The 57,671-nt window shown below is 44.3% G+C and carries 52 protein-coding genes (1 of these 52 running past the window's edge); 44 read left to right on the top strand and 8 right to left on the bottom strand.

Translation table 11 applies throughout. The features are described 5' to 3' along the window. The 6 genes from D7Y06_RS03870 to gpmI form a co-directional block, all read left to right on the top strand. Window positions 1–29, top strand: the 3' portion of a protein-coding gene (locus D7Y06_RS03870) for a hypothetical protein (RefSeq protein ID WP_120406519.1). Its footprint begins 1,513 nt before the window's first position; the window shows 29 of its 1,542 coding nt (coding positions 1,514–1,542); the start codon falls outside the window, past its left edge; it ends in the stop codon at window positions 27–29. A 7-nt stretch (window positions 30–36) separates the two neighbouring features. Then, complete coding sequence (hisH, locus tag D7Y06_RS03865) at window positions 37–654, top strand: imidazole glycerol phosphate synthase subunit HisH (protein ID WP_120406518.1); 618 nt, start codon at window positions 37–39, stop codon at window positions 652–654. 2 nt (window positions 655–656) lie between these two features. After that, on the top strand, window positions 657–1,442 hold the full coding sequence (gene hisF, locus D7Y06_RS03860) for an imidazole glycerol phosphate synthase subunit HisF (protein WP_120406517.1): 786 nt from the start codon (window positions 657–659) through the stop codon (window positions 1,440–1,442). Next, entirely contained in the window at window positions 1,429–2,109 is a 681-nt protein-coding gene (locus tag D7Y06_RS03855) for a uracil-DNA glycosylase (RefSeq protein ID WP_120406516.1), read from the top strand. The genes hisF and D7Y06_RS03855 overlap by 14 nt, the downstream gene beginning before the upstream one ends. A 14-nt stretch (window positions 2,110–2,123) precedes the next feature. Then, entirely contained in the window at window positions 2,124–3,599 is a 1,476-nt protein-coding gene (locus D7Y06_RS03850) for a CapA family protein (protein ID WP_120406515.1), read from the top strand. A gap of 78 nt (window positions 3,600–3,677) precedes the next feature. Continuing rightward, window positions 3,678–5,219, top strand: a complete 1,542-nt coding sequence (gpmI, locus tag D7Y06_RS03845) for a 2,3-bisphosphoglycerate-independent phosphoglycerate mutase (RefSeq protein WP_120406514.1) — start codon at window positions 3,678–3,680, stop codon at window positions 5,217–5,219. A 92-nt stretch (window positions 5,220–5,311) separates the two neighbouring features. On the opposite strand, the gene D7Y06_RS03840 is transcribed toward gpmI, so the two are convergent. Next, the gene (locus D7Y06_RS03840; RefSeq protein ID WP_120406513.1) at window positions 5,312–5,668 is read right to left on the bottom strand and encodes a PilZ domain-containing protein; all 357 of its coding nucleotides are present in this window, start codon (window positions 5,666–5,668) and stop codon (window positions 5,312–5,314) included. A 51-nt stretch (window positions 5,669–5,719) separates the two neighbouring features. Then, window positions 5,720–6,223 (bottom strand): DUF5721 family protein, encoded by a 504-nt coding sequence (locus tag D7Y06_RS03835; protein WP_120406594.1) that lies wholly within the window; start codon window positions 6,221–6,223, stop codon window positions 5,720–5,722. Between the two features lie 171 nt (window positions 6,224–6,394). Between D7Y06_RS03835 and D7Y06_RS03830 the strand changes: the two genes are divergently transcribed. From D7Y06_RS03830 to D7Y06_RS03795, 8 genes are all read left to right on the top strand, one after another. Beyond that, window positions 6,395–7,678, top strand: a complete 1,284-nt coding sequence (locus D7Y06_RS03830; RefSeq protein WP_120406593.1) for a M18 family aminopeptidase — start codon at window positions 6,395–6,397, stop codon at window positions 7,676–7,678. A gap of 54 nt (window positions 7,679–7,732) precedes the next feature. After that, window positions 7,733–8,956, top strand: coding sequence for a transglutaminase domain-containing protein (locus D7Y06_RS03825; protein ID WP_158591222.1), 1,224 nt, complete (start codon window positions 7,733–7,735; stop codon window positions 8,954–8,956). Window positions 8,957–9,106: 150 nt separating this feature from the next. Then, entirely contained in the window at window positions 9,107–9,946 is an 840-nt protein-coding gene (locus tag D7Y06_RS03820) for a DegV family protein (protein ID WP_120406511.1), read from the top strand. Between the two features lie 93 nt (window positions 9,947–10,039). Further along, window positions 10,040–11,221: a bifunctional folylpolyglutamate synthase/dihydrofolate synthase gene (locus tag D7Y06_RS03815; RefSeq protein WP_158591220.1), complete on the top strand. Its 1,182-nt coding sequence runs from the start codon at window positions 10,040–10,042 to the stop codon at window positions 11,219–11,221. Window positions 11,222–11,312: 91 nt separating this feature from the next. Then, entirely contained in the window at window positions 11,313–13,475 is a 2,163-nt protein-coding gene (gene nrdD, locus D7Y06_RS03810) for an anaerobic ribonucleoside-triphosphate reductase (RefSeq protein WP_120406509.1), read from the top strand. Window positions 13,476–13,497: 22 nt separating this feature from the next. Beyond that, entirely contained in the window at window positions 13,498–14,016 is a 519-nt protein-coding gene (gene nrdG / locus D7Y06_RS03805) for an anaerobic ribonucleoside-triphosphate reductase activating protein (protein WP_120406508.1), read from the top strand. Window positions 14,017–14,120: 104 nt separating this feature from the next. Next, window positions 14,121–15,464 (top strand): S1C family serine protease, encoded by a 1,344-nt coding sequence (locus D7Y06_RS03800; protein WP_158591218.1) that lies wholly within the window; start codon window positions 14,121–14,123, stop codon window positions 15,462–15,464. A gap of 211 nt (window positions 15,465–15,675) precedes the next feature. Then, entirely contained in the window at window positions 15,676–16,446 is a 771-nt protein-coding gene (locus D7Y06_RS03795; RefSeq protein WP_120406506.1) for a LytR/AlgR family response regulator transcription factor, read from the top strand. Here the strand turns inward: D7Y06_RS03795 and D7Y06_RS03790 are convergent. After that, window positions 16,412–17,350, bottom strand: a complete 939-nt coding sequence (locus tag D7Y06_RS03790; protein WP_243119065.1) for a sensor histidine kinase — start codon at window positions 17,348–17,350, stop codon at window positions 16,412–16,414. The two genes, D7Y06_RS03795 and D7Y06_RS03790, sit on opposite strands and share 35 nt — an antisense overlap. A gap of 588 nt (window positions 17,351–17,938) precedes the next feature. Here D7Y06_RS03790 and D7Y06_RS25825 point away from each other — a divergent pair. From D7Y06_RS25825 to D7Y06_RS03745, 10 genes are all read left to right on the top strand, one after another. Beyond that, the gene (locus D7Y06_RS25825) at window positions 17,939–18,082 is read left to right on the top strand and encodes a hypothetical protein (protein WP_158591215.1); all 144 of its coding nucleotides are present in this window, start codon (window positions 17,939–17,941) and stop codon (window positions 18,080–18,082) included. Window positions 18,083–18,101: 19 nt separating this feature from the next. Further along, complete coding sequence (locus D7Y06_RS03785) at window positions 18,102–20,345, top strand: peptidase domain-containing ABC transporter (RefSeq protein ID WP_120406504.1); 2,244 nt, start codon at window positions 18,102–18,104, stop codon at window positions 20,343–20,345. Between the two features lie 101 nt (window positions 20,346–20,446). Beyond that, on the top strand, window positions 20,447–20,836 hold the full coding sequence (locus tag D7Y06_RS03780) for a hypothetical protein (protein ID WP_120406503.1): 390 nt from the start codon (window positions 20,447–20,449) through the stop codon (window positions 20,834–20,836). 134 nt (window positions 20,837–20,970) lie between these two features. After that, complete coding sequence (locus tag D7Y06_RS03775; RefSeq protein WP_120406502.1) at window positions 20,971–21,549, top strand: hypothetical protein; 579 nt, start codon at window positions 20,971–20,973, stop codon at window positions 21,547–21,549. Between the two features lie 2 nt (window positions 21,550–21,551). Continuing rightward, the gene (locus D7Y06_RS03770) at window positions 21,552–22,694 is read left to right on the top strand and encodes a hypothetical protein (protein WP_120406501.1); all 1,143 of its coding nucleotides are present in this window, start codon (window positions 21,552–21,554) and stop codon (window positions 22,692–22,694) included. Continuing rightward, window positions 22,675–23,151: a hypothetical protein gene (locus D7Y06_RS03765; RefSeq protein WP_120406500.1), complete on the top strand. Its 477-nt coding sequence runs from the start codon at window positions 22,675–22,677 to the stop codon at window positions 23,149–23,151. The genes D7Y06_RS03770 and D7Y06_RS03765 overlap by 20 nt, the downstream gene beginning before the upstream one ends. An 87-nt stretch (window positions 23,152–23,238) precedes the next feature. Then, window positions 23,239–23,640, top strand: a complete 402-nt coding sequence (locus tag D7Y06_RS03760; protein ID WP_120406499.1) for a hypothetical protein — start codon at window positions 23,239–23,241, stop codon at window positions 23,638–23,640. A gap of 90 nt (window positions 23,641–23,730) precedes the next feature. Continuing rightward, complete coding sequence (locus tag D7Y06_RS03755; RefSeq protein ID WP_120406498.1) at window positions 23,731–24,213, top strand: hypothetical protein; 483 nt, start codon at window positions 23,731–23,733, stop codon at window positions 24,211–24,213. Between the two features lie 14 nt (window positions 24,214–24,227). Beyond that, window positions 24,228–25,355 (top strand): HlyD family efflux transporter periplasmic adaptor subunit, encoded by a 1,128-nt coding sequence (locus D7Y06_RS03750; protein ID WP_120406497.1) that lies wholly within the window; start codon window positions 24,228–24,230, stop codon window positions 25,353–25,355. Between the two features lie 30 nt (window positions 25,356–25,385). Beyond that, window positions 25,386–27,317 carry an Ig-like domain-containing protein gene (locus D7Y06_RS03745; RefSeq protein WP_120406496.1) on the top strand — a complete coding sequence of 644 codons (1,932 nt, stop codon included), beginning with the start codon at window positions 25,386–25,388 and terminating at the stop codon, window positions 27,315–27,317. Window positions 27,318–27,372: 55 nt separating this feature from the next. Here the strand turns inward: D7Y06_RS03745 and D7Y06_RS03740 are convergent, their stop codons facing one another. After that, on the bottom strand, window positions 27,373–27,738 hold the full coding sequence (locus D7Y06_RS03740) for a metal-dependent transcriptional regulator (RefSeq protein ID WP_120406592.1): 366 nt from the start codon (window positions 27,736–27,738) through the stop codon (window positions 27,373–27,375). Between the two features lie 218 nt (window positions 27,739–27,956). Between D7Y06_RS03740 and D7Y06_RS03735 the strand changes: the two genes are divergently transcribed. Next, window positions 27,957–28,901: a magnesium transporter CorA family protein gene (locus D7Y06_RS03735; protein WP_120406495.1), complete on the top strand. Its 945-nt coding sequence runs from the start codon at window positions 27,957–27,959 to the stop codon at window positions 28,899–28,901. A gap of 29 nt (window positions 28,902–28,930) precedes the next feature. Continuing rightward, complete coding sequence (locus D7Y06_RS03730; protein ID WP_120406494.1) at window positions 28,931–30,571, top strand: GGDEF domain-containing protein; 1,641 nt, start codon at window positions 28,931–28,933, stop codon at window positions 30,569–30,571. A 1-nt stretch (window position 30,572) separates the two neighbouring features. On the opposite strand, the gene D7Y06_RS03725 is transcribed toward D7Y06_RS03730, so the two are convergent. Further along, window positions 30,573–31,619, bottom strand: coding sequence for a GGDEF domain-containing protein (locus tag D7Y06_RS03725; RefSeq protein WP_120406493.1), 1,047 nt, complete (start codon window positions 31,617–31,619; stop codon window positions 30,573–30,575). Window positions 31,620–31,799: 180 nt separating this feature from the next. Then, window positions 31,800–32,276, bottom strand: coding sequence for a hypothetical protein (locus tag D7Y06_RS03720; protein WP_120406492.1), 477 nt, complete (start codon window positions 32,274–32,276; stop codon window positions 31,800–31,802). Between the two features lie 201 nt (window positions 32,277–32,477). Here D7Y06_RS03720 and D7Y06_RS03715 point away from each other — a divergent pair, with 201 nt between their 5' ends. The 5 genes from D7Y06_RS03715 (at window position 32,478) to D7Y06_RS03695 (ending at window position 39,617) form a co-directional block, all read left to right on the top strand. After that, window positions 32,478–33,149, top strand: coding sequence for a response regulator transcription factor (locus tag D7Y06_RS03715; RefSeq protein ID WP_120406591.1), 672 nt, complete (start codon window positions 32,478–32,480; stop codon window positions 33,147–33,149). 271 nt (window positions 33,150–33,420) lie between these two features. After that, window positions 33,421–34,890 carry a xylulokinase gene (gene xylB, locus D7Y06_RS03710; protein WP_120406491.1) on the top strand — a complete coding sequence of 490 codons (1,470 nt, stop codon included), beginning with the start codon at window positions 33,421–33,423 and terminating at the stop codon, window positions 34,888–34,890. 53 nt (window positions 34,891–34,943) lie between these two features. Further along, window positions 34,944–36,431: an L-fucose/L-arabinose isomerase family protein gene (locus tag D7Y06_RS03705; protein ID WP_120406490.1), complete on the top strand. Its 1,488-nt coding sequence runs from the start codon at window positions 34,944–34,946 to the stop codon at window positions 36,429–36,431. Window positions 36,432–36,441: 10 nt separating this feature from the next. Beyond that, window positions 36,442–37,086: a DUF4867 family protein gene (locus D7Y06_RS03700; protein ID WP_120406489.1), complete on the top strand. Its 645-nt coding sequence runs from the start codon at window positions 36,442–36,444 to the stop codon at window positions 37,084–37,086. Between the two features lie 59 nt (window positions 37,087–37,145). Beyond that, window positions 37,146–39,617, top strand: a complete 2,472-nt coding sequence (locus D7Y06_RS03695; protein WP_120406488.1) for a methyl-accepting chemotaxis protein — start codon at window positions 37,146–37,148, stop codon at window positions 39,615–39,617. A 24-nt stretch (window positions 39,618–39,641) separates the two neighbouring features. Here D7Y06_RS03695 and D7Y06_RS03690 read toward each other — a convergent pair whose 3' ends face one another. Beyond that, on the bottom strand, window positions 39,642–40,565 hold the full coding sequence (locus D7Y06_RS03690) for an AraC family transcriptional regulator (RefSeq protein ID WP_120406487.1): 924 nt from the start codon (window positions 40,563–40,565) through the stop codon (window positions 39,642–39,644). Window positions 40,566–40,692: 127 nt separating this feature from the next. Here D7Y06_RS03690 and D7Y06_RS03685 point away from each other — a divergent pair, with 127 nt between their 5' ends. The 13 genes from D7Y06_RS03685 to D7Y06_RS03625 all read left to right on the top strand — a co-directional run bounded on the left by D7Y06_RS03685 (window position 40,693) and on the right by D7Y06_RS03625 (window position 56,550). Continuing rightward, window positions 40,693–42,828 carry a glycoside hydrolase family 3 C-terminal domain-containing protein gene (locus D7Y06_RS03685; protein WP_120406486.1) on the top strand — a complete coding sequence of 712 codons (2,136 nt, stop codon included), beginning with the start codon at window positions 40,693–40,695 and terminating at the stop codon, window positions 42,826–42,828. A 44-nt stretch (window positions 42,829–42,872) separates the two neighbouring features. Continuing rightward, window positions 42,873–43,982, top strand: coding sequence for a response regulator transcription factor (locus D7Y06_RS03680; protein WP_120406485.1), 1,110 nt, complete (start codon window positions 42,873–42,875; stop codon window positions 43,980–43,982). A gap of 25 nt (window positions 43,983–44,007) precedes the next feature. Then, window positions 44,008–45,186, top strand: a complete 1,179-nt coding sequence (locus D7Y06_RS03675; RefSeq protein WP_243119060.1) for a glycosyl hydrolase family 8 — start codon at window positions 44,008–44,010, stop codon at window positions 45,184–45,186. Beyond that, on the top strand, window positions 45,183–46,955 hold the full coding sequence (locus tag D7Y06_RS03670) for a sensor histidine kinase (RefSeq protein ID WP_120406484.1): 1,773 nt from the start codon (window positions 45,183–45,185) through the stop codon (window positions 46,953–46,955). Before D7Y06_RS03675 ends, D7Y06_RS03670 begins: the two co-directional genes overlap by 4 nt. 18 nt (window positions 46,956–46,973) lie before the next feature. Then, on the top strand, window positions 46,974–48,674 hold the full coding sequence (locus D7Y06_RS03665) for an SGNH/GDSL hydrolase family protein (protein ID WP_120406483.1): 1,701 nt from the start codon (window positions 46,974–46,976) through the stop codon (window positions 48,672–48,674). 202 nt (window positions 48,675–48,876) lie between these two features. Then, window positions 48,877–50,592 (top strand): sugar ABC transporter substrate-binding protein, encoded by a 1,716-nt coding sequence (locus tag D7Y06_RS03660; RefSeq protein WP_120406482.1) that lies wholly within the window; start codon window positions 48,877–48,879, stop codon window positions 50,590–50,592. Between the two features lie 131 nt (window positions 50,593–50,723). Continuing rightward, window positions 50,724–51,662, top strand: a complete 939-nt coding sequence (locus D7Y06_RS03655) for an ABC transporter permease (RefSeq protein ID WP_120406589.1) — start codon at window positions 50,724–50,726, stop codon at window positions 51,660–51,662. 24 nt (window positions 51,663–51,686) lie between these two features. Beyond that, the gene (locus tag D7Y06_RS03650) at window positions 51,687–52,571 is read left to right on the top strand and encodes a carbohydrate ABC transporter permease (RefSeq protein ID WP_120406481.1); all 885 of its coding nucleotides are present in this window, start codon (window positions 51,687–51,689) and stop codon (window positions 52,569–52,571) included. Between the two features lie 231 nt (window positions 52,572–52,802). Next, a complete protein-coding gene (locus tag D7Y06_RS03645) occupies window positions 52,803–53,705 on the top strand; it encodes an ABC transporter ATP-binding protein (protein ID WP_120406588.1) in 903 nt (300 codons plus the stop codon). A 9-nt stretch (window positions 53,706–53,714) separates the two neighbouring features. Continuing rightward, the gene (locus D7Y06_RS03640) at window positions 53,715–54,581 is read left to right on the top strand and encodes an ABC transporter permease subunit (RefSeq protein WP_120406480.1); all 867 of its coding nucleotides are present in this window, start codon (window positions 53,715–53,717) and stop codon (window positions 54,579–54,581) included. Between the two features lies 1 nt (window position 54,582). Then, on the top strand, window positions 54,583–55,494 hold the full coding sequence (locus tag D7Y06_RS03635; RefSeq protein WP_158591213.1) for a sensor histidine kinase: 912 nt from the start codon (window positions 54,583–54,585) through the stop codon (window positions 55,492–55,494). Further along, window positions 55,494–55,838, top strand: coding sequence for a hypothetical protein (locus D7Y06_RS03630; RefSeq protein ID WP_120406478.1), 345 nt, complete (start codon window positions 55,494–55,496; stop codon window positions 55,836–55,838). The genes D7Y06_RS03635 and D7Y06_RS03630 overlap by 1 nt, the downstream gene beginning before the upstream one ends. After that, window positions 55,747–56,550, top strand: coding sequence for a CPBP family intramembrane glutamic endopeptidase (locus tag D7Y06_RS03625; RefSeq protein ID WP_120406477.1), 804 nt, complete (start codon window positions 55,747–55,749; stop codon window positions 56,548–56,550). The genes D7Y06_RS03630 and D7Y06_RS03625 overlap by 92 nt, the downstream gene beginning before the upstream one ends. Here the strand turns inward: D7Y06_RS03625 and D7Y06_RS03620 are convergent. Beyond that, entirely contained in the window at window positions 56,517–57,491 is a 975-nt protein-coding gene (locus D7Y06_RS03620; protein WP_120406476.1) for an alpha/beta hydrolase, read from the bottom strand. The genes D7Y06_RS03625 and D7Y06_RS03620 overlap by 34 nt on opposite strands. Between the last annotated feature and the right edge of the window lie 180 nt (window positions 57,492–57,671).

The following is a 57,671-nucleotide window of genomic DNA, read 5'->3' as shown; positions in this document are numbered from 1 at the left end:
TGGGACTTTTGGAAGAAGTGGAAGAATAGGAAAAATATGATAGCAATTTTGGATTACGATGCCGGAAACTTGAAAAGTGTGGAAAAAGCTTTGAGTTTTCTGGGAGAAAAAAGTGTGATTACCAGAGACAGAAGGGAAGTGGCTGCGGCGGACAAGGTGATTCTTCCGGGAGTCGGCTCTTTCGGGGCAGCCATGGAACAACTGAAAAAATATGAGATTGATAAGATGCTTGAGGAGGCCAGGGCGGAGAAAAAACCCATATTAGGAATCTGCCTGGGGCTCCAGCTTCTTTTTGACGGCAGCAGTGAAAGCCAGGGAGTGGAAGGGCTTCATCTCCTCTCCGGGGATATTCTTCGGATACCGGATAAGGAGGGACTTAAGATTCCGCATATCGGGTGGAATTCACTGGAATTAAGGAATCATGGAAGGCTGTTTCAGGGAATAAAAGGCAGCCCCTATGTATATTTTGTGCATTCCTACTATTTAAAGGCAAGGGATGAGGAGATTGTAAAAGCCGTTACACAGTACAGCGCCAATATCCATGCCTCCGTGGAAAAAGAGAATATATTTGCATGTCAGTTCCACCCGGAAAAGAGCAGCGGTGTGGGACTTCGCATTCTGGCAAATTTTGCAAAAGTACAGGGAGGGGCATAGTTATGTTTACAAAGCGTATTATTCCCTGCCTGGATGTAAAAGACGGCAGGGTGGTAAAAGGTGTTAATTTTGTTGATTTAAAGGACGCAGGAGATCCGGTGGAGATTGCGGCTGCCTATGACAAGGCGGGCGCCGATGAAGTTGTTTTTTTGGATATCACCGCATCCTCCGATGCCAGAGGGACCGTGGTGGATATGGTAAGGCGTGTGGCGGAGAAAGTCTTTATCCCATTTACCGTTGGAGGGGGTATCCGAACTGTGGAGGATTTTAAGGTGCTGCTCCGGGAGGGGGCAGATAAGATTTCTATAAATTCTGCAGCGATTAACCGTCCGGAGTTGATTTCCGAGGCGGCGGATAAATTTGGGAGCCAGTGCGTGGTGGTAGCCATTGATGCCAGAAGAAGAGACGATGGGGGCTGGAATATTTATAAAAACGGCGGCAGAGTAGATGTGGGAATCGACGCTATAGAATGGGCAGTGAAAGCAGAGAAGTTAGGCGCCGGGGAAATTCTTCTTACCAGTATGGACTGCGACGGTACAAAAGGGGGCTATGATTTAAAGCTTACCAGGGAGATTGCAGACAGTGTATCTATTCCTGTGATTGCCTCCGGTGGAGCCGGCACAGAGGAACATTTTTACGAAGCCCTTACTGCGGGAGGAGCCGATGCGGCTTTGGCGGCATCACTTTTCCACTATAAGGAACTGGAGATTATGAATTTGAAAAGATACCTTGCAGAAAAAGGAGTTTCTGTGAGAATGCAGGGGGAAACAAATTATGGCAATGATTGACAATGACTGGCTTCAGGTGCTTTCCGGTGAATTTAAAAAGCCCTATTACAGGGAATTATATACTTTTGTAAAGGAAGAATACAATAAAGCTTTGGTGTATCCTCCATCAGATGATATTTTTAACGCATTTCACTTTACGCCGCTGAGTAAAGTAAAGGTATTGATTTTGGGACAGGATCCCTATCACAACACAAACCAGGCCCACGGCCTCAGCTTTTCTGTTCCGGTGTCCCAAAAAGAAATTCCTCCTTCCCTGCAAAATATTTACAAGGAACTGGAGGAGGACTGCGGCTGTTATATTCCAAATAACGGCTATTTAAAAAAATGGGCTGACCAGGGTGTGCTTCTTTTAAACACGGTTCTCACTGTGCGGGCCCATCAGGCAAATTCCCATCAGGGGAAAGGGTGGGAGCAGTTTACGGACGCGGTGATTTCTGCGGTAAATGCCCAGGAGAGGCCTATTGTATATATGCTTTGGGGCAAACCTGCCCAGAGTAAAATCCCCATGCTTACCAATAGAGAACATTTAATCTTAAAAGCGCCTCATCCAAGCCCCCTGTCCGCATACCGGGGATTTTTTGGATGCAGGCATTTCAGTCAGGCAAATGACTTTTTGGAGAGCCGGGGCGTTGAGAAAATTGACTGGCAGATTGAAAATATTTTATAACGGAAAGGGAGACTATGAAAAAGAAACCATACATAGCGTGTCTTCTTTCTGTAATTTGTTTGGTTTCCCTTCTTTGCGGCTGCAGCGGCGGGCATGACGTGGCGGAGATGGTGACAAGTATAAGGGCGAAAACCCGTCCTGAGCTTACGGTAAAAGATACGGAAGTGCCGGAATCCAGGGAGGAACGGCGGAGAGATATAACAGAGCAGGAAAGTCCTGTATTTTCTTCTGGTTATTCAAGTTCCATAGAGGAGATGGATGATGCGTATCAGGTTATTTTACAGAACTGTACCAGTGAGTTTATCGGCAATTATCCCCTGGATGAAGCTTTTTTAAACTGGCTGGATGGGGAATACGGGGATGAATGCATCTTAAAACTTGCCCAGGAGAGCTGCTCGAAAAATCCCAGGCAGGATATGTGGTATGAACTTACCGGGAACAGTATACATGTGCTCTGGCTTGTGTACTGCGGTCAGACAGGGTTCAGCCAGTATTGTACGGAGAATGTGGAGTGGAAAGTCTGCGGCAGCATGTCAGAAATCACCTTGGAATTTACGGGGGATGTTAATTTTTCAGAAGGGTATGTTACCACAAAGCATATGGATAAATCTCCCGGGGGAATTTATGATTGTTTCTCCCCGGAACTTTTAGAGGAGATGAACGCTGCGGATATTATGATGGTAAACAATGAGTTTACCTACAGTACCAGAGGAAAGGCCATTCCTAAAAAAGCCTATACTTTTCGGGCGCATCCTTCCCGGGTAGAAAATTTAAAGGCTTTTGGTACGGATATTGTGAATGTGGCCAATAACCATGTGTATGATTACGGCCCGGAGGCACTTTTGGATACCATAGAAACTTTAGACCGGGCTGGAATTCCCCATGTGGGGGCAGGGGCGAATCTCAAGGAGGCAAGCAAGCCTTACTATTTTGTGTGCAACGGAAGAAAAATTGCCATTGTATCAGCGACCCAGATAGAGCGCTCTTATAATTACACAAAGGAGGCCACGGAGAATTCACCTGGAGTCTTAAAAAGTTTAGATCCCTCTAAATTTGTGGAAGTGATAAAAGAGGCGAGAAAGAACAGCGATTATGTGATTGTTAATATTCACTGGGGAACAGAGGGGGACAGTAATTTTGGCAGAGACCAGAAAAATCTGGCAGTATCCTTTGCAAGGGCAGGTGCAGATGTGATTATCGGCGGCCACACCCACTGTCTACAGGGATTTGATTTTGTGGAGGGAGTTCCTGTTATTTACAGTCTGGGAAATTTCTGGTTTAGCAGCAGTACTCAGGATACCGGTCTTGCAAAAGTAACTATAGATGAAAAAGGAAAATTGACCCTGGGATTTATTCCCTGTATTCAAAAGGACACAAAGACATCTTTGGTGAGGGATGAGGCGGAAAAACAGAAAATACTGGATTTTATGCAGAAGCATTCTGCTCCCGGAGTTATCGTGAATCCAGACGGAACCATTTCCCAGGGGTAGACAAATACTTCGGCCTGGGTTAAAATATGGTAAGAAAACAAAAATCTTATTATAAATAATAGAAAGAAGGAGAAAGAAATGAGCAAAAAACCTACCGTTTTAATGATTTTAGATGGTTTTGGACTGAATGAGAAGACAGAGGGCAATGCAGTGTCACAGGCAAAGACCCCGGTGATTGACGGTTTGATGAAAGACTGTCCTTTTGTGAAAGGCAATGCCAGCGGTTTGGCTGTAGGCCTTCCTGACGGGCAGATGGGCAATTCCGAAGTAGGTCATTTAAATATGGGAGCCGGCAGGATTGTATACCAAGAACTTACCAGAATTACAAAAGAGATTGAAGACGGGGATTTCTTTCAGAATCCTGAATTGTTAAAGGCTATAGCAAATGTAAAAGCGAACAATTCCAAACTTCATCTCTATGGACTTTTGTCAGACGGAGGAGTGCACAGCCATATCACACATCTCTACGGGCTTTTGGAGCTGGCAAAGAGAGAGGGGATTTCCCAGGTGTATGTTCACTGTTTCTTAGACGGAAGAGATACCTCCCCCACTGCCGGGAAAGGCTTTATCGAAGCCCTGGAAGAAAAAATGAAAGAGATTGGGGTGGGCAAAATCGCTTCTATCTGCGGGCGTTATTATGTGATGGACAGAGATAACCGCTGGGACCGTGTGGAGGCGGCTTATAAAGCTTTGACCCTTGGGGAAGGCAATACGGCAGCTTCTGCAGGGGAGGCAATTTCCAAGAGTTATGATGAGGATAAGACAGACGAGTTTGTGATGCCTACCGTTATCACAGAAAACGGAAAGCCATTGGCAGTTATAGAGGATAAGGACAGTATTATTTTCTTTAATTTCCGTCCGGACCGCGCAAGGGAGATTACCAGGGCATTTTGTGCAGATGAGTTTGACGGGTTTGACAGAGGGGTCAGAAAAGATGTGACCTATATCTGTTTTACAGAATATGATGTGACAATTCCCAACAAAGAGATTGCATTTAAGAAAGTGGAATTGAAAAATACATTTGGAGAATATTTGGCAGACCATGGAAAAACCCAGGCAAGGATTGCCGAGACAGAAAAATATGCCCATGTGACCTTCTTTTTCAACGGCGGCGTGGAGGAGCCAAATAAGGGTGAGGATAGAATTCTTGTAAAATCCCCCAAGGTTGCAACTTATGACTTACAGCCCCAGATGAGTGCGCCGGAAGTCTGTGAGAAGTTGGTGGATGCAATCAAAAGTGATAAATATGATGTGATTATTATCAACTTTGCAAATCCAGATATGGTGGGCCACACCGGAATTTTAGAGGCTGCCGTAAAGGCAGTGGAGACGGTGGATGCCTGTGTGGGCAAAGCGGTAGACGCCATTAAGGAAGTAAACGGGCAGATGTTTATCTGTGCAGACCACGGGAATGCAGAACAGTTGGTTGACTATGAAAACGGAGGAAGCTTTACCGCCCACACCATCAATCCTGTTCCCTTTATCCTGGTAAATTATGATGATGCTTACACATTGCGGGAAAATGGCTGTCTGGCAGATATTATTCCCACTATGATTGAGATGATGGGTATGGAACAGCCCGAAGAGATGACAGGAAAATCCCTTCTGATAAAAAAGTAATAAAAATAAGTAAATAGTATCGGACAGCCGGCCAAAGCCGGCTGTCTTGTTATGTGCAGGGAAAGATGGTTTTTCCAAACCTATCATATCCCTTACTCAGAGATAGATTTTGCCATTTCATCTAAAAGCGCCTGGAGATTATCAGGCTGATGGGTAAACTCACATCCATAGAGATACCGATTATGGTCTACTGCGTCACTGCGGATAATTTTAACGCCTGTAAAGACTTTGTTTTTATGGGCGGGATTTTCCAGCGCTGCGTCAAAAAAATATCCTATGGGCAGCACGCATTCTGTGATAAAGGCAATTCCCGACAGGGAGATATCTATAATTTGAATCGGGGAGTCTAAATTTTTCAGGTCCGCCAAAGCCGGGTCCTGACGGTACAAATCGGAAATGCTAAGGTGCAGGGTAACGTTTATTCTTGGGTTTCGTCTTCTTTCTATCACGGTACGTTCCTCCTATGACGTAAATTTAATAACACATATTTTTGTAAAAACTCAGGCTTCTTCCCAGGCTATGGAATGTTTGGAGAGAAATTTTTTTACCATTTTGTCCCACTCATGGTTTAATGTCTTTTCCGTGGTAAATGTTTTGTAAGAAATTCCCGTGGTGGCTGCCAGGGAACCATTTTGGTATGTGATGTTTAGAAACATTCCCCCCACATCTAAGGGAGTGAGCCCGCTTTCAGAGAGGGAGAGGGTTTTTTCCAGATTTATGGGGGAGAGCATCAGCACAAATTTAAAATATACAGGAGTCTTTTTTCCACGTATTAACTGGTAAAGGGCAGGCCGCATATAGGAATAGGGAAGGATATCCCCCACGGTGAGATTTTGTTCTTCCAATTCCTCCCTGGAAAAATAGTCCTTTTTCAAGTGTCCGTCAATGGTAAAAGTGATATCCTGGGAAATGACAGCTTCCGGCATGAGGAAGTGGTCAAAAATTTCTCCCCGGAGAAGCTGGTTCATAAAGTTTTTTATATCGGTTAGTTGTAGCGAAATCATAAAAATCCTTTCTGGGCAAATCTGCATTCTTTTCTTAAGTTTATCATAATCCCTTTGAAAAGTTCAACAGAATATAGTAAAATATTACTTGTATTGTAACAGCAAACTGTTTTGACTCCGCCGCTTAAAAGCGGCATTGTGTGGGAACAGGGAAAGGAAAACCGGAATACTATGACGGATATACAGGGATTATTTGAATTGATAAAAAGGGGAACCTCCAGCAGCCATACGGCGGCTTTTGTCAGGGAAGGCCTGCTTACATGTGGTTTTTCAGAACTTTCCATGAAGGAGGATTGGGAGCTGAACAGAGGGGGAAAATATTTTATCCACTACTGCGGCAGCACTCTGATTGCTTTTACCCTGGGGGAAGATTACCAGGAGGGGGACGGATTTCGCATGGGGGCGGCTCACACGGATTTCCCCTGTTTTAAGATAAAGCCAAATCCTGAGATTGTGACAAAAGGATACGGAAAACTGAATCTGGAGGCTTACGGGGGAGGGATTTTAAATACCTGGTTGGACCGTCCTCTCTCTGTGGCAGGCCGGGTGGCTTTAAGAAGCAGCGATGTGTTTGCACCGAGGATGGAGTATGTGGATTTTAACCGTCCCCTTATGACGATACCAAATCTGGCAATCCATATGAACCGGGAGGTGAACAAAGGGATAGAACTGAACAAACAGACGGATTTGCAGCCTGTTTTACAATATATGAAAGAGGAAAAAGACAGCAGGTACTTTAAAGAACTTTTGGCCCGGGAACTTGGGGCAGAGCCGGAGGATATTTTAGATTACGAACTTACTGTGTACTGCTTTGAGGATCCCTGTGTCCTGGGGGGAAAGGAAGAATATGTTTCAAGTCCCAGGCTTGACAATTTAACTTCCGTCTATGGGCTTTTAGAGGGCATTACAACTTCCCAAAGAAAAAAAGGTATTAATCTCGCAGCGTATTTTGACCATGAGGAGATTGGGAGCAGGACAAAACAGGGAGCGGCTTCACTGCTTCTTAGGGATGTGCTCACAAGGATTTTACATTCCCTAGGGGAAGAGGGGCAGAGCGTGTCAAAGGACATTTACCGGAGCATGCTTTTATCTCTTGATGTGGCTCATGGACTTCACCCCAACCAGGCGGGAAAAATGGACATTACGAATCAGCCTGTGTTAAACGAAGGATTTTGTATCAAAGAATCCTCTGTCCAGTCCTACGCAACGGACTGCGAGGCCGTTGCCGTATTACAGCAGATTTGCCAGAAGGAGAATATTCCCTTCCAGAAATTTGTGAACCGGTCTGATTTGCCTGGAGGAAGTACTTTGGGAGCCATTGCTTCCACGTTTCTTCCCATTCCTGTGGTGGATATGGGTGTCCCCATACTTGCCATGCACTCTGCCAGGGAGTTTATGGGGAGACAGGATTTGGAGGCTTTCACAGAGTGCATAAAAGCTTTCTACAGGTTATGATATGACGAAACGGGAAAGTATTGGGTATGATTTTACATGGGAGGATGCATACTTGTGAGAAATTTGTTAAAGAGAACATTTTTATCTGTTTTATCTGCCCTTTTATTTCTGCAGTTGTGGGGCTGCAGCACAAAAGAGTTTGCAGAAACTTTCAGCCGCATTGAAAACAGCATTAAGGAGGAAATCGGTTCCGAGTACCGGGGGGCGGAGGATACCCAGGCGGTGTGGGAGGATGCGGATATTGAAAAAAAGCCGGAGGAAGAGACGAAGGTTTCCCTGGCGGAAAATTTCGGCGTCAATTATGCTTACAGTACATTGGATGAGGAGACAAGAATTGTATATGACGAAGTTTTAGATGCCATATTATCCCATGAGGAAGAGGTATCTGTTTCCACTGTGGACACAAAAATTCTGGAAAATGCCTACAAAGCCGTATGTGCGGATTACGGCGGCCTGTTTTGGGTTTCCGGCTATGTCTACACCCAGTATACCAGGGGGGGAAAACTGGTGGGAATGGATTTCACGCCGAAATATACCATGTCCCATGAGGAGCGAATCGGCATCCAGGAACAGATTGACGATTCTGTGGAGGAGCTTTTAGCTGGAATTTCCGTTTCAAACTCCGACTATGAAAAGGCAAAATATGTGTTTGAAATTTTAATCCAGAATGTGGATTATGACGCATCCATGGAAAATAACCAGAATATTATCAGTGTCTTTTTAAGCAGGGCAACCGTCTGTCAGGGGTATGCCTGCGCTACCCAGTATCTTTTAAACAAGCTGGGAGTTCCAAGCACCATTGTCACAGGTACGGCAGAGGGTGAGTCCCACGCCTGGAACCTGGTGCGGCTTGACGGAAATTATTACTATATGGATACCACCTGGGGAAATTCCAGGTATTTAGACGACAGCAGCCAAATAGAAAAATATGTAAATTACAGTTATCTTGCAGTAACCTCTGAGGAAATCAGCAGGACCCACGTGTTGGACAGCAGTTTTCCACTGCCGGAATGTACAAGTATGGAGAATAATTATTTTGTCCGGGAGGGAAAATACTTTACGGAGTGGAATCCGGAAAATGTAGGCAGTCTTTTTGCCCAGGCGTGGAGTCAGGGGGGAGGAGGGATGTCGGTGAAATTTTCCTCCCCGGAACTGTATCAGCAGGCTATCCAATATTTTATTGCGGATCAGCATATTGCAGATTACTGCGAAAAGATATCTTCTATTTATTATCTGGAAGACCCGGAGCAGTATGTGCTCACTATAAATTTTGTATAGTTTAGCCGGCTTGGAGACGATTTCCAAAGGGATTATACATTTTCCTCTATACAAGTAAGAAAAAGTGTGCTATTATATGTAGTAATTAATACTACGTATAATAGAAAAACAGATGATAAGATATAGAAAGTATTTGTTCTGGAGGTAGAAATGTATAAAATTGTGATTGACAGCTGCGGGGAGCTGACCCAGGAGTTAAAAGAGGATGGCCACTATGTGAATGTTCCCCTGGAAATGGATATCAATGGATATCGTGTGGTGGACGATGAGACCTTCGACCAGGCGGATTTTTTAAAGCGTGTAAAGGAAAGCCCTGTAGGGCCAAAATCTTCCTGCCCTTCACCGGAAGCTTATATGGAAGCTTTTCAGGGAGATGCGGACCATATTTATGTGGTGACGCTGTCCAAAGAGTTATCCGGCTCTTACAATAGTGCTGTGCTGGCAAAAAATCTCTTTGAGGAGGAGCACGGCACAGAGAAAAAGATTTATGTGTTCAATTCCAGGTCCGCCTCCGTGGGTCAGACTCTCATTGGCATGAAAGCCCAGGAGTGTGAAGAGTCCGGCTGTTCTTTTGAGGAAACTGTGGAGAGGGTGGAGCAGTATATCAAAACACAGAATACTTACTTTGTATTAGAGACCCTGGAAGTTTTAAGGAAAAACGGAAGGCTCAGCAACCTGAAAGCCTTTGTGGCAAATGCCTTAAATATCAAACCTATAATGGGGGCAACCCCGGAGGGGATGATCTGCCAGCTTGGCAAGGCGAGAGGGATGAATAAGGCATTAAAACAGATGGTTGACACTATGTTTAAGCAGACAGAGGATTTGGAAAACCAGATTTTGGCCATTTCCCACTGTAACTGCCCCCAGAGAGCCAAGGCGGTAAAGGAAGATATAGAGAGGCTTGCGAAATTTAAGAAAATCATTGTGGTGGATACGGCGGGAATCAGCAGCATGTATGCCAGTGACGGCGGTATTATTATGGTGGTTTAGTTCGCTGAGAAAATGGAATATACAGATATATTGGGAAAATTTGAAGGAGCTCCCCGCTTTGGGAGTCTTCCAGGCGTAAAAATAAGTGAAAAAATGTTAGCTGCAGTGGGAAATCCCCAGAAGGGTCTGCCTTTTATCCATATCGCAGGCACTAATGGAAAAGGATCCACTGCAGCCTTTTTGCGCTCTGTTTTAACAGAGGCGGGATACAGGACGGGAATGTATACTTCTCCCCATTTAGAGGATTTTAGAGAGCGCTTTTCTATAGACGGTGAAAAAATTTCAAAGGAAGATTTTAGGAGTATAGGAGAGTGGATTTTAGGACAAAATTTTGAGGTAAGCCCTACGATGTCAGATTACTGCCTATTGCTCTCTTTGTATTATTTTAAGAAGTATCATTGTGATGTTGCGATTTTTGAGACAGGGCTTGGAGGGAGACTGGATTCCACAAATGCCCTGGGCATACCTAAGGTGGGAGTCCTCACTAAAATCGGCTATGACCATACAGGGATATTGGGGAATACCATTTCGGAGATTGCCCTGGAAAAAGCAGGAATCTTAAAGCAAGGATGCCGGGCCGTATCAGGGCCTCAGACAAGGGAGGCGGAGGAAGTGTTTGAGAGGTACTGCAGAGAACGGCACATCCCTGTTACTTTTGTGGTAAGGCAAGAGATAAAAAGAGATGGGGAGACATTCTCTTATCCCGGAGTGGGAAATTTTCAAATCTCCATGTTGGGAAAGTATCAGAGGGAAAACGCCTTGACGGCGGTTTTGGCCCTCAAAGAGCTAAAGGATATGGGGTATCATATTTCAGAGGAGGCATTACATCAGGGGATTTTTAAGGCAAAGTGGCCCGGAAGAATGGAAGTCTTAAGGAGAGAACCTTTTCTTTTGGCAGACGGGGCTCATAATCACGACGGGGTTTTGGCTCTGGCGGACAGCCTGAGGGAATTATATCCTGGAGAAAAATTTCACTTTGTCATGGGTGTCCTGGTAGATAAAGATTACCGTCATATGGCAGATGCAATTCTTCCCCTTGCCCATGATGTGGTAACTTTTACGTTGGAACATGAGCGGGCCTTAAATGGGGAATATTTGGCTTCTTATATCAGGGGCCAGGGGGTTTTTGCAAGGCACAGCTTTTCTATGGAGGATGCATTTGCACAAAATTTTGATGGGGAAAAAGCGGGGAAGGAGAGGAAGACAGTGGCTTTCGGTTCCCTGTACTTTGTGGGGGCTTTGCGGAACTACATAAAGTCTCTGCACAATATATAGAATAGTATTGACATTTTAATACCAGATGTAGTACAATCTACTTCGATATGATGAATAGGTTGAATGAATATGCAGGACGAAGGAGAAGGATATGAACATCATTAAACGCAGCGGGACAGAAGAAGTTTTTGATATTGACAAAATTCGCATGGCTCTTGTGAAGGCAAATAATTCAGTGGTGGACAGCGAGCAGCTAACCGAGGAGCAGATTGAGGATATATCAAAACATGTAGAAGACATCTGTACAGGGATGGACCGTGCTTTAAATGTGGAAGAGATACAGGATTTAGTGGAAAATGAGATTATGGGGCAAAACGCTTTTGCCGTGGCAAGGAATTATATCACTTACCGGTACGAGAGGGCTCTTGTGCGAAAGGCAAATTCCACGGATAAACAGATATTAAGCCTGTTGGAATGTGACAATGAAGAGGTAAAGCAGGAAAATTCTAATAAGAATCCTACGGTAAACAGCGTGCAGCGGGATTATATGGCAGGTGAGGTGAGCAAAGACATTACCCGGCGTTTTCTTTTGCCGGCAGATATTGTGGAGGCCCATGAAAACGGTATGATTCACTTTCACGATTCCGATTATTTTGCCCAGCACATGCACAACTGCTGTCTTGTGAACCTGGAGGATATGCTGCAAAACGGTACGGTAATCAGCGGCACAATGATTGAAAAACCCCATACTTTCTCCACAGCATGTAATATTGCCACCCAGATTATCGCCCAAATTGCCAGTTCCCAGTATGGGGGACAGAGTATTTCCCTGTCCCACTTAGCTCCCTTTGTAGATATTAGCAGGCAGGGGTTTCGGGAGACAGTGAAAAAGGAATTTGAAGAGGCAGGGCTTCCCCTAAATCCCAAACAGTTAGAGCAGGTAGTGGAGTCCAGGGTGTTAGAGGAGATTAACAGGGGCGTTCAAATGATCCAGTATCAGGTGATTACCCTGATGACCACAAACGGACAGGCGCCTTTTGTTACAGTGTTTATGTACCTGGGGGAAGTGCCGGAGGGGAGAACCAGGGATGACCTGGTCCTTGTGATTGAGGAAGTGCTGCGCCAGAGGATTTATGGGGTGAAAAATGAAGCCGGGGTTCTAGTTACACCTGCCTTTCCCAAGTTGATTTACGTCTTGGAGGAAGACAATATTACAGAGGACAGCAAATATTGGAATTTGACAAAGCTTGCGGCGGAGTGCACCGCAAGGCGCATGGTTCCTGACTATATTTCAGAAAAGGTTATGAAAGAGCTAAAACAGGGGAACTGTTATCCCTGTATGGGCTGCCGCTCTTTCCTTACTGTCTATAAAGACGAACAGGATAAATATAAGTTTTACGGGAGATTTAACCAGGGAGTTGTGACCATTAACCTTGTGGATGCGGCCTGTACTTCCGAGGGGGATGTGGGGAGGTTCTGGGAAATTTTGGACGATCGCCTGGAGCTCTGCCACCGGGCTTTAATGTGCAGGCATGAAAGGTTAAAAGGCACACCTTCCGATGTGGCGCCTATTTTATGGCAGTACGGGGCTCTGGCAAGGCTTAAAAAGGGAGAAACTATTGATAAGCTTTTGTATAACGGGTACTCTACGATTTCCCTGGGATATGCAGGGCTTTCTGAATGTACTTTTTACATGACAGGAAAAACCCACACGGATATAGAGGCTACGCCTTTTGCCCTTCAGGTGATGCAGCACTTAAACGATGCCTGCAAACGCTGGAAAGAAGAGTCAAACATCGATTTCAGCGTCTATGGAACTCCTTTGGAATCCACCACATACAAGTTTGCAAAGTGTCTTCAAAAGCGCTTTGGGGTGATTCCCGGGGTAACAGATAAAAATTATATTACAAATAGTTACCATGTCCATGTGACAGAGCAGATTGATGCCTTTGCCAAGCTGAAATTTGAATCCCAGTTCCAGATGCTCTCCCCCGGCGGAGCCATCAGCTATGTGGAGGTGCCCAATATGACGAACAACATAGAGGCGGTGCTCTCTGTCGTACAGTATATTTATGATAATATTATGTACGCAGAGTTGAATACAAAAAGCGATTACTGTCAGATTTGCGGTTACGACGGGGAAATTAAGGTTGTAAGCGACCAGGACGGCAAACTGGTGTGGGAGTGCCCCAACTGCAAAAACCGGGACCAGGATAAAATGAATGTGGCCAGAAGAACCTGCGGTTATATTGGGACCCAGTTTTGGAACCAGGGAAGGACTCAGGAAATCAAAGAGCGGGTGCTGCATTTGTAATCTGAGGTAAGAAGGAGTTGTCATGCATTATTCAGCAGTAAAATATTTTGATATAGCAAATGGGACGGGAGTTCGCACCGTCCTTTTTGTATCCGGGTGCAGAAACCATTGTAAAGGCTGTTTCCAGCCGGAGACATGGGACTTTGCCCACGGGGAAGTCTTTACGGGGGAGACGGAGGACGCTATTATAGAATCTTTAAAACCTCCCTATATTGCCGGGTTGACTCTATTGGGGGGAGACCCTTTTGAACCGGAAAACCAAAAGTGCCTTCTTCCTTTCCTGCGCAGGGTAAAGGAGAAGTGTGCTGGGAAAAATATCTGGGCATATACCGGATATTTACTGGATACTGATTTGGCGGAGGGCGGAAAATGTGCCACAGGGGATACAAAAGAAATGCTTTCCTATATAGATGTTTTGGTGGACGGTCCTTTCGTGGAGAAAGAGTACAGCATTCAGTTAAAATTTAAAGGTTCTGCCAATCAGAGGGTAATAGACTGTAAACATTATGTGGACACTGGAGAAATCAGAGAAATCATGTAAAACATAAAATTTTCATATTTTAATCAAAAACTCAACATAAATTCCGGTTAGACTACTCCTTGAAAAGAAGTAAATTTCACATATATACGAAAGGAGATATGGCTATGAGCACAAAAAGTTTTACAGGTAAACTTGCAAAATGTGCATCCCTTGCACTGGTGTTTGGCATTGTAGGAGGAATTGCTTTTCAGGGGACAAATTATTTTATGGAAGGACATTTGTCTGGAAGGGATATTTCAGATACGGAGACACAGATAGAATCCACCAGCATCCAGCCTACAAAAACCTATGGAAAAACGGAGACTACGGACATCTCCCAGGTGGTAGATGGGGTGATGCCCTCTATTGTGGCAATTACAAGCCTAACCCAGCAGGAAGTTCTTAGTTTTTTTGGGGGACGCACCATAGAAAGTGAGAGCAGCGGCTCTGGGATTATCATCAGCAGAGACCAGGATAAGCTTTATATTGCAACCAATAACCATGTGGTGGAGAAAGCAAAGACTCTAACTGTCCAGTTTTCCGATGACTCCACGGCAGAGGCAACGGTGAGAGGTACGGCTCCCTCCAATGATTTGGCAGTAGTGTCAGTAAACCTGTCAGATTTAAGTGAAGATACCTTAAAGACAATAAAAGAAGCGGTAATCGGAGATTCCACGAAACTTTCTGCAGGCCAGGCGGCCATTGCTATCGGCAATGCCCTGGGGTATGGGCAGTCTGTTACCACAGGCGTAATCAGCGCATTAGAGCGGGAAGTTTCCATGCAGGATGACACAAGCGGACAAACTTTTACCAATAAGCTGATTCAGACAGACGCAGCTATTAATCCGGGAAACAGCGGCGGTGCACTAATCAATTCCAAGGGGGAAGTCATCGGCATCAATTCTTCCAAATATTCCGACACGGCTGTGGAGGGAATGGGATTTGCCATCCCTATGGCAACTGCAAAGCCTATCTTAGAGGATTTGATAGCAAACGGTAAAACAACTACCACAGGCACGCCTTATCTTGGAATCTACGGTGTGGATGTGACAGATGAAGTGTCTGAGAATTACAATATGCCAAAAGGCGTCTATATAGCCCAGGTAGTAAAAGGCGGCGGTGCGGAACTGGCAGGATTAAAAGTCGGAAATATTATCACCGCAGTAAACGGTGAGGAAGTTGCATCCATGGAAGAATTAAAGGGCAAAATCAGCATTTGTCAAGTGGGGGATACGGTGAAACTTACCGTACTTACCGCAAATAACGGTTCCTATGATGAAGCGGAGATAGAGGTGAAATTGTCCAGCCAGCAGACAGGAGAGGCATCTTCTGACAGTAAGGATAGCAACAATAAGGAAGAGGAGCAGCCTGAGGATGGCCGGCAGGAAATGCCCCAGCTGCCCTGGGAGGAGGAAGAGGAACTGCCAGGGGAAGGGGGACCAGATGTGTTCCCTTGGAGAAATTGGTAAGATGATAATCAGAAGCCCGCGAAAGTGCAATCTGCTTTCGGGGGCTTTCTGGGAGCACTTTTGTTGTCTAAAATAAAGTTTATATGCATATGTATTTGTAAAATTTAATACCGAATGTCACCGAAATCCTGCCAAATGCCACATAGTACTTGTAATCTTTTCTAAGATATATACAATAAAAGACAGAGAACGCAGAGGGAGGATAACTATTATGTATGAATATAAACTTGTAGTTTGCGATGACCAACAATGTTTTATTGATGATATAAAAGGGTATCTGAAAGCTTATGAAAGTGAAAGCAATAATAAGATAATAGTATTGGAATATCTTTCGGGGAAAGATTTACTAGAAGATATCAAGGAGCAGGGATTAAAGCAGGATATTTGGTTTTTAGACGTGGATATGCCGGAGAAAAAAGGGATTGACGTTGCAAAAGAAATCAAGGAAGTGTATCCGGATGCAGTAATCTGTTTTATCACTTCCTATGAAGATTATGCCTATGAGGCATACCGGACAGAGGCATTGGGATACCTGGTAAAGCCGGTTAAATATCAGGAATTAAGGAGAATGTTAAACCGCTGTGCAACTCAGGTGCAGTATCAGAGAAATGCGGTGGAGGCAAAAAAGCGTTTTATTGAAGTAAAGATTAACAGAGGAACAGTTCTATTAGATACGGATGAGATTTTATATATAGAAAAGAGGAAAAATCAGTGCGTCTTTCATTTGGAGGACGGGGAGATATTAAGTTACATAACATTAAAACAGGCCAGTCAGTTATTAGATAATACGGTTTTTTATACGGTTCATCAGGGATACATTGTCAATTTCCGGCATATCAAAGAAGTGAGGACAGATTCTGTATGTCTGGGCAAGAACAGAGAAGTGCCGGTGAGCAGAAGAAATCATGAAAAACTGCGGAATCTTCACATGAGAAAAATACAGCATCTCAGCGATAATTGGGAACGAAAACATTTACTGTAAAGGTATTATCCGTATATTTAATATCTATGGTTCCATTTAGTTCATTAACAGATTTTTTGATATTTTTAATGCCGATTCCGTGAAATATATGATCTCCTTCTTTTGTGGTGAGAAACTGTTCATTCTTTTTGCGAATTTTCTCAGCATGGTTGTTTTCACAGCAGATTTCCAAGTAGGAATCTACCTGCCGTATGGAAAGAATTATCTGTCCGTCAGAAATCTTAGAAGCTGCAGTGATGGCATTATCCAATAGGTTTCCCAGAATAGTTATCAGATGAAAATCACTGATGGATATGTAGGGAAAGGTGCATTTTGCAGTAAATAATATTTTCTTCTCACGGCAGACATTGGATTTTGCATTTAAAATAGCGGAAACCAGGGAACTCTGAGATTTAATCAATTTTATGTCCGTTAAGCCCTTATTGAGTTTGGCAATATACGTCTTTAGGTTTTCCAAATCTCCTTTTTGGGCATAACTGTCTAATACAAGAAGATGATTTCTAAAATCGTGTCGGAGGGAAGAGATGTCGTTTAAAGATTTTTCCACATCTTCATAGTAGGCCCGTTCTGCTTCGTATCGGGTAATGAGGATTTCCTGGTCAGCATTTGTCTTTAAAGTCAGCACAATTTTCTGGTAGGAGGTAAGGCACACGGCGATAATGATAAAAAATAGGGAAAAAATCACCGGAAACATGCGGCTGATATTCGTTGGATTTCCCACTAAAAAAAGGCTGAAATAGCTTAGAATATAACAGGAAAACACTGCGGCAGCGGAAAAATAGATGCTGTAGTGTTTTTTTTCATGAAGAGCGGAGAGGCGTTTGCCATAAATGTAGAGAAAGAGGACAATGTAAAGCATAACATTGCAAATCAAATCTTTTGCATTATTATATGTTTCATTCACATCCAAGAAATAAAAGTCGTTAATAATATATGTGTGAGAAATGATTAATATACTTAAAACAATTAATACATATAATTCATATTTGAGAAAAATCCAAATACAGTGTTTCGCCTCTTTTTTTCCTGTCAGATAAAAGTATAAAAAAATAACACACAAATCTAAATATGTAAAAATTTTTGGTAGATTAGCAGGAATAGAATACAGTATATAATAAATTAGGTAATAAATACGCAGTTTTTTTTTATTAAAAGAATTGTACGTTTTTAGCTGATATTGTGCAAAAAGTTCAATAGTAAAAAATGAAAATACATTATACATTATATCAAAATAAATTCTTATCAAGTCCATTTCAGATCCTCCTTGCATATAGTTATTATAATATTAAAATATGAAAAAGAAAATAGAAATTATTTATAATAGACATAGGCTTATGAAAAATCTTCATTATGAATATAATTGCTAAAATCGTACGCAGGAGGGGAATAGAAATTACCAAATAACACGGAATTCCTACCAAATGCCACATGAATATTGCATTTCATATAAAAAATGGTAAAGTAAAGATATCAAAAGAAAAGGAGATTTTGAATGAAAAGAGAAATTAAATTGCCGGATAATTCTGTAATTTTGTCAAAGCAAGAGATGAAAACTGTTGATGGAGGAGATAGGGGAAATAATCCAAAAGATAGTATAAGTGACTTTTGGAGAAAAATCTTAAAGAAAAGAAAATAAACTATGCAGGAGAAAAAACATGCGATACACATTTGTACAGCAGCATGATGCCACAGATTGTGCAGCCGCATGCCTTGCCATGGTCTGTCTGCACTACCGAAAGGAAACTACCATTACCAAACTCCGTGACCTGATGGGAACGGACTTAAAGGGGACAAACCTTTTGGGGTTAAGCAAGTGTGCAGAGACTTTGGGATTTACCTCACAGGCAGTCCGGGTAGACAGGGAGGGTTTTTTAAGCAAGTATACCCTGCCTGCCATTGCCAATGTGGTTACAAAAGAGGGCATGACGCATTTTGTTGTAGTTTTTAAGATTTCAGAGAAATATGTGGTAGTGGGAGATCCGGCAAAAGATTTGCTTCGGATGACCGTGGATGAATTCTACAAGGGGTTTACCGGGGCCATGCTGATTCTGCTGCCCAACCAGGAATTTGAGACAGGAAAAATAAAGGGTGGGAAAATCTTAGACAGATATCTTGCCCTGTTAAAGCCCCAGACAAAGCTGTTTGCTTACGGGATTTTGGCGTCTCTTCTCATGACGCTGCTTGGGATCGTATCTTCGATTTTCAATAACGTGCTCTTTGACGAGATACTTCCCTACAGACAGGAAAATGTGCTAAAGCTTGTGATTATTGTATTTTTGGGCATCAACATTACACAGGTGGTGGTCAGTTTTGTGCGGCAGTGGATGATGATGCATCTTTCCATAAAAATTGATATTCCATTGATGCTTGGCTATTTCAAGCATATCTACAATCTTCCCATGAAATTCTTTTCCACCAGGAAAACAGGGGATATTACCACAAGGTTTTCCGACGCCTTTACCATAAAGGATGTGTTTACCAATATCGCTTTGACGCTGATATTGGATATCGGCATGGCCTTAATTACCGGGGTAATTTTGTTTCGTATGAACGGTTCCCTGTTTGCCATTATTATTTTTATGACCATTGTAAGTATCCTGCTGGTATTTATTTTTAAACAGCCCTACAAAAAGATTAACGAAGAAGAGATGCAACAGTCGGCAGTGTTAAATTCCCAGATTATTGAGGGACTTCGGGCGGTGGAAACCATAAAAGGAAATGCCAATGAAGAAGTGGAGTTAGACCAGATTGAAAAGGAATATATACGTTCCCTGCGCATCAGCTATAAAGAGGGGATGCTCTCCAATGTTCAGGGGGTAATATCGGAGTTGATTTCCTCCGGTGGAAACCTTATCCTTATGTATTTTGGGATTATGGAAGTGTTAAAGGGAAATATTACCATCGGAAGCTTTATGGCCTTTAACACCCTGGCGGGGTATTTTATGGAGCCTGTGGGAAATCTGGTAAGCCTGCAGTTATCTTTGCAGGAGGCCAATATTTCCATGAAGCGTTTTTCGGAAATTCTGGACTATGAAGAGGAACAGCCTTTGTCCCAGGAAAATATGTATGAGGATATCAAAGCTGTTCAGGGAGATATAGAGGTAAAACATGTGACTTTCCGGTACGGGAACCGGAAGCCTGCCTTAGATGATGTGAGCTTTGTGATTCCCAAAGGGAAAAAAGTGGCGTTGGTGGGAGCCAGCGGAAGCGGAAAGACCACCATCGCAAAGCTTCTGTTAAAATACTATGAGCCGGAACAGGGTTGCATTACCATGGACGGCGTGGACATCAGCGAAATCAGCAATAAATCTTTGAGAAGGGCAGTTTCCTATGTGCCCCAGAGCATAGAGCTGTTTTCCAAAAGCATTTACGACAATATCAGGGTCAGCCGGATGAGTGCCACTTTAGAAGAAGTGAAGGAGGCGGCAAAGGCGGCGGACGCCCATGAGTTTATCCGAAAACTGCCTATGCAGTATTATACGTTTCTGGAGGAGGCGGGAAACGGCCTAAGCGGCGGGGAAAAACAGAGGATTGCCCTGGCCAGGGCATTTTTAAAGAAAAATGAATTCTATATTTTAGATGAGAGCACCAGCAATCTGGACTTTGCCACGGAGAATATTATTTTTGACATGATTTACAACAAGCTTCGGGATAAGAGTATGCTGATTGTGGCCCACAGGCTTGCCACCGTGAAAAACTGTGACAATATTATTGTAATGTACCAGGGTAAGGTAGTGGAGCAGGGGAATCATGAGGAACTGCTGGCAAAGAAAGGAAAGTATTACCAGTTGTGGGAGATGCAACAGGGAAATTTTACAGTAAAGGAAGAGAAGGCTGTGGAAAGAAAAAGTGTGATGGAGATTCCTGAAAATATGGAAGATGTGATTAGTTATACTTAATTGCGGTATGTAGTGTACATTTACATAAATGCATATGCCGACTGCAGACGGCGTATGTCAGTAACTAAAAACAAGAAAAAATAAGAAGGAGGTAACACGAAATGGAGATGTGTTATGATGGGACACTTGTGATGCCCAGTAGTTATGCAGTGATGAGCGAGGATGAGATGACGTATGTGGAGGGAGGTACAGTAGAACTAAAAATGAAAAGGCAATATTTGAATAAGAATTTTTGCAAAACGAAGGGGAATGCATTAAAGGGTGCCAAACTAGTAAAAGGTATGAGTGCTTTAAATATTGCAAAAGAAATTTTTGCACATGCTGTAATGTTTTATATGTCATCGGCCGCAATTTCAGCAGGAATTGACAATGGAATTATCAGAGAGGTAAAAAGACGTGCAGGTAAGATTAATATTGAAGATGGTGGGAATAAGTGGTATCGCAGAGGTGTTTATGCTGCTATCTGGAATAATTGTCCTTCCTATGTTTAATATAAGATGATTTTTTAGATTATAAAAAGTTTCTCTTTACTGCTAGATTTGTAAAGAGAAACTTCTCTTAACGTAAGCAAAAAAAGAAATTAAACCTTAAAATTAGAAATATATATTATAAGTGGAGGTATTTAATGAAAGCAGATATAAAATTTGGCATAAAAATAGCGGGATTGGTCATTGGTGTGTTCTTTTTGCTGATTCTGGGATTTATAGGATTTTGGATGTATGACAGCAGGGACAGGACAGAAGATATTGGCAAATATCAGGAATACATAGGGAAAGATGGAAAGTATAAAGAAAACTTTGATCTTTATAATGATATTTTTCCAGATTCTATAGATGAGAAATTATGCGAAATAGAGGATTTCTGCTATTATTACTACAATCCATGGGATCCTTGCTATCTAGGATATTTGGTATATACCTGTGATGAGGAGTTTTTTGAAAAAGAATATCAGCGTTTGAAAGAACTGGGTTCGGCAGAAGAACCCTACCCCTATGGGATAAAAAATTTCCCCTATGAATTGTGTGCGGTATATACAAATCGGGACTATGGTTTTATCTATGCCTTGGCGGACAGGGAGCAAAAGAAATTTGCATATGTGGAATTACAGTTTTGCAATGGTTTTACGGATATTAAATACGAAAAGATAATAGATGCACAATATTTACCGGAAGGAATGGATATTAAGATATCTTATGAAGAATAAAAATGAAAAGAAAGATTGAGATTTCCTGCTTTTTAGCCTACGGTGCCATATGCATTTCAGTCTATTCTGATTTGTTTACAAAAGAAGATGCTTTAACGTTTGGGATGATAATGGCAATAAGTCTGGAACAGATGCTCTTTTATGTGATGTTGTGGAATGTTTCTTTTTTTGTGGGACATTTATCAGCGCATATTTATTATAAAAAAGAAGGTCTGGGAGACAGCCCGGTTTTGTTTTTTCCTTTTGTGTTTAATGGAGGATTTTTTCCATTTGTGATTCACAGAGGGAAAAATCCGCATTTATTTTACAATTTGTTTCAAATGGCAAATTATTTTTATCCTTCCAAATTTTTTTTGGATGACAGCAGGGCATTAGATAAAGATAAGCTTACGAAACAGTGTTTAAAGGGGCAGAAAGCTAATTTTGCAGGGCAGTTAGTTTTTTGGAGTTTGTATACCGTCCTATGGACGACAGGAAAAAATATCTGGTTCAGCATATCGGGGTTTTTAAGTTTCATCACGGTAATTATGGCCGGATGGCTGAAAACGGATTCTTACCACGGGTACTTTGTCAGGAAAAAATATATGGAAGAGGGATATGCGGAAGTGTATCTGGCAAGGTTTGTTTTGCTGTATACATCCGCAGAACATGAATTATACAGGCTTTTGGAAATCCAAATGTGTACGGATTTTAAGGAAGATTTTGAGCTCTTTTACCTGGAGGCTGTTTTGCATATGTATGTTGCAAAATGTGCAGACAGGGAATTTCCGTATCCGGATAAAATACAGGACATGATATATGAAAAATGTTTTTTAAAATCTTTAGAGGATTATATGCATCACATGGAAATAGCAGATACAAAATTAAGCATAATGAAAATGTGCTTATATTATGCATTAGTGGAAGATGAGATTGGGTTAAAAAATGTTATAAAGGGATATTTGGAAGATTTGCATCGGCAGCAAAATCAGAGTTTTCTGCATTTTGATTCCTATCTTAAACTGCTGGTTTTAACGAAGGAAGATGTGTTGAAAGACTGCAGTTTTTTTAGAAAGTATCAATTTTACAGTACATTTACGAATTATAGGAATGTGTTTTTAAAGATACAGAATAAGGAGAAAAATCATGGGAAAATTACAATTTAACACAAGCAAAATACTGAAATTACAGAATGTATTAAAAAGCAAAATTGATTTGGAAAATCAGGATATGGATTTGGCCGTTCTAGTGGAAAAAATGCAGTCCTACATAAAAGTAAAAGGAGCCGTGCAGATTGGCCCGCTGATACAGCAGACAAGGACATTTGTCAATGAAGAGGAAGAGTTGGATATGGAAATTATCCTTATGCTTCAATGCAATCATTTTATTAATTCTGTGGAAAAACCCTATTCCATGGAATCGGTGCTTCGTGTCACGGACTGTATGTACTGTCGCTATATGGGGCCGGAGGAGCAGTTAAAAATTGCCTATGACAAAATAAACGTGGAGGCATTTGAAAATGACATAGAGTTAGAAGGGGAAAGCTACACTGTTTTTGTGGATGAAAATGAAGAAGAGGGAACGATTGTAGCGGATGTGTTTGTGCCGAAGAAAAATTCTTAAAAAGTATGTAATATGCATTTACATAAATTCAGACATTGGTTGCAAACAATGTGTGAGAATTAAAAAAGAAAAAGAAGGTAACACGCAATGGAGATGTGTTATGACGGGGCACTTGTGATGCCCAGCAGTTATGCAGTGATGAGTGAAGAAGAGATGCTCTATTTAGAAGGTGGAAGAACAATTTCAAGGTCATGGGTAGCTGTTGCAGTGGATGTTATTGCACTTGCAATATGTCCGTATTTAGCACCTGTAAAATTTATGGGGAAGTGTGCAGCAAAGGCTTTGGTAAAAACCTATTTAAATCATTTGTCTGGAGCGTTTAGAAAAATTGTACAAATGGGTATTGGCGTTTCCATCAACATTAGTAACGGAATGATTGGAAAACTGTTATTTAGTAATGCATGGTGTTTGACATCAGTAGGTGGAATGGTTTCTTTAATTGCAGATTATGCAACTGATAGGAAGCTTGACGGAAGAGTAAAGATATAATCGGAAAAGCATGGGAGAATTTAACTAGAAAGTTAATTCTCCCGTGTTTATAGGCAAATTTGTTTATTTGAAATAGGAGGAATGCGTGGCATGGTTAAATGTGAGGCGGAAAATTATGTATGCAGCAGGTATCAGAATAAAATAATTTGTATGAATGGAACATTTCAGAGCCCTCCGTGGCTGATTTTATGTGCATCGGTACTCAGTATGTTATTGCCGGATATACATGATATCAAAATTCCTCTTGCGCTTATGATTGAAGAGATAGAAAAAGATGTGGTGATAGACAAAAACCTGAAGGTGACAGGTACGATACATTATAGTTATTTTATACCAGAGGAACATTTTAAAATCTGGAAGAAGACGTTTTTGGTGATATGGGTAAGTATTTTCTGTCTGGGAATAAGTGTTTCTGCGCTGTTGTTTTACATTTTTGTTAATGAGCCGGATGTTTTCGTTGGGGCATCATTTGGAATTGTATTTGGAATGACATTTCTGGTGGGCAGAACTATTTTTTGTCAATTTAAAATTCTTAGATTATATAATATAATCTCATTGAAGAATATCAATTAAACAGGAGAAATCATATGAGCGCTCAGGCAAAAACATTAGAAGATTTAAAAGACAGCCGCATTATGTTTGACAAGGAAATACCTCCCTTTGGATATATGCTGGTGCTTATCGTCTTTTTTACCATGGCAGGCATAACGGTATGGAGCACATTTGCCCACAAAGCCTACATGGTCAGGGCGGAGGGAAGCATTACCAGTTCGGATTCCAACTATGTGATGCCATCTTTTACCGGGGAGATTGCCAAGTCCTATATGGAGGAGGGAAAGCTGGTACAAAAAGGAGACGTTCTTTTTGTGGTAAAAAGCCTGGATTTCGACCTGCAGGAGGAACAGCTTGCAGACAGCCAGGAGAATTATGAGGAGCAGATTGCCCAGTACGACAAGCTGATAAAATCCATCAAAGAGGACACCAATTACTTTGATGCCGGGGAAAATAAGGACAGCCTGTATTACAGTATGTTTGAAAATTACAAGGCACAGGTGGCACAAAATGAGGTAGACACCACCATGTACAAATCCTACGGCTACACCGATGAACAGATTGAAAGCGAACTGGTAAAAGCCCAGAGTAAGAAGTCGGAGCTATATTACACTGCACTGCAGACGGCGGAAAATGCCAGAAAGGAATTGGAAAACCAGCTGGAATCCGCAAAAGCCCAGTTATCCGCCGTGGGGAATGGTAAAAACGAATACGAGGTAAAAGCCAGCGCCACAGGAACGCTGCATCTTCTGTCAGATTACAAGACAGGTATGGTGGTGCAGACCGCATCCCCGGTGGCAACCATTACTCCGGAAAATGCGGACACGGTAGTGGATGCCTACATCAGTACGGCGGACATGGCCCGAATCCATGAGGGGGATGAGGTGCAGATAGAGGTAAACGGCTTAAGCCAGACCATATATGGGAATATTGCCGGAAGGGTACAGCGGATAGACAGCAATGTCACCACCATGGAGGGCGGGGAAAACAGAAGTTCCCAGGTGTTTAAAATCCGCATCCTTCCGGAAATGGATTATCTTGTTTCCAAAACCGGGGACAAGGTGAACCTGTCCAACGGGATGACGGTTGAAGCCAGAATTATTTATGACAAGATGACGTATTTTGACTATGTGTTAGAAAAGCTGGGCGTAAAATATAAATAATAAATTATTTTGAAAGAGAAGGAAACACAAATGCGGAAAGATAAGCAGTTAAAAAGACGGCTTTATTCTGTCCTCCTGTTGGTTTTTATCTGTGGAGGACAAATATTTAAAGGCACAGGATATGCATTAGCATCCGAGACAGAAGCCCTGCCTGTTCCTGCTGCAGTGACGGAGATTGATCTGGGGGAGTATCAGTCCCAGATGAAAGTGGGGGAAAAGCAGCTCCTTAGCGTGACGGTTCTCCCGGCGGAAGCGGCAGATACAAAGATTACATATTCTTCGGGGAATCCGGGGGTGGCGGAGATTAACGGGGCGGGAAGGATAACGGCCCTTAATGTAGGGATGGCGGAAATCACCGTTTCCTCTGGCGGGATATCCCAGAGATTTACGCTGACTGTTGTGTCGGGGGAAGTTCCGGTTAAGGATATTGACCTGGGGGATTACCAGTCTGAAATGAAGGTGGGGGAGAGACAGCTTTTAGGAATTACCATTTTGCCGGAAAATGCCACGGATACAAAGGTTTCGTATTCTTCGGGAAATCCGGTTGTGGCGGAAATAAACGAGATGGGGAGAATCACCGCCCAATCTGAGGGTAAAACGGAAATCACAGCCGCCTGCGGGGGTGTATCCAAAAAATTTACTTTAACAGTAGCTGAGGCAAATACTGCAGTGAGGGATATTGACCTGGGAGACTGCCCGGCAGAAATTGAAGTGGGGACTTCCCAGCTTTTGAGCGTGACACCGATTCCAACGGATGCAGGGGAGCAGAGTGTAACTTATAAATCCAGCGACACAAAGATTGCCACTGTCAATGAAATCGGCAGGGTTACGGGGATTGCCATTGGAAAGGCAGACATTACCGTAAGCTGCGGAAAGGTGAAGAAGAAATTTTCCTTAAAAGTAATAGCGGCAAAGGACGAGAATGAGAAGATTCCAGTAAAGGACATAGAGATTTCCGACCATGAAGATGAACTGGAAGTGGACAAGACCATGAATTTATCTGTCACTGTGCTTCCGGCAAACGCCACGGACACTACGGTGACATACCGTTCCTCCGATGAAAAAATTGCCACCGTCAATTCCTCCGGGGAAGTAAAAGGCATCGGGGCGGGAAAAGTTACCATTACGGTTTCCGCAGGAAATGTTTCCAAAAGTGTGGATTTGACCGTAAAATATGCAACTGCCAAAATTGAAATGAACACCACATATCTGGTGCTGAAAGAGGGGGATACTTTTCAGCTTTCCGCAAAGGTACTTCCGGCAACAGCAGACCAGGGCATAACCTACGAAAGTGAAAACCCGGACATTATATCTGTCACCGGAGGCGGCCTTGTCACTGCCAAAAAATCCGGAAGCGGGACGGTGCTTGTAAAAAACAGCGATACCAGTACGGCGGTCATGGTAATCGTAAATCTGGAGGGCAGGACACAGGAGCCAGAGCAGCAGGAAAGCGCCGGGAAAACCCAGACAGAATACGGTACGGAAGTTTCTGTAAAAGACTGCCCCCTGGTTTCCTCAGACATGCTGCGGTATCTCTATGAAAACGGGAAAGTTTTAACCCTGCATGGGGACGGTTATCTTTTGCAGATAGATGGGAAAGACATATCAAACTGGAGCAATGAGTTTTATACGGATATCGAGTTTAAAGAAGAGGAAAAAGGCACAAGTTTCTGCGTGAACAGAGAGCAGAATATCTGTGGCAGGATTACCCTTCAATTGGAAGAAAAAACCGTGTCCGGGGAGTATCTGTATCTTTATAATTCCTCCAAAGGGAAGTATGAACTGTTGGATCAGAAGGAGATGCATCTGTTAAAGCTGGACAGTGCGGGAAAGTATCTGATTACGGAAAAGAAACTTGGGAATGGGATGGTGAAATTTGCGGTGGTTCTTGTAACGGCTGTTGTGCTTCTTGGGCTGGTCTTTGTTTATATTGGGGTAAAGAAGAAATACTGGTTCTGGTAACAGGGCTTATAAAAGGTGCAGAATCCTAACTGCCATGGACTTTACACCTTTGTTTTTAGGAATTGGTAACATATTTCTTTATGGCGGCAAAACTTTCCGGGCTGATGACATGTTCCATGCGGCAGGCATCTTCCACAGCAGTTTTTTCATCGATGCCAAGGGAAATCAGCCAGTTGGAGATAAAGGTGTGGCGTTCGTAAATCATGTCTGCTATCTTTTGTCCGGATTCTGTCAATGAGATAAATCCTGCATCACTTACGGTGATATGGCCTTTTTCCCTAAGGTTTTTCATGGCAACGCTGATGCTGGATTTTTTAAAATTCATTTCTGTGGCAATGTCCACAGAGCGGACAACTGGGAGTCTTTGACTTAATACAAGGATGGTTTCTAAATAATTTTCTGCTGATTCGTTTGTATTCATACAGGTTTCCTTCTCAAATATTCTGATTTTCGCCAAAGGAACAAAGATATCTATGATTTCTCCTTTGAATTCTTAAAAACCATTATATCACAGGATATGGAAAAAGAAAACTTCAAATTTCCTTTCTAATGTGATATAATAACCCATAATGTCAAATGATAATATACTGCCATGATTTATGTGGCAGGTAATTTCTGGGATAAAAATGGAGACCAGTTATGAAGACAATATATAAGACAGACAACGGAGTGCTTTCACAGATGTTTATATATGAACCGGATGTATGGGTGCATTTGATTTCCCCCACCATGGACGAGCTGATGGAGGTGGCGGGGCACTATGATATTGATATTTCCGACCTTCGGGCGGCGTTGGACGAGGAGGAGAGTTCCCGTGTGCAGATGGAGGACGGGTACACCCTGATTTTGGTGGACATTCCCTGTGAGGAGATGCGAAACGAACAGAGAGCCTACACGACCATACCGCTGGGTATTTTGCTGGTGGGGGATGCTATTATCACCGTATGCAGTGAGGACACAGTGATTTTAAATTATTTTTATAATAACCGTATGCGGGGATTCAGCACAAAGAAAAAAATTCGGTTTGTGTATCAGATTTTGCTGCGAACCACAAATCTCTATCAGTCCCTGCTTCGGGTCATTGACAAAAAGAGGAGTGAAATAGAGAAGAGAATCGGTACGGAGACCACTGAGGATAAGGATTTGATTACTCTGCACGAACTGGAGACGAATCTGGTGTATTTCGCCACGTCTTTGAGCGCCAATAAAATTGTATTGGAGCGCTTAACCCGTTATGAGAGAATCAAACAGTATACCGAGGATAAAGACCTGTTGGATGATGTGATTGTGGAGAACAGGCAGGCCCTTGAGATGACAAATATATATAGGGATATTATACATGGGGCAAGGGAGTTGGTTTCCACCATTATTAATAACCGTTTGAATAATGTGATGAAATTTCTTACAAGCATTACGCTTGTTATGGCGATTCCCACGATTATTTCGGGATTATACGGAATGAATGTCAGTGATGCCTGGATGCCTCTGTCTAATACGCCTCATGGATTTTTAATTATCTGTGTGCTCACAGGAGCAATCTGTATATTGGCGCTTTTGGTACTAAAAAAGAGAAAGATGTTGTAGCAGCAAAACTGCGTAAGAGGAGAGGCCAGATGAAAAATATTCGCAGAATATATCTCATGGTATGTGCAGTTTCCATAATACTATTGTTTTGTATTATAATTGGATTCCACAGGAATGTAAATGTTGCGTATGAGCCGGAAGAATCTGTAAAGCAGATGGAATATAATGTGTCATTGGGGGAAACAGGGGCGTCTATGCAGGGGGTGATTGATTCTTCCGATGTCAGGGACAGATATATTGCTTTTTATACGGTTCACCAGAATGTGCGGGTGACGATTGGGAAGAATGTGGTGTATGAAGTTTCCATCCCGGAAAATCCTTTTGGAAAAACTCCGGGCAGCGGGTGGAATTTTGTAGCCGTAAAGGGTACGCATATTGGGAGCATTATAACAATTGATTTAAGTTCTCCCTATGACCAGAATAAACACAGGGTGCCGGATATTTACGACGGTTCAAAATACAGCATAATGAAAAAGGTGCTCTTTCGTGAGCTGCCTTCCCTTATGATATGCTTTTTGACTATCATGGTGGGAGTGGTGATATTGATTTACTGCATTATTATAAAGAGAAGAGGGGATGTGGGCAAAAGTGTTGTAACACTTATGCACTTAGGGACATTTGCTGCATTTTTGGGCATCTGGTCCTCCAACGAAAGTTCCTGCCTGTCGATGGTTTTTGGGAAGAGTTTGTTTTCCACATATCTGGCATATCTGTCGCTGATGCTTATGGTTCCGCCTTTTATTCTTTTTACCAGAGACATGTTTGCCGATAAGGATCACGTAATCTGGAAAGTGTGCTGTTTTATGAGTCTGACGGATATTGTGGGAACCACGCTGCTCCAAGTGTTTCAGATTTATGATTATAAAGAGACGCTGTGGGGAATGCATGTAACCTGTATCTTTTTTATGTTTGTGGTCATTTATATGGCTGTAAAAGAGGCAAGGCAGGGTGTTTTGACAAAAGAAATGAAAATAAATGTGTTAAGCCTTATTTTAATTATTTTTGGGTTTGTCTTTGACCTGGTTATTTATTACATTACCAAAGGAAGTGCAAATGTGATTGGCCGGGTATGTTTCCTGGCATACATTGTGATTTTGTGCTACATGTTTACCAGGGAAATTGCCGACTTGACCAGCAAGGGAAAAGAGGCGGAATTGTACCATAAGCTTGCTTTTACGGACGCCCTTACAGGGGTGTGGAATAGAACTGCCTATTCCAGGAAAATTGCCCAGTATGACCAGGAGGAATTGGAACATGCCCAGGTTTTTGTGATGGATTTGAATAATCTGAAATGGTGCAATGACAATATGGGGCATCAGCTGGGTGATAATTATATTATCCGTGCGGCGACTTTTGTCAATGAGCTGTTTGAAAAAAAGGTGAGGGTTTACCGCATCGGGGGGGATGAATTCTGTGTATTGACCAGGGATATGACCAGGGAAAAAATTCAGGAAATTTCCAGGGTTTTAGAGGATGAGAAAATCGAAGTCAGGATAAAGGGAGAGGATAAAGTTTTTTATGGAAGAATTGCCAGCGGTTTTGAACAATACAGAGAAGGGGACAAGGATGTATACCAGATTGCAAAACGGGCAGATAAAAAAATGTATGAAAAAAAGCGGAAAATAAAAGAGATAGATAGATTAAATAATCCTGAAAAAAGTCATAGTTAAACTAGAACACTACTTTATTTTTTCCGCTGTACTTTCCTACATACAATTTTTTGTCAGCCAGATTTACCCACTGATCTAAATCCTGTTCAATATTGCACAGAGCCGTGCCTAAGGTAATTGTCAGGCGGAAATTCTGTTCGCCATATTGAAAGGGATATTGTTCAATTTCTTTTCGGATGTCTTCTAAAAACGTCAGTTGTGCCTGGCGGTTGTTGCCTACAGAGCCAAAGAGCACGAATTCCTCACCGCCCCAGCGGCAGGGGGTAATTCCCGCTTTTTTACAATGTTTCTGTAAAAGCTCTGAGATGGTTTTTAAAACATAGTCTCCACAGTTGTGGCCGTATGTATCGTTAATGGATTTGAAATTGTCAATGTCTGCAATGGTAATCCAGTAATCCTTCATCTCCGGGTTTATGTAAATCTTTTTTAGATTATTAGTAAGATAATGCCGGTTAGGCAGTCCTGTCAGGGCATCTGTCTGAGCCGTGTGGGACAGGTTTCTGGTGGAGCGCATAGTCAGGTACACCAAAAGGGACATAAAAAAGATACAGAGAGAAAATGTGGCGGAGGAAACAGCCAGCATTATAATAAACTCCATACTTTCACTGATTACATAAAATGGCGGAATCACATGTGTGACAACGGCACATACGATGTAAGCCAGAAAATAACCCATGGCAAGCCTTGCACCGTAAAAGGTGCTGTTTTTTGTAGACATCAGAATATATTCCACATAAAAAACAAGAATAACCATTCCAAGGAAGCAGATTTGGAATCCGCAGTTCCATCCCAGGCAGATGGTGGCAAGACTCATATGGATGAATACTTCTATATATGTAGTATAGGCAAAAAGCAATATCCTTTCCTTGTGCAGTAAAAAAAGTGTAATAATGTAGGTGGAAATGCTAAACACATTTACAACAGCCATAACCGTAATATGCAAAAGAGCGAAACAGATGAAAAAGCAAACGTGAACCGCAAGAAAAGCAATATTTACCGCAAGAGCTGATTTATATACAGTTGATGTATGAAGTGATTCCGTGCCCATAAGCGTCCTTTCCCCGTAGTAGTCAGTAAAAAAATTATCTATATTTCAATATTATATCAAATTATCCACGGAAATTGTATGGCAATATTGTATAAGAAACTCATTTTGACTTTGGGTAAAATTATGGTTGTTGTACAGTTCTTTGACTGTAACATTATTGAATATCAGCAATTAACAGTATTACGCAATATGCTTTGTGTGGTCTTTGTCATGTTCGATTAGAAGCCTGTGAACATCGTCAACCTCTTTTAAAATCAAGTTTTCGCTTTTGACCAGTTCCCGCTTTAAATTTTTCTCACTGTTTTCTATTTTCTTTTCCAAATCGTTTCTTAGGGAATCAATCTTTTGATCCATCCTTTCTTCCAGGGAATCAATCTTTTGGTCCATCCTTTCTTCCAGGGAATCAATTTTTTGATCCATCCTTTCTTCCAGGGAATCAATTTTTTGGTCCATCCTTTCTTCCAGGGAATCAATTTTTTGATCCATCCTTTCTTCCAGGGAATCAATTTTTTGATCCATCCTTTCTTCCAGGGAATCAATTTTTTGGTCCATCCCTTCTTCCAGGGAATCAATTCTTTGGTCCATTCTTTTTTCCAGGCAATCAATCTTCTGATCCATGAAATCGGAAATAGCCGTTAACAATTCTTTATTATCCATATACCCTCGCCTCCTCTTTAAGAAAGTATAACACACACCAAAGATAAAGTCTACAGTATATTATATGCTTTTTTGTAATATAAAATCTAAATAATTCAAGAAAGACAAAACATCCCGTTACATTCCGGAAAATGCATTGTCCCCAAAAACAGGATAGGATATAATATGAGGAAAAGGAAACATTGCAGGGGGAAACAGCCAATGAAAAGCATTCTGATTGTGGAAGATGACAGTAAAATAAATGAGATGATAAATCTGGATTTGTCGAAGGAAGGGTATTCCTGCGTCAGCGCCTTTTCCGGGACGGAAGCGGAACTTTTGTTAAAGAGCCGGTCTTTTGACCTTATCATACTAGATTTGATGCTTCCAGGGAAAATGGGGGAAACTCTGCTTGGGGAAGTGCGGAAGGAGAGCAGCATTCCTGTTATTGTGCTCTCGGCCAAGGACGAGCTGGATACAAAGGTTGACCTTTTGACCCTGGGGGCGGATGATTATATGACAAAACCTTTTGAGTTAAAGGAGTTAAGGGCAAGAGTTTTGGTGCAGCTTAGAAACAGGGGGGAAGGGACGGGACAAAAGATGAGCCTTCAGCATAGGGATTTGCGTCTGGATTTGGAAAAAAAACAGCTGTTTGTGTCCCAAAAGCCTGTTTCTTTGACGGCAAGGGAATACCGGATTATGGAATTATTTTTAAAGTATCCCCAGAAGGTTTTTTCAAAAAATGAACTCTACGAGTATGCATGGGAAGAATATTATATAGGGGAGGACAAAACCGTCAATGTGCATATCAGCAATATCCGCAGGAAGCTGAAAAATATTTCTGACTGTGAGTATATTGAAACTGTCTGGGGACTGGGGTTTCGTCTGTTCTAAAAAACAGTGCATAAATACTCTTACAAGCACAAGCTATTTGAGCACAGTTCCTAACATGGGGGTAAGCAGAACCTCCGGGATTTTTTTATATCTCCTTTGAGAAAATTATCCCTGTCTGCAATCGGGCAATATGTGAAAAAAATATAGCAATATCTAAGATGTATTGGGGAATATGTACAAGTATAATAGGGATATAACATACAGGCGTCCATTTCATCCCTGGTTTGGCCATGGATGAAATGGATGAATTATCATACTTGGGAGGCAGGATATGTTTTACGTAGGAATTGATTTGGGGACATCCTCGGTGAAGCTTTTGCTGATGGACGGGGAGGGAGAGGTGAAAAATACAGTGACAAGGGAATATCCTCTGTATTTTCCAAAGCCCGGATGGTCGGAGCAGGATCCGGAGGACTGGTACCGGGAAACTATTGCCGGGATAAAGGAGCTGCTTACGGGATTTGACGGAAAAGAGGTGGCGGGAATCAGTTTTGGGGGCCAGATGCACGGCCTGGTGATTCTTGATAAAGAGGATTGCATTATCCGGCCCGCCATTCTGTGGAATGACGGCAGGACAAAGGAAGAGTGTGAATATTTAAACAATGGCATCGGGAAGGAAGCCCTTTCCGGGTATACGGCAAATATAGCATTTACGGGATTTACAGCACCCAAGCTTTTGTGGGTGAAAAAGAACGAGCCTGAGAATTTTGCCAGAATAGATAAGATTATGCTTCCAAAAGATTACCTTTCGTATCGGCTGACTGGAGTGCATGCCACAGATGTGTCGGACGCATCGGGAATGCTCCTTTTGGATGTAAAAAAACGCCAGTGGTCAAAGGAAATGTGCGGTATCTGCGGGATTTCGGAAAGTATGCTGCCAAAACTTTACGAAAGTTATGAATGTGTGGGCGTTCTGCGCCGGGAAATTGCACAGGATCTTGGAATGGGAGAGAATGTAAAAGTTGCAGCAGGGGCAGGGGACAATGCGGCTTCCGCAGTTGCCACAGGAACTGTGGGAGACGGGAGCTGTACCATTTCTCTTGGGACAAGCGGTACCATATTTATTTCCTCCGGCAGTTTCCGGGTGGATAAAAACAACGCCCTGCATGCCTTTTGCGACGCCGGTGGTGCATATCATCTTATGGGCTGTATGCTCTCCGCAGCATCCTGCAACAAGTGGTGGATGGACGGGATTATCGGTGTCACGGATTACGGCAAAGAGCAGGAGGGAATTGCAGATTTAGGGGAGAACCATGTGTATTATCTGCCCTATCTTATGGGGGAGCGTTCTCCTTACAACGACCCGGATGCCAGGGGAGTTTTTATCGGTATGACAATGGATACCGGGCGGCCAGAAATGACCCAGGCTGTTTTAGAGGGAGTAGCTTTTGCCTTAAGGGACTCCTTTGAGGTGGCAAAATCCCTTGGGATACAAATAGAGCGTGCAAAAATATGCGGCGGCGGGGCAAAAAGCCCGTTGTGGAAAAAAATCATTGCTAATGTGCTGAATATCAAACTGGATATTCTGGAAACTGAAGAAGGCGCCGCGCTGGGCGGGGCCATGCTGGCAGCAGTGGCATGCGGGGAGTTTGCCGATGTAAAAGAGGCGGCGGAAAAAACAGTAAAGATAAAAGATACCGTTTTGCCGGATTCAGAGCTTGCGGCAAAATATGAGGCACGTTATCAGCAGTATAAAAATATCTACCCGGCATGCAAAGCATTGTTTGGGAAACTATTATAGCCCCATGGCTGAACAGGGGTTTCAAAAAATGTAAAAAACAGGAGGATTTTAGTATGAACAACATTCCAAAAGTAAAAATCGGCATCGTGGCAGTGAGCAGGGACTGCTTTCCGGAGTCCTTATCAACAGGAAGGCGGCAGGAAGTAGTAAAAGCCTATGGCAGGAAATATGACAAAGAGGATATTTATGAATGTCCTATCTGCATTGTGGAGAGCGAGATTGACATGGTTAAGGCTCTTGAGGATATTAAAAAAGCAGGGTGCAACGCCCTTTGCGTCTATCTTGGGAACTTTGGCCCGGAGATTGCCGAGACGCTTTTGGCCAAGCATTTTGAGGGGCCGAAAATGTTTGTGGCAGCAGCGGAGGAGACACAGGGCAATCTCTGCCAGGGCAGAGGCGACGCTTACTGTGGTATGTTAAACGCAAGCTATAACTTAAAACTGAGAAATACAGGGGCCTATATACCGGAATATCCCGTGGGGGATGCGGAAAGCTGCGCAGATATGATTCACGGGTTTCTGCCCATAGCAAGAGCCATTATAGGGCTGTCCAATTTAAAAATCATCACATTCGGCCCAAGGCCGCAGAATTTTCTGGCATGCAACGCCCCCATCAAACAGCTCTATAACTTAAATGTGGAAATAGAGGAAAATTCAGAACTTGACCTCTTTGAGGCATTCCACAAGCATGACAATGACGAGAGGATTGCTGAGGTTGTGGCGGATATGGAAAAAGAGCTTGGAGCCGGAAACAAAAAGCCACAGATACTTAACAAGCTTGCCCAGTATGAACTGACCCTTCTTGACTGGATAGAGGAGCATAAGGGATACAGAGAGTATGTGGCAATCGCCGGAAAGTGCTGGCCTGCTTTCCAAACCCAGTTTGGATTTGTACCATGTTATGTAAACAGCCGTCTCACCGGGCGTGGGATTCCGGTATCCTGTGAAGTGGACATTTTCGGGGCGTTAAGTGAGTTTATCGGTACCTGTGTCAGCCAGGATGCCGTCACCCTGTTAGATATCAACAATTCCGTACCTGGGGATATGTATGAAGAATCTATAAAAGGCAGGTTTGATTACAGGCATACAGATACCTTTATGGGATTCCACTGCGGGAATACCTGTTCCGGAAAACTGTCAGGACATGAGATGAAAAACCAGATGATTATGGCAAGAAGCCTTCCGGAAGAGGTGACAAACGGAACCTTAGAGGGAGACATTATACCTGGAGATATTACATTTTTCCGTCTCCAGTCCACAGCGGACTGCAAGCTTCGGGCTTACATGGCCCAGGGAGAAATCCTTCCGGTGGCAACGCGCTCTTTTGGATCCATCGGCGTATTTGCCATTCAGGAGATGGGCAGGTTCTACCGCCATGTGCTGATTGAGAAAAACTATCCCCATCATGGCGCAGTTGCTTTTGGACATTACGGCAGGGAACTGTTTGAGGTATTTAAGTATCTCGGAGTGCCGGTGGAGGATTTGGATTACAACCGTCCCGCAAACCTTCCCTATGCCACAGAGAATCCTTTCGTAAAATAGGAGGTGCGGCATGGAAATTTTAAAAGTGGAATCTGAAGAATTTCATAAATACGGAAGGGTAATCCGAAATGTTGATTTTCGGGAACTGGTGGAAAAGATGAAGGATATGCCAATGCCGGAAGGGGTAGTCTATGAACCCAGCGTTTTGGAATTGGAAAAACTGCCGGTGATGAAAGAACTTTCCGCTGTTTTTTACGGGGAGATGCCCATTCAAATCGGATACTGCAACGGGCATAATACATATTTAAACGGACTGGAATATCACAGAAGTTCAGAGGTAAACGTAGCCGCCACAGATACTGTCCTGATTCTGGGGCGGCAGCAGGATGTAAACGAGGATTTCACCTATGACACGGCAAAGGCACAAGCCTTCTTCCTTCCTGGGGGAACAGGGGTGGAATTGTATGCCGACACGCTCCACTATGCGCCCTGCGGCGTAGAGGGAAAGGGATTTTTAGTGGCAGTTGTACTTCCCAGAGGAACCAATGGGCCGCTGAGGGAAAAACATACTGCAGTGGCTGCTGACGGCTCTGCGCCAAATGAGGACGCACTTTTAGCGGCTGTAAACAAATGGCTCATAGGGCATGCAGAAGGAGGGCATGGGGAAGGGACATTCCTGGGGTTAAAAGGGAAAAACCTAAATATTGCCGAATAGGCCTGCAGCCCAGCGCTTTGATTTCATCAATTTTACCATAGGATAACAGGAGAAGGGATATGAAAAAAAGAAAAAAGAAACACAGCGGGAAGGTGTTTCAAACTATTAAAAGCAAAATAGCGCTTATTGGTATTTTTTCCCTTATTGTGGCAGTAGGCATCGGAGTGTTAGGCATTCATTCCCTGGACAGAAACAGCGGCAACAGCGAAATAGAGTCTATTGTCAGTGACCTGGATGTACTTCAGGTGAAAAACATTGCGCTGGAAACTCAGTATCAGTATTATATTGACCAGGGGTATCTGGACAGCATCCTTGGCAATCTTTCACAGATGACATCAAAGGCACAGGCGCTGCGGGGTCTGACAGATTCCAGATATGAAGGGGATGTGGACAAAATTCTTAAAGATCTGGCGGGGCTTTCGGCAAACTACAGTGAGATAAGCAGTCTCAGCGCCAGCCGGGGATTTGACGGGGAAAAGGGTTTGTACGGCCAGTACCTGGAAGGGGACAGCGGGCTTTCCGAGAGTTTTTCGGACCTGATTGATAAGCAGGACTGGCTGGAGATAAAGTGGATAGACGCCCATATGTGGACCACCGGCGAGAGAGTGGAAATTGACGGCAAAGAATATATAAAGGCGGTTTACAAAGGCCCCATACCGGAAAGCGTAAAGCGGGACTTTTTGGCATTCCGGGTGGGGGGAACCCTTACCTATGATAAAAACTGTTACATTACAGACATAAAACTGGTAAAAGGGGGAGATTGCGTCCAGGTGGACATATCTGGGATATCGGCTCCCCAGGGTTCCGGCCTTGCCTATGTGGACAGTGAAATCACCACATTTCCTGCTGCCCCTGCCATACGCATCGGCTGTAACTTTAACGCCGCTAACCAGTGCTGGGAGGAGTTTGCAGTGCAGATTCCCATAAAAGAATACGAGCCCCAAAATTATTCCGACATAGAATATACCCTGTACCTGGAGCCCACAGAGATGACTTTTGACTACAAGTACGGCGGTTCCTATTCCGGGGTCTATGGCTTTGAGGGCAGTCTTAACACCCTTGAAAGCGGCATCAGCCAGTACAGCAAGCTGGTGGTGGAAGGCAAAGATGTGGAGGAGAGCCGGGGAAAAATAGAAGCCCTGACGGCAGAGATAGAAGAAAACATTCCGCTGTACACAGAAGGCGAACAACTTGTAAAGGATTCCCTTTTAAAACTTCAGGCGCAAAAGGAGCTTTTTCGTCAGATGCTGGAAATAGACGATAAAATCCTTGCAAAAAAGGCTGAGAATGTTTTATTAAACAATGAACTTACAGAGTTGTGCTCCCTTGTGAAAAATATGGCTTCAAAGGATATGGAAGACGTACAAGTTTCCGCCTTTAGAGTCAGTGTGTTTGTGCTTATAATTGCGGCAATTGTGCTGGTTGGCATGACTGTGCTGATAGGAAGCGGCATGGATAAAAAGGTGATGCTTTTTAAAAAGACGCTGGATAAAATCACCCAGGGCCGGATATCCGTCAGGATAGAGGCGGAGGGGAATGACGAATTTTCCCAGTTTGGCAAAAGCCTGAATGTGTTTTTCGATAAGCTGGAGGGAAGCATCAGCCATCTCCAGGAAATTTCCGCAGATCTGGCAGAGACAGGGGGAAAACTGGAAAGGAAAGCGGACAGGACAAAAGGAGCGGCGGAGATTGTGGGCGCAGCGCTGGATGAAATCGCAAAAGGGGCGGAGGTTCAGGCCGAGGATGTGTCAAATTCCTCCCTGCAGGTGTCGGGTATGCAGGAGGGGATGCTGCAAATCGGCGAGAGCGTAAATGAATTATCCCTTACCTCAAAGGGCATGAAGGAAAAGGGAAGCCAGGCTGCAAAAATCATCCAGGAGTTAAGCGGTACAAGCGACAGAACCGCCCAGGCGTTTATGAAAATATCGGATCAGATACATAAGACAAACGCATCTGTAGTAAAAATCCAGGAAGTGGTTGATCTCATTGCAGAGATTGCAAGCCAGACAAATTTATTGTCCCTGAATGCCAGTATAGAGGCGGCAAGGGCCGGAGAGGCAGGAAAGGGATTTGCGGTGGTGGCAAGCGAAATCCAAAAACTGGCGGAGCAGACCAATTCATCCGCCGGGAATATTAATGAAATCATACTGTCCCTGTCGGAAGAGTCCAGGCAGACGGTACAGTCCATTAGTGAAGTTACAGAAATGATAATGGATCAGAAGCAGAAACTGGCCGAGACAAAAGACAGATTTTACACAGTGGAGGGCGGAATTTTATCTGTTGGCAGCGGAATGAAAGGCGTATTAGAGCAGGCTGAGACATGCGGCAGGGCAGGAGCCCATGTGGTTGACATTATGACCAGCCTCTCCGCCATAGCCCAGGAAAATACGGCGACAACACAGCAGACAAATGATTCCATGGAGGAATTAAAGGATGCTACGGTTTCTCTTTTAAAGACAGCCTCGGAGTTAAAGGAACTGTCAAAAGCGGTGAAGGAAGATTTAAGCTACTTTACCACAGAAGATTCGTAAGCAGGCAGGATAGGCAGGAAGTTTTCAGTGTCTCCGGTTGTCCAGGCGGCACAGGGAACAGTATTCCGTGGGAGTGCAGCCCTTTAGCTTTTTAAAGGTGCGGTTAAAGGTGGCGATACTGGAAAAGCCTGACGCAAGGGCCACGTCTGTGACCGAGTACCCGGATGTGGACAAAAGTTCTTCTGCTCTGCGTATTCTTCTTAAGGTTAAATAATCATAAAAGGTTGTGCCAGTGTACTGTTTAAAAAGCCTGGAAAAATGATACTTGGAAAAACATGCCACTTTGGAGGCTTGTTCCAGGGTCAAAGGCTCCATGTAATGGGCGTTGATATACTGGAATACGGTGTGGAATTTATTGATATACTCTGACTGCTTGTTGGGTGCCAGATCGGAAAATTCCAGACTGTTTTCCATATGTTTTCTGCCTATTTCCGCACATAGCTGCAGTATGGAAGCGTAAATTTTAAACTCACTGAAAGCATCGCCTCCCATATATTCATTGTATATCCCAAGTATCAGGTTTTTTAAGGTAAGATAAAACCCGTCCTGCTCCAAGGCGCAAAAGTGCAGCGGAAAGGATAGGAGGGGAAGTAAATTGGGAAAATTGTGCATTTCGGAAAGCGGCGCCAGTTCAAACAGCAGAATCAGCCGCACGCCCTCCTTCGGGGCGGTGAGGGCGTGGAGTTCCCCCGCAGGGATGATAAGGATATCCCCTGTGCTTAAGGAATAAGAGCGGCTGCCGATAGCCGCATGGTAGCCGCCGTCTACAGGCATAATCATCTCCACGGCATTATGCCAGTGGTCAGGATAATTTTCAAATTCCCGGTTGACCCACAACCGTACCGAGGAATCTTTGGGATAGGATACTTTTTCCTGTCTGCCCTCCACGATGCGTTTAAAATTAGGGTCAGGGGGATGGCTCTTTGGCAGATGTATCGTATTGGTCATATCTGTGCTTCCTTTCAGAAAACGAATACTTGTGAATATATCTTTAATAATTTATCATACCAGTAAATCAGAAAACTGTAAACAGGTGGAACTATAGGAAAAATAAAATAAATCGGAGGAATCGGAGATGGAATTGAATGAAAACAGAGAAAAGTTAGAAGGATACCGCCAGAGGGCAAAAGAGCTGGTGTCTCAGATGACCTTAGAGGAGAAAGTGGAGCAGACCCTGTACCAGGCGCCTGCTATTGAGCGTCTGGGAATTAAAAAATATAATTGGTGGAATGAAGCCCTTCACGGCGTTGCCCGGGCAGGCACAGCCACAGTATTTCCCCAGGCTGTGGGAATGGCGGCGGCTTTTGATGAGGATATGATGGAGCAGGTGGCGGATGTGGTGTCCACTGAGGCAAGGGCCAAGTTTAATATGCAGCAGAATAGCGGGGATACGGATATTTATAAGGGGCTGACCTTCTGGGCCCCCAATGTGAACATCTTCCGTGACCCAAGGTGGGGACGGGGTCATGAAACCTTCGGGGAAGACCCATACCTTACCGGAAGGCTTGGGGTCAGATATATTATGGGGCTTCAGGGGCATGATGAAAATTATTTAAAGACTGCCGCCTGCGCAAAACACTTTGCGGTGCACAGCGGGCCGGAGGACGTGCGGCATGAATTTAACGCCCTGGCAAATGAGCAGGACTTATGGGAAACTTACCTTCCCGCCTTTGAAGCCTGTGTGAAAGAGGCAAAGGTGGAGACAGTAATGGGAGCCTACAACAGAACCAATGGGGAACCCTGCTGCGGCAGCAAAACTCTTTTGATTGATATTTTAAGAAAAGAGTGGGGGTTTGAGGGACATGTTACCTCCGACTGCTGGGCCATCAAAGATTTTTACGAGGGCCACGGGGTATGTTCCAACGCCCAGGAAGCTGCGGCAATGGCTATGAACAACGGCTGTGACTTAAACTGCGGCACTTTATTTATGTATCTCACCCAGGCAGTGCGGGAGGGAAAGGTCAGCGAGGAGAGACTTGATGAGGCGGTAGTGAACCTGTTTACCACAAGGATGAAGCTCGGGGTTTTTGACAAAAAAGAAGAAAATCCCTTTGACGCCATACCCTACACAGCAGTGGACACAAAAGAGGCAAGGGAGTTTAACTGTGAAGTGGCGGAAAAATCCGCAGTGCTTCTTAAGAATAAAGATAATATTCTTCCATTGGATAAAAGGGCGCTTAAGACCATCGGGGTAATCGGTCCCAATGCGGACAGCAGAAGCGCCCTTGTGGGGAACTATGAGGGCACGGCTTCCAGGTATATTACAGTGTTAGAGGGTATACAGGATTATGTGGGGGAGGATGTGAGAGTCCTTTACTCCCAGGGATGCCATCTTTATCAGGACAGGACAAGCGGACTTGCCCAGGCAAATGACAGAGAAGCGGAAGTGCGGGGCGTATGTGAGGCAAGCGATGTGGTAATCGCCGTTATGGGCATGGACGCCACCTTAGAAGGGGAAGAGGGGGATACCGGCAATGAATACGGCAGCGGAGACAAGCCAAACCTCTCCCTTCCGGGGCTGCAGCACCATATTTTAAAAGTGGCAAAAGAGAGCGGCAAACCGATAATTCTTGTGTGCCTTACCGGGAGCGCTATGAGCCTTGTGTGGGAAGAGGAACATTTAGACGCTATTATCCAGGGCTGGTATCCGGGAGCTCAGGGAGGAAAGGCAATCGCAAGGATACTCTTTGGGGAGAGGAATCCCCAGGGAAAACTTCCCGTTACATTTTACAGGACAACGGAAGAGCTGCCGGATTTTGAGGATTATTCCATGGAGGGCAGAACCTACCGCTATATGAAAAACCAGGCTCTCTACCCCTTTGGCTATGGGCTCTCCTACACGGCATATACCTGTTCTGATGTGGCTTTTACTGAGGAAAATCCGGATGTCAGCCGGGGAGTAACCATCCGCTTTACCGTGAAAAATACAGGGAAACGGGAGGGTACGGAAACTGTGCAGGCCTATGTGAAAGCCCAGGCAGAGGGCGCTCCAAATCCACAGCTTAAGGGTGTGAAAAAAGTTGATTTAAAGGTGGGGGAGAGCAAAACATGCGAGATTTACCTGCCGCCGGAAGCTTTTATGCTGTGTGACAAAAAAGGCGAAAAGAAACTGCCGGGATGTCCCTATGAAATCAGCGTAGGGGGAAGCCAGCCAGATAAAAGAAGCGAAGAACTGACGGGATGTAAAACGGAAAGGATTTCCATATCTTAAGATAAAACGGCATACAGGGGAGCATTGGGAATGGAGTGGTATGTATGTTAAAAGTATTACTGGTGGATGACGAGCCCTTTATCCTTAAAGGGCTTGCGGCGTTAATTGACTGGGAAAAGGAAGGGTATGAGATTGCCGGCACCTGTTCCAACGGAGAAGAGGCCCTAAGGTATTTAAGGGAGCACAAAGCCGATCTTATTCTTGCGGATATCAAAATGCCTGTAATGTCCGGAATCGGGCTTTTACAGAAAATACGGGAAGAAAATATCTCAGACGCATTTTTTGTGTTCTTAAGCAGCTACGGGGATTTTGTGTACACCAAAGAGGCCATACGCCAAAACTGTACGGATTACATTTTAAAGCCGGTACAGAAAGAACAGCTTATAGAGCTTTTAGGCAGGGTATCCGGTTTTGCCCAGGCTGCCCAAAAAGAGAAAAAGAAAAGGGCTGTGCCAAGTATTATGTACTATTCTGAAGGGGAAGAGGGCCCTCCCGTAAGCATTGTCACAAAGGCAACCATGGATATGCTTTTGGAGGCGGTGGAAGAGAACGACAGGGAAAAAATGCAGTCAGCGGCGGAGGAAGTATACCGGCAGATTAAAGAAGAGGAGATGGATGCGGAATTTGTGCGCATGAACATGAATTACATATTTTTGCGGCTGGTTCATCTTGCCATGGAGCAGGATCCGGAGGTGAATCAAAATGAGATTATTCAGATGATTCGGGAAAACGCCTTTGATGAAGAGACAGACAACGGGAACCGGGGACATTTTGAAAATTTAATCCGGGATTTTGCAGACTATCTCTGCCAGTTGAGAGGAAATATACCAGGGGGGGGTGTCTTAAGCGATATTGAAGATTATGTGAAAGAGCATTACAGCGAGAATCTTTCCCTGAAAGAATTAAGCCGGATATTTTTCATCAACAGCGCCTATCTGGGACAGATATTTAAAAAGCAGTACGGTGTGTCCTTCCGGGAATATCTGAACAAGTACAGGATTGAAAAGGCGGCGGAGATGCTGCTTAAGACCGATGAAAAAATATATGCTATTGCAGAGAAGGTGGGATACCATGACCCAGACTATTTTATCAACAAGTTTATAGCAGTAAAAGGCTGTACTCCCACCAGCTACCGGAAAAATACAAGAAAATAAATTTGGAAAGAAAGGGTTTAGAAACATGAAAAAAAACATGGAAAACAGCCGATGGGAAGGCTCCTTTTACACAGGGGTCTACCGGAATCTCTTTGAGGAGGCAGGGATTAGCGAAGAGGATATTGAGCAGAGGAAGCAGGAGATTTTCCACACGCTGTTTTACGGGGAAGAAGAGGAACGGATTTACCACCCGGCGGGGGAGGATATGGGTTACATAGAAGATACCGGAAACCATGACGTGCGCACGGAGGGCATGTCCTACGGCATGATGATGTGTGTGCAGATGGACAGGAAAGAGGAGTTTGACCGTTTGTGGAAATGGGCCAGAACTTATATGTATATGGAAGAGGGGGAAAATAAAGGCTATTTTGCCTGGTCCTGCCGGACAAACGGAGAAAAAAATGCTTTTGGCCCGGCTCCGGACGGGGAGGAGTTTTTTGCCATGTCCCTGTTTTTTGCATCACACAGGTGGGGAGACGGAGAGGGAATCTTTGATTACGCAAAAGAGGCAAAAGAGCTGCTTCATACCTGTATCCACAAGGGGGAGGCAGGAGAGGGGGGAAGGTCCATGTGGGATAAAACCAATAAGCTCATCCGTTTCATCTGTGAGGTGGACTTTTCAGACCCCTCCTACCACCTGCCCCATTTTTATGAGCTTTTTGCCAGGTGGGCGTACCCAAAAGACCGGGAATTTTTCCGAGAGGCGGCGAATGCCAGCAGGGAATACTTAAAAAAAGCCTGCCATCCTGTTACGGGGCTTAGTGCAGAATATGCGGAATTTGACGGAAAGCCCTACCTTCCGGTGGAGGAGCGCTGGGGGGGCAGGCATGACTGGTACTACAGTGACGCTTACCGGACCATAGCCAATATAGCCCTGGATTTCTCCTGGTTTGCCGCCGATGCCTGGGAGCAGGAGACAGCGGCAAAAGTACAGAAATTTTTCTGTGAGACTCTGCCTGTAGGGCAGCGGGAGGGAATCTATGCCATAGACGGCACGGTGCTCCCAGGAAAGGCGCTCCATCCCCTGGGGATGTTTGCAGCCAATGCCCAGGCAGGACTTGCCCTCTGGGATAAACGGGCCTTTGGCCTGGCGGCGGAATTTTTCAAAACCCCCCTGCGCCAGGGGGACAGAAGGTATTATGATAACTGTCTCTACTTTTTTGCCTTTCTGGCGTTAAGCGGAAATTACAGGATATACGGATGAAAAAAATAAGAAAAGCGATCTGTTCCTATGTCCTGAATAGACTGGAAAAGATAAACCTTTCCGGAAAACTTCTGGTGATGCAGATTTTCTGCGTTATCCTGCCGATTTTTATTACAGACGCCGTGATTATAGGGATTGCTGTAACCGGGGAGAGACAGCTTGTGCGTCAGGATATGGAAAATACGGCGGGGGTTGTGAAATATCTGATTTCCGACCATGTAAACTCTGCCGCCCTTTTTGCCCAGAATATTTACAGTAATCGGTATGTGAACGAGTTTATTTCCAAAAATTTTGTCTCTGAACTAGATTACTATAACAGTCAGTTGGAATTTATACGGGATTCTTTGTATCCCATCAGTATGCATGTGGAGTTTAACGGCGCCGTAATCTACGCAGACAATAAGGGAATCGTAAACGGGGGCTATTTCAAGCGGCTTTCCATGGCGGAGGGAAAAGACTGGTACAAAGGGCTGATGGAGGGAAACAGCGACGTAATCGTGGGTGTGGAATATGCCCAGAAGGGGGATGCCTATACCAGAAAGTTTTTCCTGGCCCAGAAGATGGATTACTACAATAAGGGAAAGGGAAGAGATGTGCTCTATGTGGAGATGGATTACAGTGCAATCCAGCGTCACATAGTAAATGGGAATTATAAATCAAAAGTATATGTGTGTGACGGAGACGCAGTGCTTTTTTCCAATGACGGGAAGGGAGGGCTTTTAATGCCCTTTGCCTCCTTTGAGGCAAAGGCCGGGAAAGAAGATACAGTAACTTCCCTGCTGAACCTGTATGGCTCTGAGTATGTGATTTACGTGCTGCCGCCGGAGGCCACAGTATTAGACAAAATGAGGGATAAGCTTCCCTGGATACTGCTTTTGGCAGGGCTTAATATTTTCCTCCCCTATGCTTTTATGAAATTAATGAATCAGTCTATCATAAGGCGGATTTTTGAACTTAGAAATGCCTTTGGGGCTGTGAAAGAAGATGAGCTTTCCCTGATCCCGGAAATCTCCGGAAAAGATGAAATCAGTGAACTGATGGAGAGTTACAATGTCATGGCGCAGCGCATGAACCTTTTGATTCAGACCGTGTTTAAGAATAAGCTTTACCAGCAGGAAATGGACATCGCAAGGCAAAAAGCGGAACTTTTGGCGCTCCGCAGCCAGATAAATCCTCATTTTTTGTTTAATGCCCTAGAGAGCATACGGATGCACAGTGTGTTAAAGCAGGAGAATGAGACGGCGGATATGGTGGAAAAACTTGCGCTGATGCAGCGGCAGAATGTGGAATGGGGAGATTTTGTCACCGTAAAAGAAGAAACAAATTTTATTCTGGCCTATCTGGAACTGCAGAAATACAGGTTCGGGGAAAAGCTTTCCTATGTGATTGATATCGAAGAAGAATGTATGGATTACATGGTTCCCAAGCTTACCCTTGTGACTTTTGTGGAGAATGCCTGCGTCCACGGCATCGAAAACAGGTCCGGCGTGGGCTGGATTTTCCTGCGGGGAAGGCATGAGAAGGAGAAACGGGGGATTGTTTTTGAAATAGAGGATACGGGGAATGGAATGGACGAGGAAACCTGCCGGGAAATCCAGGAGAAGATGAATAGCGTAACCCTTGACATGATAAAGGAGAGCACCCATATCGGCATATTAAATGCGGTCCTCAGGCTTAAAATGGCGGAGAAGGAACGGGTGAGGTTTACGGTAGAAAGCGAAGAGAATGTAGGCACTATTGTAACCATTGTGATTTCCCAAAGGCATTGACCGGGAGAGGAGAAAAGAATGGAGATAAAACAGATTGCACCGAAAGACCCTGCGGCAAAAAGACCTTTTTTTTATTTGCTGCAGGAGAAAGAAATATTTGCAGGCCCCCAAACGGATAACAGGGGGATACAGTTTTTTTATCTGGACAGCGGCAGACTTATTGACAGCGCAAAAATAACCGGAAATGTACGGGAGGAAAAGATGCTTGGGCTTTTGGAGACCACCGGAGGGTTCCGTGAGCTGGTGCACAGCATCGGCGTCTCTGTCATGGCAAAAGAAAAAGACAGGAAGGCGGATTTTATTTTTCAGATGTATGGAAACAGGGATCCTTACGGTTCAGGAACAAATATCTCCCACACCTTAAAATGCGACGGCATAGAGCAGATTTATCCCCTAAGCCGGGAAAACTGGTCGGGGGATGATAAAGAGCCGGGACAGATACGCTTTGAATTTGACGTCCCCGGGATTACTGCCACGGTGAACGTAAAACTGTACTTAAACGATGGATTTGAGGCGCCGGAGGCAATAGAGGATTTTAATATCGACTATGATTCTGCTGCATATAAGGAAATGATTGCCCGTTCCCTGTTGTGGAAGGGCGATGTGTCCCGGATAAAAAAAGTTATAGAAAAGGCAAAAAGCGGGAGGGAGGTGACCCTTGCCTACATCGGCGGCTCTATCACCCAGGGGGCGGGTGCAACTCCCATTCACACCAACTGTTACGCATATCAGTCTTACAAAGCCTTTGCGGAAAAATACGGGACCGGAGACAATGTGCGGCTGATTAAGGCGGGAATCGGGGGGACTCCCTCGGAACTTGGGGTGATACGTTTTGAGAGGGATGTGTTGGAATACGGAAAGAATACCCCGGATTTGGTTTTTGTGGAATTTGCCGTAAACGACGAGGGGGACGAAACCAATGGGGTGTGCTATGAGAGCCTTGTGCGGAAAATTTTAAGTCTTAGCAGCCATCCGGCAGTGGTGCTTTTATTCCAGGTGTTTTCCTATGACTGGAATCTTCAGGAGCGGTTAAGCCCTGTGGGATATCACTATCATCTTCCCATGGTAAGCCTAAAAGACGCTGTGACAGAGCAGTTTGCCCTGGGGAAAGAGGAGGGAAGGGTTTTGTCTAAAAACCAGTTTTTTTACGATGCCTTTCACCCAAGCAATATCGGCCACAAAATTACCGCCCAGTGCATCATGCATCTTTTTGAGGAAATTGATAAAACGGATGAGGATTTTGAGGACGCTTCCGGGAAACTTCCGGGGACATTTGCTATCGGCGGAGATTTCCAGGAGGTACATCTTCTGGACAGAGAGGATAACAGAATAGGGGCAAGGATAGAATGCGGGGATTTTTGTGACATGGATGTTAAACTGCAGTCAGTGGAGCGCAATGAGGATGAAAAGCAGACCCCTCAGTTTCCCTGCAACTGGTTCCACACCGCAGGGGAGAGGCCCTTTGCCATGGATATTATATGTAAAGCCCTATTTTTAATTTTTAAAGATTCTCCCTCCTGTGACGCGGGAAAAGCCCGGGTGTATGTGGACGGGGAACGGATATGTACTTTAGACCCCCGGGAGGTGGGCTGGATACACTGTCATGCCAAACTGATTTTCAATGACAGGGAAAGCCGCCCCCATAAAGTGGAAGTGAACATGGAGGCGGGCCAGGAGGAGAAGCAGTTTACCATACTGGGATTTGGGTACGTCCCCTGATGCGGGGACGGGGAAACGCCCCTGTGCAGATTGTATAAAAAACCGGAAAAATTCAGCCCTCTTTTGCAGAATCTATAATTTGTAGGGGTTTTCCTACGGTTTGTCCGGTTGAGAAAATGGTCATTTTAGATAATATATTGTTATAAAGTGAAAGCGACTTAAGCACTTTGAACAAAAACTAATTTATTTACAGGAGGTTTCTATGAAAAGAAGAAAAATTACGGCACTCTTTATGACCACGGCGCTGGCAGTGTCTGTCCTTGGCGGATGCGGCGGCGGCGGCTCCGATTCCGATGCGGGCAAGGGCAGCGTGGCAAATGACTCCACAGAGACAGGGGGCAGCGCAGCTTCCTCCAAAGGGGACGGGGATGTGATTGAGTTTACCGCATTCTTTGCAGTTCCCGGCGCGGAGAAAAATGACGACAATGAAATCAAAGAGATTATTGCAGAAAAGACCGGGGCTAAAGTGAAAGAGACATGGCTGACCGGACAGACAGCCAGCGAGGCTGTGGGCACCATCGTGGCTGGGGGAGAGTACCCGGATTTCATCGACGGCGGCGACGCAATGAAAACCCTCTACGACGCAGGGGCGCTGGTTGCCTGGGATGACTACATTGACAAATACCCCAACATCAAAGAGTATTATTCCGACGAAGAGTGGGATAAATTCAGACAGGACGACGGACATATTTACTGGATGAACCAGTTTAATAATATTTACGGGGAGGATAAGACCACAACCCACAACGACGAGGCATTCTGGGTGCAGGCCCGTGTGCTGGAGTGGGCGGACTATCCACAGATTAAGACCCTTGACCAGTATTTTGACCTGCTTACCTCCTATGCAGAGGCAAACCCCACCATGGAGGACGGCACCAAAAATATTCCCTACACCATTCTCTGTGAGGACTGGAGATACTTCTGTCTGGAGAATGCGCCCCAGTTTCTGGACGGATATCCCAACGACGGTTCCGTTATCGTAGACCCCGAAGGCCCCACCATTGTGGACTACAACACCACGGACACCGCAAAGCGTTATTTCCAGAAATTAAACGAAGAGTATCACAAGGGAAATGTGGATCCGGAATCCTTTACCCAGACTTATGATGAGTATATTGCAAAACTTTCCACAGGCGCTGTCCTTGGCATGTGCGACCAGTGGTGGGATTTCGCTTTCGACGTACATGATGTGTTTAAGCAGCAGGGTCTTGACACCATCGGATGCAACTATGTACCCCTGGGACTTACCATCGACGAGGGCATGGAAAACCAGTGGCACACCACAGGGGGCACCTTAAACGTGGCCAGCGGCCTTGGCATCACCACAAGCTGTCAGGATGTGGACGCAGCCTTCCAGTTTGTCAATGACCTTCTGGGACAGGAAGTCCATGATTTGAGATACTGGGGCGTACAGGGCGTAGACTACGATGTGGATGAAAACGGCATGTATTTTAGGACAGAAGACCAGAGAATGAACGCTGCAGATACCGCCTACAAGGCATCCCACCTCTGCGATTACAGCTACTTCCCCAACTGGAAGGGCAGCAGCAGGGACGGCAAAAACGCAATGTGGCCGGAGGAGCAGACAAGTGAGTTTTTAGACAGCCTTGCAGAGCCGGTAGCGAAATGTTTTGAGGCTTACGGCGTAAGTACATATCCTGAGATGATCGGCTCCGTGGATAAGGTAGGGGAATGGTTCCCAATGTACAGCTTCTCCAACACCATGACCACAGAGACTCCCGGAGGCGTTGCCTGGACAAAGATGGGAGAGGTAAAACACGAGTGGCTGCCGAAGGTTGTTATGGCGGATGATTTTGAAGACGGCTGGAGCCAGTACATGGAAGTGTACAACGCTGCAAACCCACAGGATTTCCTCAGCGAGATGCAGGCGGAGCTTGACCGCAGAGTAGGAAAATAACAGAGAATGACGCCGGGTTAGGCCCGGAAAACAGGTAAGAAGAGCTGCCCATACATTGCTCTGCCCTTTGACGCACAGTCAAACAGGAGAGATGTATGGGCATCTTAAAAGAAAGATGGAGAGGTGAGGGAATGGCACGTACAGGAGCAAAAGCAAATGAAAAGAAAATCACATGGAAAGAGGTAAAGCGCCAGAAAGTGCTGTTAATCTGGTCGGCGGCCATTGTGATTTACGGCATTATTTTCTATTATCTGCCCCTTGGGGGCTGGATTACAGCATTCCAAAATTATAAGCCCAAAGACGGGCTGTTTCATTCAAAATTTGTGGGGCTTGACAAGTTTAAGTTCCTCTTTTCCGACGACACCTTTATAAAAGTAGTGCGGAATACGGTGGCCATGGGGGTAATCAACCTGGTTGTGACCTTTGTGATGGCAATCGTCTTTGCCATACTGTTAAACGAGGTGAAAAATACTTTTGGGAAGAAAACGGTGCAGACGATTTCCTATCTGCCCCATTTCCTGTCCTGGATTATCGTTACAGGCATCCTCCACGATGTGCTGTCCGGTACAGGTATCATCAACGAGGTGCTGATGAAGCTGTCCATTGTTGACCAGCCCATCAACTTTTTTGCCCATACCACGTATTTCTGGCCTATTGTGGCCTTTGCCAATGTGTGGAAGGAAACCGGGTGGAACGCCATTATCTATCTCTCCGCCATAACCGCTATAGACCCCTCCCTCTACGAGGCGGCATCTATGGACGGGGCGGGAAGATGGGCAAAGATTAAGCACATTACCCTGCCCGGCATCCGGCCCACCATTATGATCCTTCTTCTTATGAATGTGGGCAACGTACTGAATGCGGGATTTGAAATCCAGTACCTGTTAGGAAACGGCCTGGTGAAGAGCGTTTCCGAAACCATTGATATCTATGTGCTGAAATGGGGAATCAGCCAGAACGACTTCTCCTTAGGTACAGCCGCAGGTATCTTTAAGAGCCTTGTAAGCATTATATTAATCGTAATTGCAAACCAGATGGCCAAACGGGCCGGTGAGGAAAGGCTGTTCTGATAGAAGGATAGGAGGTCAGGAAGGATGAAAAAGAAAAAATCGACAGCGGATAAGATATTTGTTGTCTGCAATACAATTTTTATGGTGCTTTTCGTGGTGATTACGCTCTACCCGGTGTTAAACACTCTGGCCATTTCGTTTAACGACGGAATTGACACCATCCGGGGCGGCGTGCACCTTTTGCCCAGGAAATTTACTTTAAAGAATTACCAGACGGTATTTCAGAAACAGAACCTTTTGACAGGGGCATATATCAGCGTTTTGAGGACGGTAGTGGGAACCTTTCTCTCCCTGGCGTTAAACGCCATACTGGCATTTATCGTAAGCCGGAAAAAGTTCCTGTTTAAATCCCAGCTCTCCCTGTTCTGGGTTATCACCATGTATGTAAACGGGGGCATGATTCCCACATTTATGGTGTACAACGGGCTTGGGCTTACCAACAGCTTCTGGGTGTATGTCATCCCGGGGATGATCAGCGCTTTCAATATGTTAGTGCTCCGCACCTATATGCAGGGCATCCCGGATTCCCTGGAGGAATCCGCCCAGCTTGACGGGGCAGGCTACACGGTGATTTTCGTGAAAATCATATCCCCTCTGTGCAAGCCGGTGTATGCCACCATCGCACTGTTTGTGGCAGTTTACCAGTGGAACTCCTGGTTCGACTCCATGCTCTACAACCGTATGAGCACAAAGCTCACCACACTGCAGTACGAGCTGATGAAACTGTTATCCTCTGTTATGCAGCAGAGCGGCAGCGCAGAGGCGGCGAAAAATGCTGCGGCGGCAGTGACGCCGGCATCCGTCAGGGCGGCGGCCACCATAGCTACCATGCTGCCCATCATATGTCTGTATCCCTTCCTCCAGAGATACTTTGTGACAGGGCTTACCATTGGGGGCGTAAAGGAGTAATATCAGGCGGAAAAACGGAATAAGGAATAAATCAAGGCAGGGATTGCAGCATTTTTGTTGCGGTTCCTGCCATTTTATGCAAAAATAAACAGTAAGTGTCTGACGGTACATTCTTTAACTTTTCTTTACCTTTTTTTTGCGAAATCTGAAAGTTTTCCTGCTACTCTGTTATTGTAAAAACAAAAAAAGAGTTGGCATATGTTTGATAAAATTGCAGAAAAGGAGGATATTATGAAATATGTTGTGGATACCCATGGGCTTACCAAAATCTTTGGGAAGCACAGGGCGGTAGATTGTGTAAGCCTGCATATTAAGCGGGGGGAAATTTACGGTTTTATCGGGAAAAACGGCGCAGGAAAGACTACTTTTATGAAAATGGTCAGCGGCCTTTCTGCTCCCACTTCCGGAGAAATCGCCCTTTTTGGAGTGTCCGGGAGAGAGGCGGAAAAGTACCACAGCCGCATTGGAAATCTCATTGAACAGCCCGGGCTTTATGAGGGAATGAGTGCAAAAGAAAACCTGCATTTAAAATGCCTGGCCCTGGGCATCCACGAAAAGGGGTACGAGGAGAAATTGTTGGGGGATGTGGGGTTAAGAGATGCAAAGAAAAAGAAAGTAAAGCAGTTTTCCCTGGGAATGAAGCAGAGGCTTGGGATTGCCATGGCCCTTGCGGGCAGGCCGGATCTTTTGATTTTAGATGAGCCGGTAAATGGATTAGACCCACAAGGGATTGCGGAGATACGGGATTTGCTTTTAAAACTAAAGTTTGAGAAAAATATGACCATACTTATCTCCAGCCATATTTTGGAAGAGCTATATAAAGTGGCGGACACCTTTGGCGTTATCCATAAGGGCGTGCTGATTCAGGAATTGTCAAAAGAGGAGTTAGACCAAAAGTGCAGGGACTATACGGAGATAAAAACAGGGGACACAGAAAAAGCATGTCCGGTGATAGAAGAGTTAGGATATCACAATTACAAGGTAATAACGGCAGACTGTATCCACCTGTATGATCGGGTGGCAGAAATTGGAAAACTGAATATGGAGCTGGCGAAACAGGGCTGTATGGTGGAATCCCTGCAGGTGGTGCAGGATAAACTGGAAGAGTACTTTCTGGAACTCACCAGGGATTAGGGGGATGAAATGCTTAATTTAATCAGAATGAATTTATATCGGATGGCAAAAACAAAGAGCCTGTGGATTGTATTGCTTTGCATGGCAGCCTTTTGTACCTTTGCCTGCTCCATGGTGACCATTGATTTGGAAGAAATGCAGAAAAATAAGGAAAACAATTTATCGGGAAGCTTTGCGGCAGTTTATAAAGAGGAAGAGGAGGAGACGGCGGGAGGATTTGGGATATCGGTGCAGGTGCCGGAAAAGGAAGATGGGGAGATCCCTACATTTTTAGAATTTTACAATTCCGATCTGGCGTCGGGGATTGTCCTGGTGTTTCTCTGCATTGGCTGTGTAATTTATTTTAACGGGGAGATAAAAAGCGGTTTTTTAAAAAATATTGCAGGGCAGACAAGGCATAAATCCAATATATTTTTATCGAAAATTATTGCAAATATGGTTTATATTTTAGTGGCGCTGCTCCTATACGGCGTTGTTCAGTTTTTCTCCCTGTGGTTTATGTTAAAAGACAAATATACTTTCCGCTTTGGAGGGGAATTTATAAAAGAGACAGGGGTTTTGCTTATGGCGTTTTTTCTTTTGTATCTGGCGTTTCTGGGAGGAATTTCACTGGTTACCACTGTCTTAAAGAGTACGGCGGCAGGGATAACCCTGGGAATGTTGTCCGCTTTTGGGGTTCTTAGCTCTTTTGGGGCTTACGCAGATAAGCTTTTACATGTTAATTTGTCCAAATATATGGTGATTACCAATGTCCACGGGATGTTTGTGGGAGCAGTAAGAAAAGATATATTTTTTGCCATGGGCGTAGGGGCATTGTTTTCTGTTATTTACTATTTACTGGGAGCGGTTTATTTTACGAAAAAGGATGTTGTATGAGATGGAGTGGCTTTGTGTATTGGCAGTTTTTGCCCTTGTAATTGTCAGTGTAAAATATGTTTTGTACCGGCGGCAGATAAAAGATATCTGCCGTCAGATGGAGTTTCTTTTGAAGGAAAATACCAATAAGAGAATTCAGACAGATTTGCGCAGTAAGGAGATATTAAAGCTGGCAGATAAGGTAAACGCCATGGCGGACAGGCATGAAAAAGAGCGTATTTCCATAAGAAAAAAGGAGCGGCAGTTGAAGGAGGCTCTGACCAATATTTCCCATGATATCCGCACCCCCTTAACTTCCCTGAAAGGATTTTTTGAACTCTATACCCAAGAAAGAGATGAGGGGAAAAAAGAGTATTACCGCAGGGTGATCTGGGAGAGAACGGAAGAACTGACCCTGATGCTGGAAGAATTGTTTACTTACACAAAACTCCAGAATGAAACCTATGAATTGCTTTTAGAACAGCAGGATTTTACAAAACTGGTTTTGGACAGCCTGTTTTCCTTTTATGAACAGTGGAAGGAAGAGGGCGTTTCCCCAAAGCTTCGGGTGGAGGAAAGTCCGGCAATGATTTTGTGCAATGATATTGCAGTGAAGCGCATCCTTGCCAATGTGCTTAGAAACGCCATGGTACACGGAGACGGAACCATTGAAATTGTGTATAGGGTTCTGCCCCAGGGAATTTTATTCCAATGTTATAACGGATGCATGGAGGGGGAAGAGGTGGAAGTGGAGCGGGTGTTTGAACGGTTTTATAAAGGGGATAGTGCAAGAAGGGAAACATCCAGCGGGCTGGGGCTTTCCATTGCCAGGGAGCTTGCCCGGCGTATGGATGGAAGGATGGAGGCAAAGATGGAAAAGGGGAGGTTTTTGGTGGAAATCGGCTTTGATTTTGAGAAAAGGACAGGTGTGTGATGGAAATAAATATATCAAATAAGAAAATGGTTTTAGGGGTAGTTCTTCCTGTTTTTTTATATGTGATTTTTCTTTCCGGGGAATGGGAAGTGTTTTCCCTAAGTCCCTTACGGATGTGTATTACTTTTGTGAAAGCCTTTGGCTGTATCGGTTTGGGGGCGGCACTGGCAGAGGAATTGTTGTTTCGGGGAGCGGTTCTTAGACTGGTGGAATTGTACAGCGTAAAAATGCAGAAAAAAAGGGAGGAAGCGTATGAAAAAATTTGCGGGGGTTTTGTGGAGGTTTTTATTGTTTTTTGTTGGATGGCTGGTTTTGGTAAGCCTGATTCCTGTGCCGGAGTGTAAGAATCCTGCAGTGTGGAGGTTTGTTGCGGAGCTGATTCCATTTTTGGCTATGTCAGGAATTTCTTATTTATTTTGGTTTTTGGAAAAGAAAAACCTTCCTATGTGTTTTCCGGGGAATTTCAGGAAAGGGTGCGCTATCGGGACGGCGGGAGGCATCTTATGGCTTTTGGCGGCATTTCTTGTTATGGCAGTCCTTGGCGTGCTTAAAATTGAAGGGTATGAGCCTGTTCCCATGCTGTGGCTTTGGTTTTTATCGGTTTTTCTTAACACGGTGATGCAGGAACTCCTTGTCAGGGGATATCTGTACCAGATGATTAAGAAAAATTATCATTTAAGCGCCGCTGTATTGTTTACTTCCTGCCTGTTTACACTGCTCCACGGCGGGGCTTTTGAGGCCGGGTTACTTCCCGTGTTAAATGTTTTTTCCATGAGTGTTTTTATGTCTCTGGTTTTGGAATATACCCAGTCCCTGACGGCTCCGATTCTTATGCACTTTTTCTGGAACTGCGGAGGAGCGGTGATTCTTGGCGGCGTTTCTTTGGCGGAGGATTATCCCCATGTGTTTTCCGTGAACTTTTCGGGCAGTGAAATTTTGTCCGGGGGGATGTGTAAAATGGAAGGCAGTATTGTGGTCTTTCTTTTCAATGTATTGTCTGCCGTTTTTTTCGCATGGAGGATTTATTCTTCCAGAAAAGACGCAATAGTATCATAATACGTTTCCGGGTCTTTGTCCTGGGACTGGGCATGGCCCGCCCCTTCCACAATCAATAATTCTTTTGGGCAGGAGGCGGCTTCATACAGGTCTTTGGACATTTGGACGGATATCAGGTCGTCTGCGTTGCCATGGATAAACAGGGTAGGCGTTGTGCTTCTCTTTACCGCATTTATGGCGGAGGCATCTTTTAAATCGTAACCTCCCCGGAGCTTTAAAACCAGACAGGCGCTGTCCACGAACGGGAAGGCAGGGAGATGGAACCATTCTTTGATTTTATCCTGGAACATGGAGTAGGCGTCTGTGTAGGCGCAGTCGGAAATTACTGCGTCAATATGCTCTGCCAGTTCTTCGTCTCCTGTTATCATCAGAGCGGTGGCGGCCCCCATAGACTGGCCGTGGACTATGATTTTAGCATGGGCGTCCTCTGCTAAGATGTGGTGGATCCAAAGGGCGCAGTCAAAGTGGTCTGTCCATCCCATTCCGATAAAATCCCCTTCACTTTCTCCCTGGCACCTTAAGTCCGGGGCAAGGACATGGTATCCCTGTTTTTGATACCAGCGGGCAAAGGGAAACATTTCTTCTTTCCATCCGGTATATCCGTGGAGAAGAAGAACCCACTTATGGCTGGGGTTTTGGGCATAAAATTCTTCCGCTGCCAGTGTGTAGCCATCCTGGGATTCCACCGATATTTTTTTTGACTTTGCAGTTTTCAGCCATTCTTCCGTCTCCTTTTTTGCAAGCTGGCGGTTGGTTTTAATGTCTGTTGTCTGTACCAGTGCAGCAAAACTTTCATCTGAGATACGCTGAAAGGATTCCAATTTTTCCATAAAGGAAGGAACCAGTGCGGCGCTGACAAGAAAGTTGATAAGAATAAAATACAGAATAAATAATGCTGCAAGGGAAGATAAAGCAATGGACAATTTTTTCTTTTTTTTCATAGGTATCCTTTTAAATTTGCGGCGGGCAAATGCAGTGTCTGTATTTTGTAGTAGCTGTCCCTACTATAGCACATTTAAAGCCCAAAGTCTACGGAATCAAAAGGGGCAGTAGGGTTGTTTCACGAAAGATTCTAATGTGATGTTATATATCGTTTACCGTTGAATTTCATGTATCTCTCC

It is taken from the genome of Roseburia sp. 1XD42-69 (genome assembly GCF_003612565.1).
GTDB lineage: Bacteria > Bacillota > Clostridia > Lachnospirales > Lachnospiraceae > Roseburia_B.
This window is presented reverse-complemented; position numbering and strand designations above follow the sequence as displayed.

Excerpts from the sequence above, each read along its gene's own strand:
- hisH (WP_120406518.1), top strand. The coding sequence starts at position 37 with ATGATAGCAATTTTGGATTACGATGCCGGAAACTTGAAAAGTGTGGAA.
- hisF (WP_120406517.1), top strand. The coding sequence starts at position 657 with ATGTTTACAAAGCGTATTATTCCCTGCCTGGATGTAAAAGACGGCAGG.
- D7Y06_RS03855 (WP_120406516.1), top strand. The coding sequence starts at position 1,429 with ATGGCAATGATTGACAATGACTGGCTTCAGGTGCTTTCCGGTGAATTT.
- D7Y06_RS03850 (WP_120406515.1), top strand. The coding sequence starts at position 2,124 with ATGAAAAAGAAACCATACATAGCGTGTCTTCTTTCTGTAATTTGTTTG.
- gpmI (WP_120406514.1), top strand. The coding sequence starts at position 3,678 with ATGAGCAAAAAACCTACCGTTTTAATGATTTTAGATGGTTTTGGACTG.
- D7Y06_RS03835 (WP_120406594.1), bottom strand. The coding sequence starts at position 6,223 with ATGATTTCGCTACAACTAACCGATATAAAAAACTTTATGAACCAGCTT.
- D7Y06_RS03830 (WP_120406593.1), top strand. The coding sequence starts at position 6,395 with ATGACGGATATACAGGGATTATTTGAATTGATAAAAAGGGGAACCTCC.
- D7Y06_RS03820 (WP_120406511.1), top strand. The coding sequence starts at position 9,107 with ATGTATAAAATTGTGATTGACAGCTGCGGGGAGCTGACCCAGGAGTTA.
- D7Y06_RS03815 (WP_158591220.1), top strand. The coding sequence starts at position 10,040 with ATGTTAGCTGCAGTGGGAAATCCCCAGAAGGGTCTGCCTTTTATCCAT.
- nrdD (WP_120406509.1), top strand. The coding sequence starts at position 11,313 with ATGAACATCATTAAACGCAGCGGGACAGAAGAAGTTTTTGATATTGAC.
- nrdG (WP_120406508.1), top strand. The coding sequence starts at position 13,498 with ATGCATTATTCAGCAGTAAAATATTTTGATATAGCAAATGGGACGGGA.
- D7Y06_RS03800 (WP_158591218.1), top strand. The coding sequence starts at position 14,121 with ATGAGCACAAAAAGTTTTACAGGTAAACTTGCAAAATGTGCATCCCTT.
- D7Y06_RS03795 (WP_120406506.1), top strand. The coding sequence starts at position 15,676 with ATGTATGAATATAAACTTGTAGTTTGCGATGACCAACAATGTTTTATT.
- D7Y06_RS25825 (WP_158591215.1), top strand. The coding sequence starts at position 17,939 with ATGAAAAGAGAAATTAAATTGCCGGATAATTCTGTAATTTTGTCAAAG.
- D7Y06_RS03785 (WP_120406504.1), top strand. The coding sequence starts at position 18,102 with ATGCGATACACATTTGTACAGCAGCATGATGCCACAGATTGTGCAGCC.
- D7Y06_RS03780 (WP_120406503.1), top strand. The coding sequence starts at position 20,447 with ATGGAGATGTGTTATGATGGGACACTTGTGATGCCCAGTAGTTATGCA.
- D7Y06_RS03775 (WP_120406502.1), top strand. The coding sequence starts at position 20,971 with ATGAAAGCAGATATAAAATTTGGCATAAAAATAGCGGGATTGGTCATT.
- D7Y06_RS03770 (WP_120406501.1), top strand. The coding sequence starts at position 21,552 with ATGAAAAGAAAGATTGAGATTTCCTGCTTTTTAGCCTACGGTGCCATA.
- D7Y06_RS03765 (WP_120406500.1), top strand. The coding sequence starts at position 22,675 with ATGGGAAAATTACAATTTAACACAAGCAAAATACTGAAATTACAGAAT.
- D7Y06_RS03760 (WP_120406499.1), top strand. The coding sequence starts at position 23,239 with ATGGAGATGTGTTATGACGGGGCACTTGTGATGCCCAGCAGTTATGCA.
- D7Y06_RS03755 (WP_120406498.1), top strand. The coding sequence starts at position 23,731 with ATGGTTAAATGTGAGGCGGAAAATTATGTATGCAGCAGGTATCAGAAT.
- D7Y06_RS03750 (WP_120406497.1), top strand. The coding sequence starts at position 24,228 with ATGAGCGCTCAGGCAAAAACATTAGAAGATTTAAAAGACAGCCGCATT.
- D7Y06_RS03745 (WP_120406496.1), top strand. The coding sequence starts at position 25,386 with ATGCGGAAAGATAAGCAGTTAAAAAGACGGCTTTATTCTGTCCTCCTG.
- D7Y06_RS03740 (WP_120406592.1), bottom strand. The coding sequence starts at position 27,738 with ATGAATACAAACGAATCAGCAGAAAATTATTTAGAAACCATCCTTGTA.
- D7Y06_RS03735 (WP_120406495.1), top strand. The coding sequence starts at position 27,957 with ATGAAGACAATATATAAGACAGACAACGGAGTGCTTTCACAGATGTTT.
- D7Y06_RS03730 (WP_120406494.1), top strand. The coding sequence starts at position 28,931 with ATGAAAAATATTCGCAGAATATATCTCATGGTATGTGCAGTTTCCATA.
- D7Y06_RS03725 (WP_120406493.1), bottom strand. The coding sequence starts at position 31,619 with ATGGGCACGGAATCACTTCATACATCAACTGTATATAAATCAGCTCTT.
- D7Y06_RS03720 (WP_120406492.1), bottom strand. The coding sequence starts at position 32,276 with ATGGATAATAAAGAATTGTTAACGGCTATTTCCGATTTCATGGATCAG.
- D7Y06_RS03715 (WP_120406591.1), top strand. The coding sequence starts at position 32,478 with ATGAAAAGCATTCTGATTGTGGAAGATGACAGTAAAATAAATGAGATG.
- xylB (WP_120406491.1), top strand. The coding sequence starts at position 33,421 with ATGTTTTACGTAGGAATTGATTTGGGGACATCCTCGGTGAAGCTTTTG.
- D7Y06_RS03705 (WP_120406490.1), top strand. The coding sequence starts at position 34,944 with ATGAACAACATTCCAAAAGTAAAAATCGGCATCGTGGCAGTGAGCAGG.
- D7Y06_RS03700 (WP_120406489.1), top strand. The coding sequence starts at position 36,442 with ATGGAAATTTTAAAAGTGGAATCTGAAGAATTTCATAAATACGGAAGG.
- D7Y06_RS03695 (WP_120406488.1), top strand. The coding sequence starts at position 37,146 with ATGAAAAAAAGAAAAAAGAAACACAGCGGGAAGGTGTTTCAAACTATT.
- D7Y06_RS03690 (WP_120406487.1), bottom strand. The coding sequence starts at position 40,565 with ATGACCAATACGATACATCTGCCAAAGAGCCATCCCCCTGACCCTAAT.
- D7Y06_RS03685 (WP_120406486.1), top strand. The coding sequence starts at position 40,693 with ATGGAATTGAATGAAAACAGAGAAAAGTTAGAAGGATACCGCCAGAGG.
- D7Y06_RS03680 (WP_120406485.1), top strand. The coding sequence starts at position 42,873 with ATGTTAAAAGTATTACTGGTGGATGACGAGCCCTTTATCCTTAAAGGG.
- D7Y06_RS03675 (WP_243119060.1), top strand. The coding sequence starts at position 44,008 with ATGAAAAAAAACATGGAAAACAGCCGATGGGAAGGCTCCTTTTACACA.
- D7Y06_RS03670 (WP_120406484.1), top strand. The coding sequence starts at position 45,183 with ATGAAAAAAATAAGAAAAGCGATCTGTTCCTATGTCCTGAATAGACTG.
- D7Y06_RS03665 (WP_120406483.1), top strand. The coding sequence starts at position 46,974 with ATGGAGATAAAACAGATTGCACCGAAAGACCCTGCGGCAAAAAGACCT.
- D7Y06_RS03660 (WP_120406482.1), top strand. The coding sequence starts at position 48,877 with ATGAAAAGAAGAAAAATTACGGCACTCTTTATGACCACGGCGCTGGCA.
- D7Y06_RS03655 (WP_120406589.1), top strand. The coding sequence starts at position 50,724 with ATGGCACGTACAGGAGCAAAAGCAAATGAAAAGAAAATCACATGGAAA.
- D7Y06_RS03650 (WP_120406481.1), top strand. The coding sequence starts at position 51,687 with ATGAAAAAGAAAAAATCGACAGCGGATAAGATATTTGTTGTCTGCAAT.
- D7Y06_RS03645 (WP_120406588.1), top strand. The coding sequence starts at position 52,803 with ATGAAATATGTTGTGGATACCCATGGGCTTACCAAAATCTTTGGGAAG.
- D7Y06_RS03640 (WP_120406480.1), top strand. The coding sequence starts at position 53,715 with ATGCTTAATTTAATCAGAATGAATTTATATCGGATGGCAAAAACAAAG.
- D7Y06_RS03635 (WP_158591213.1), top strand. The coding sequence starts at position 54,583 with ATGGAGTGGCTTTGTGTATTGGCAGTTTTTGCCCTTGTAATTGTCAGT.
- D7Y06_RS03630 (WP_120406478.1), top strand. The coding sequence starts at position 55,494 with ATGGAAATAAATATATCAAATAAGAAAATGGTTTTAGGGGTAGTTCTT.
- D7Y06_RS03625 (WP_120406477.1), top strand. The coding sequence starts at position 55,747 with ATGAAAAAATTTGCGGGGGTTTTGTGGAGGTTTTTATTGTTTTTTGTT.
- D7Y06_RS03620 (WP_120406476.1), bottom strand. The coding sequence starts at position 57,491 with ATGAAAAAAAAGAAAAAATTGTCCATTGCTTTATCTTCCCTTGCAGCA.